44 protein-coding genes and 1 tRNA gene (1 of these 45 running past the window's edge) are annotated in these 57,671 nt (G+C 38.3%); 23 read left to right on the top strand and 22 right to left on the bottom strand.

Going from position 1 to position 57,671, the window contains the following annotated elements; translation table 11 throughout:
• The first annotated feature begins 284 nt into the window (after positions 1-284).
• Both ACT3CD_RS10435 and ACT3CD_RS10440 read left to right on the top strand, forming a co-directional pair.
• Entirely contained in the window at positions 285-491 is a 207-nt protein-coding gene (locus ACT3CD_RS10435; RefSeq protein ID WP_444645482.1) for a helix-turn-helix domain-containing protein, read from the top strand.
• Positions 484-1,890, top strand: a complete 1,407-nt coding sequence (locus tag ACT3CD_RS10440; protein WP_444645484.1) for a Fic family protein — start codon at positions 484-486, stop codon at positions 1,888-1,890. Before ACT3CD_RS10435 ends, ACT3CD_RS10440 begins: the two co-directional genes overlap by 8 nt.
• Positions 1,891-2,321: 431 nt before the next feature.
• On the opposite strand, the gene ACT3CD_RS10445 is transcribed toward ACT3CD_RS10440, so the two are convergent.
• The 3 genes from ACT3CD_RS10445 to ACT3CD_RS10455 form a co-directional block, all read right to left on the bottom strand.
• Complete coding sequence (locus tag ACT3CD_RS10445; RefSeq protein WP_444645485.1) at positions 2,322-2,468, bottom strand: group II intron maturase-specific domain-containing protein; 147 nt, start codon at positions 2,466-2,468, stop codon at positions 2,322-2,324.
• Between the two features lie 231 nt (positions 2,469-2,699).
• Positions 2,700-3,182: a reverse transcriptase domain-containing protein gene (locus tag ACT3CD_RS10450; RefSeq protein ID WP_444645487.1), complete on the bottom strand. Its 483-nt coding sequence runs from the start codon at positions 3,180-3,182 to the stop codon at positions 2,700-2,702.
• Between the two features lie 39 nt (positions 3,183-3,221).
• Entirely contained in the window at positions 3,222-3,407 is a 186-nt protein-coding gene (locus ACT3CD_RS10455; protein WP_444645488.1) for a hypothetical protein, read from the bottom strand.
• 781 nt (positions 3,408-4,188) lie between these two features.
• On the opposite strand from ACT3CD_RS10455, the gene ACT3CD_RS10460 reads away from it, so the two are divergent.
• The 5 genes from ACT3CD_RS10460 (at position 4,189) to ACT3CD_RS10480 (ending at position 7,750) form a co-directional block, all read left to right on the top strand.
• A complete protein-coding gene (locus ACT3CD_RS10460; RefSeq protein WP_444645490.1) occupies positions 4,189-4,767 on the top strand; it encodes a Crp/Fnr family transcriptional regulator in 579 nt (192 codons plus the stop codon).
• 63 nt (positions 4,768-4,830) lie between these two features.
• Positions 4,831-5,442 (top strand): sugar O-acetyltransferase, encoded by a 612-nt coding sequence (locus ACT3CD_RS10465; protein ID WP_444645492.1) that lies wholly within the window; start codon positions 4,831-4,833, stop codon positions 5,440-5,442.
• Positions 5,429-5,620: an HAD family hydrolase gene (locus ACT3CD_RS10470; protein WP_444645494.1), complete on the top strand. Its 192-nt coding sequence runs from the start codon at positions 5,429-5,431 to the stop codon at positions 5,618-5,620. The genes ACT3CD_RS10465 and ACT3CD_RS10470 overlap by 14 nt, the downstream gene beginning before the upstream one ends.
• A gap of 793 nt (positions 5,621-6,413) precedes the next feature.
• Complete coding sequence (locus tag ACT3CD_RS10475) at positions 6,414-7,322, top strand: mechanosensitive ion channel family protein (protein ID WP_444645495.1); 909 nt, start codon at positions 6,414-6,416, stop codon at positions 7,320-7,322.
• A 200-nt stretch (positions 7,323-7,522) separates the two neighbouring features.
• Positions 7,523-7,750 carry a hypothetical protein gene (locus ACT3CD_RS10480; RefSeq protein WP_444645497.1) on the top strand — a complete coding sequence of 76 codons (228 nt, stop codon included), beginning with the start codon at positions 7,523-7,525 and terminating at the stop codon, positions 7,748-7,750.
• 302 nt (positions 7,751-8,052) lie between these two features.
• On the opposite strand, the gene ACT3CD_RS10485 is transcribed toward ACT3CD_RS10480, so the two are convergent.
• Both ACT3CD_RS10485 and ACT3CD_RS10490 read right to left on the bottom strand, forming a co-directional pair.
• Positions 8,053-9,990: a GDSL-type esterase/lipase family protein gene (locus ACT3CD_RS10485; protein ID WP_444645499.1), complete on the bottom strand. Its 1,938-nt coding sequence runs from the start codon at positions 9,988-9,990 to the stop codon at positions 8,053-8,055.
• Between the two features lie 85 nt (positions 9,991-10,075).
• The gene (locus ACT3CD_RS10490) at positions 10,076-14,074 is read right to left on the bottom strand and encodes a pectinesterase family protein (RefSeq protein ID WP_444645501.1); all 3,999 of its coding nucleotides are present in this window, start codon (positions 14,072-14,074) and stop codon (positions 10,076-10,078) included.
• A 1,376-nt stretch (positions 14,075-15,450) separates the two neighbouring features.
• Between ACT3CD_RS10490 and ACT3CD_RS10495 the strand changes: the two genes are divergently transcribed.
• The 12 genes from ACT3CD_RS10495 to ACT3CD_RS10550 all read left to right on the top strand — a co-directional run bounded on the left by ACT3CD_RS10495 (position 15,451) and on the right by ACT3CD_RS10550 (position 27,632).
• A complete protein-coding gene (locus ACT3CD_RS10495; protein ID WP_444645503.1) occupies positions 15,451-16,083 on the top strand; it encodes a class I SAM-dependent methyltransferase in 633 nt (210 codons plus the stop codon).
• 228 nt (positions 16,084-16,311) lie between these two features.
• Entirely contained in the window at positions 16,312-17,040 is a 729-nt protein-coding gene (locus ACT3CD_RS10500) for a hypothetical protein (protein WP_444645504.1), read from the top strand.
• A 292-nt stretch (positions 17,041-17,332) separates the two neighbouring features.
• Positions 17,333-18,190: an SDR family oxidoreductase gene (locus ACT3CD_RS10505; protein WP_444645506.1), complete on the top strand. Its 858-nt coding sequence runs from the start codon at positions 17,333-17,335 to the stop codon at positions 18,188-18,190.
• 464 nt (positions 18,191-18,654) lie between these two features.
• Positions 18,655-19,104, top strand: coding sequence for a DUF134 domain-containing protein (locus ACT3CD_RS10510; RefSeq protein WP_444645508.1), 450 nt, complete (start codon positions 18,655-18,657; stop codon positions 19,102-19,104).
• Complete coding sequence (locus ACT3CD_RS10515; RefSeq protein ID WP_444645510.1) at positions 19,076-21,163, top strand: acetate--CoA ligase family protein; 2,088 nt, start codon at positions 19,076-19,078, stop codon at positions 21,161-21,163. Before ACT3CD_RS10510 ends, ACT3CD_RS10515 begins: the two co-directional genes overlap by 29 nt.
• A 63-nt stretch (positions 21,164-21,226) precedes the next feature.
• Positions 21,227-21,652 (top strand): ACT domain-containing protein, encoded by a 426-nt coding sequence (locus tag ACT3CD_RS10520; RefSeq protein ID WP_444645512.1) that lies wholly within the window; start codon positions 21,227-21,229, stop codon positions 21,650-21,652.
• A 79-nt stretch (positions 21,653-21,731) separates the two neighbouring features.
• Positions 21,732-23,042: a phenylacetate--CoA ligase family protein gene (locus ACT3CD_RS10525; RefSeq protein ID WP_444645514.1), complete on the top strand. Its 1,311-nt coding sequence runs from the start codon at positions 21,732-21,734 to the stop codon at positions 23,040-23,042.
• A 51-nt stretch (positions 23,043-23,093) separates the two neighbouring features.
• Positions 23,094-24,413 carry an aminotransferase class I/II-fold pyridoxal phosphate-dependent enzyme gene (locus ACT3CD_RS10530; protein WP_444645516.1) on the top strand — a complete coding sequence of 440 codons (1,320 nt, stop codon included), beginning with the start codon at positions 23,094-23,096 and terminating at the stop codon, positions 24,411-24,413.
• A 163-nt stretch (positions 24,414-24,576) separates the two neighbouring features.
• A complete protein-coding gene (locus ACT3CD_RS10535) occupies positions 24,577-24,813 on the top strand; it encodes a 4Fe-4S dicluster domain-containing protein (protein ID WP_444645518.1) in 237 nt (78 codons plus the stop codon).
• Positions 24,814-24,877: 64 nt separating this feature from the next.
• Positions 24,878-25,960 carry a 3-methyl-2-oxobutanoate dehydrogenase subunit VorB gene (locus tag ACT3CD_RS10540; protein ID WP_444645520.1) on the top strand — a complete coding sequence of 361 codons (1,083 nt, stop codon included), beginning with the start codon at positions 24,878-24,880 and terminating at the stop codon, positions 25,958-25,960.
• A gap of 4 nt (positions 25,961-25,964) precedes the next feature.
• Positions 25,965-26,732: a thiamine pyrophosphate-dependent enzyme gene (locus ACT3CD_RS10545; protein ID WP_444645522.1), complete on the top strand. Its 768-nt coding sequence runs from the start codon at positions 25,965-25,967 to the stop codon at positions 26,730-26,732.
• 348 nt (positions 26,733-27,080) lie between these two features.
• Positions 27,081-27,632 carry a 2-oxoacid:acceptor oxidoreductase family protein gene (locus ACT3CD_RS10550; protein ID WP_444645524.1) on the top strand — a complete coding sequence of 184 codons (552 nt, stop codon included), beginning with the start codon at positions 27,081-27,083 and terminating at the stop codon, positions 27,630-27,632.
• A 243-nt stretch (positions 27,633-27,875) separates the two neighbouring features.
• Here ACT3CD_RS10550 and ACT3CD_RS10555 read toward each other — a convergent pair whose 3' ends face one another.
• From ACT3CD_RS10555 to ACT3CD_RS10580, 6 genes are all read right to left on the bottom strand, one after another.
• Positions 27,876-28,280 (bottom strand): DUF134 domain-containing protein, encoded by a 405-nt coding sequence (locus tag ACT3CD_RS10555; RefSeq protein WP_444645525.1) that lies wholly within the window; start codon positions 28,278-28,280, stop codon positions 27,876-27,878.
• Positions 28,280-28,990, bottom strand: coding sequence for a peroxiredoxin (locus ACT3CD_RS10560; RefSeq protein ID WP_444645527.1), 711 nt, complete (start codon positions 28,988-28,990; stop codon positions 28,280-28,282). The genes ACT3CD_RS10555 and ACT3CD_RS10560 overlap by 1 nt, the downstream gene beginning before the upstream one ends.
• A gap of 181 nt (positions 28,991-29,171) precedes the next feature.
• Positions 29,172-31,802, bottom strand: a complete 2,631-nt coding sequence (locus tag ACT3CD_RS10565) for a TonB-dependent receptor (protein ID WP_444645529.1) — start codon at positions 31,800-31,802, stop codon at positions 29,172-29,174.
• Between the two features lie 50 nt (positions 31,803-31,852).
• Entirely contained in the window at positions 31,853-32,809 is a 957-nt protein-coding gene (locus ACT3CD_RS10570; RefSeq protein WP_444645531.1) for a FecR family protein, read from the bottom strand.
• A gap of 40 nt (positions 32,810-32,849) precedes the next feature.
• Positions 32,850-33,029: a hypothetical protein gene (locus ACT3CD_RS10575; protein WP_444645532.1), complete on the bottom strand. Its 180-nt coding sequence runs from the start codon at positions 33,027-33,029 to the stop codon at positions 32,850-32,852.
• 108 nt (positions 33,030-33,137) lie between these two features.
• The gene (locus tag ACT3CD_RS10580; protein ID WP_444645534.1) at positions 33,138-33,737 is read right to left on the bottom strand and encodes an RNA polymerase sigma-70 factor; all 600 of its coding nucleotides are present in this window, start codon (positions 33,735-33,737) and stop codon (positions 33,138-33,140) included.
• 308 nt (positions 33,738-34,045) lie between these two features.
• On the opposite strand from ACT3CD_RS10580, the gene ACT3CD_RS10585 reads away from it, so the two are divergent.
• A tRNA-Pro gene (locus ACT3CD_RS10585) sits at positions 34,046-34,120 on the top strand.
• 155 nt (positions 34,121-34,275) lie between these two features.
• The gene (locus ACT3CD_RS10590; protein WP_444645693.1) at positions 34,276-34,800 is read left to right on the top strand and encodes a site-specific integrase; all 525 of its coding nucleotides are present in this window, start codon (positions 34,276-34,278) and stop codon (positions 34,798-34,800) included.
• A 189-nt stretch (positions 34,801-34,989) separates the two neighbouring features.
• Here the strand turns inward: ACT3CD_RS10590 and ACT3CD_RS10595 are convergent, their stop codons facing one another.
• The gene (locus ACT3CD_RS10595) at positions 34,990-37,599 is read right to left on the bottom strand and encodes a hypothetical protein (RefSeq protein WP_444645536.1); all 2,610 of its coding nucleotides are present in this window, start codon (positions 37,597-37,599) and stop codon (positions 34,990-34,992) included.
• 429 nt (positions 37,600-38,028) lie between these two features.
• Here ACT3CD_RS10595 and ACT3CD_RS10600 point away from each other — a divergent pair, with 429 nt between their 5' ends.
• A complete protein-coding gene (locus ACT3CD_RS10600) occupies positions 38,029-38,229 on the top strand; it encodes a hypothetical protein (RefSeq protein ID WP_444645538.1) in 201 nt (66 codons plus the stop codon).
• A gap of 52 nt (positions 38,230-38,281) precedes the next feature.
• On the opposite strand, the gene ACT3CD_RS10605 is transcribed toward ACT3CD_RS10600, so the two are convergent.
• The 7 genes from ACT3CD_RS10605 to ACT3CD_RS10635 form a co-directional block, all read right to left on the bottom strand.
• Complete coding sequence (locus ACT3CD_RS10605) at positions 38,282-39,571, bottom strand: T9SS type A sorting domain-containing protein (RefSeq protein ID WP_444645540.1); 1,290 nt, start codon at positions 39,569-39,571, stop codon at positions 38,282-38,284.
• Between the two features lie 178 nt (positions 39,572-39,749).
• Entirely contained in the window at positions 39,750-40,625 is an 876-nt protein-coding gene (locus tag ACT3CD_RS10610) for a BT_3044 domain-containing protein (RefSeq protein WP_444645542.1), read from the bottom strand.
• Between the two features lie 18 nt (positions 40,626-40,643).
• A complete protein-coding gene (locus ACT3CD_RS10615) occupies positions 40,644-42,629 on the bottom strand; it encodes a RagB/SusD family nutrient uptake outer membrane protein (protein WP_444645544.1) in 1,986 nt (661 codons plus the stop codon).
• 10 nt (positions 42,630-42,639) lie between these two features.
• Positions 42,640-45,714 carry a SusC/RagA family TonB-linked outer membrane protein gene (locus ACT3CD_RS10620; RefSeq protein ID WP_444645546.1) on the bottom strand — a complete coding sequence of 1,025 codons (3,075 nt, stop codon included), beginning with the start codon at positions 45,712-45,714 and terminating at the stop codon, positions 42,640-42,642.
• Between the two features lie 15 nt (positions 45,715-45,729).
• The gene (locus ACT3CD_RS10625) at positions 45,730-47,016 is read right to left on the bottom strand and encodes an IPT/TIG domain-containing protein (RefSeq protein ID WP_444645548.1); all 1,287 of its coding nucleotides are present in this window, start codon (positions 47,014-47,016) and stop codon (positions 45,730-45,732) included.
• A 190-nt stretch (positions 47,017-47,206) separates the two neighbouring features.
• Positions 47,207-49,744, bottom strand: coding sequence for an alpha-L-arabinofuranosidase C-terminal domain-containing protein (locus ACT3CD_RS10630; protein ID WP_444645550.1), 2,538 nt, complete (start codon positions 49,742-49,744; stop codon positions 47,207-47,209).
• Positions 49,745-49,995: 251 nt separating this feature from the next.
• Positions 49,996-52,377, bottom strand: a complete 2,382-nt coding sequence (locus ACT3CD_RS10635; protein ID WP_444645552.1) for a beta-L-arabinofuranosidase domain-containing protein — start codon at positions 52,375-52,377, stop codon at positions 49,996-49,998.
• An 846-nt stretch (positions 52,378-53,223) separates the two neighbouring features.
• Between ACT3CD_RS10635 and ACT3CD_RS10640 the strand changes: the two genes are divergently transcribed.
• Positions 53,224-53,349 carry a DUF4372 domain-containing protein gene (locus ACT3CD_RS10640; protein WP_444645694.1) on the top strand — a complete coding sequence of 42 codons (126 nt, stop codon included), beginning with the start codon at positions 53,224-53,226 and terminating at the stop codon, positions 53,347-53,349.
• Positions 53,350-53,998: 649 nt separating this feature from the next.
• On the opposite strand, the gene ACT3CD_RS10645 is transcribed toward ACT3CD_RS10640, so the two are convergent.
• The 3 genes from ACT3CD_RS10645 to ACT3CD_RS10655 all read right to left on the bottom strand — a co-directional run.
• On the bottom strand, positions 53,999-55,810 hold the full coding sequence (locus ACT3CD_RS10645; protein ID WP_444645554.1) for a glycoside hydrolase family 2 protein: 1,812 nt from the start codon (positions 55,808-55,810) through the stop codon (positions 53,999-54,001).
• A gap of 434 nt (positions 55,811-56,244) precedes the next feature.
• Positions 56,245-57,396 carry an MFS transporter gene (locus ACT3CD_RS10650; protein WP_444645556.1) on the bottom strand — a complete coding sequence of 384 codons (1,152 nt, stop codon included), beginning with the start codon at positions 57,394-57,396 and terminating at the stop codon, positions 56,245-56,247.
• 54 nt (positions 57,397-57,450) lie between these two features.
• Positions 57,451-57,671, bottom strand: the end of a protein-coding gene (locus tag ACT3CD_RS10655; protein WP_444645558.1) for an ROK family protein. Its footprint extends 715 nt past the window's final position; only the last 221 of its 936 coding nucleotides appear in the window; its start codon lies off the right edge, out of view — the gene reads right to left on this strand; it ends in the stop codon at positions 57,451-57,453.

Raw genomic sequence — 57,671 nt, forward strand, 5'->3', positions numbered from 1 at the left:
ACAGTTATTACGATTTGTAACTAAATGGATTTATGCTATTTTTGAGAAAGGCTATCCCGTAGGGATTTAGTTCAACACGCGGTATAAAACATTGGGGTTTAGGTGGTTATTTAAGGTTTGTAGCCCGCATTGAGTCCGTTGCAACTGGACAGGTAAGCAACCCGCAATCGGCAACTATTCATAGCACCAACGTTGGGTTTCATGCTGAGAGACTACCGTGTTTCAAATTAACATTTGCATATCATTAATATTTGATTTAATTTTATATCATATTGTGAGATAAAATGAATAGAATTAAAGAGATACTTGAAACTAAGGGTATAAAACAAACCTGGTTGTCAGAACAATTGAATAAAAGCTACAACATGATTAATTCTTACGTTCAAAATAGAAGACAGCCAAGTTTGGACAATTTATATAAGATAGCAGAAATTCTAGATGTTGATGTAAAAGAGTTGCTTGTATCAAATAAAAATGACAAAAATGTATAAGACTAAAACAATAGATACTGTGAATGCTTTAAAATTGGAGTTAGATAAAAAGATTCCATTAAAAGCAGAAGATAGCAAGCGGCTACAAAAAAAATTGCGTTTAGAATTTAATTACAACTCAAACCATCTTGAAGGCAATACATTAACATATGGACAAACTCAGTTATTATTGTTTTTTGATAAAAGTTCAGGAGATGTTCCTGTAAGCGACATTGAAGAAATGAAGGCTCATGATGTAGCCTTATCTCAAATTGAGGAAATGGCAAATGATAAAGAACGTCCATTAACAGAAACTTTTATCAAAGAATTAAATAAAACTATCTTAGTTAAGCCATTTTGGAAAGATGCAATCTCTCCAAACAGAACTCCAACTAGAAAACGAATTGAGATAGGTCAATATAAAACTTCCCCAAATAGTGTTCAACTGAAAAATGGGAATATTCATGAATATGCTTCACCAGAAGAAACTCCTGCTTTGATGGGCGATTTATTAAATTGGTATAACTCTAATATTGATCAATTACACCCAGTTCAGTTGGCAGCAGAATTTCATTACAGATTTGTATGTATTCACCCTTTTGATGATGGTAATGGACGAGTTGCCAGATTAATAATGAATTATATACTTCTAAAAAACAATTATCCTCCAGTTATTATAAAATCAGAAGATAAAGAAAGTTATCTTACTGCATTACAAAAAGCAGATACAGGAAATATCGAATCTCTTATTGAATATATTGAAGAACAATCAATATGGTCTTTAGAACTGAGTTTAAAAGCAGCAAATGGAGAAGATATTGACGAATTGGGTGATATTGAGAAAGAAATAGAGATACTGAAACGTAAAAAGTTAACTGAAACAAATATTTTTATAACCCCAAAAGTAGCATATGAGATAATTAATCATATTAACACTGATTTATGGAAACCGCTAAATAAGCTACTAAATAATTTTGATGATTTTTTTGCTGAAACAAAGAATGAGAATTTCGTTGACAATATCAAAATAGAAAAGACCAAGACAATAACAAGTCCTTTAATGAGAGCGACTCGTTTATATGCCGATAGAGAAGTAACTATTAAAAATTATGAGATATTTGGTCACGACTTAGAAGAACATATTGTTGATGAAATTCAATGGGTAAGAAAAATGCTTTCTTTAAAATCAGCAAAAAGAAAGATTGATTTTGAGATATGGTGTACACTTAAAATTAATAACTCTAATTATTCCTTGATAATAGTAGAGAAAAACACGGATTCTGAAAACTATATAAAAAATTCAACGACTCTGTTTGAAATTGAGAATGAGTATCATATTTTGTTTATGTCAGACACGATTAATAGTATAAAAAGGACTGTTTCAAATCATTTGATAAATAAAATTCAGACCGTTGAGTAAAGCACGAAAACCCAATCGAGTAGACTGCCGCTAGGCTAAAAGCCTAGCGGAGAGCCTCTCACACCACCGTACGTACGCGAGCTCTGCTTCCACCTTTCGTTCAAAATATTCACAGGATATTTTTCACTCGGGTGCATATACGGCGGTTCTTTAAACCATGGGAAACAGTTGATTTATTTCCGTAGTTTTGGAAATCGTTTTAAACATTGTAGCCAAAGGGATGTATCCCCGCTTCATTAGACGCGCTTTGGTGATGGTGGTTCCCAATATCGAGCTCTGGGCAATAGCCCAACCTCCCATCCGACTGCGGCTCCATGCATAGGCATCGCGCGGGGGAACACCTAAACGGATTAGGTTTTTCCGTTTCCGTTCAAGCTTTTTTATTCACAAGTGTTCATTTTTTGTGTTCATGATTTCCGCTTTGCTCCAATTCAATGATGCCATATACAATACCTCAGTCGGTTGCGCAACCAGCCGTCCAGTTCCGTCAATTTCTGTTTGATGTTGGCATACTTGAAGGCATTTAGCCAGCCTCGCTGGATTTCATGGAGCTTCTTTATGCGTTCATCAAAGCTCATTGGCGTGGTTTTTCGGGTTACCTCCTTCAGCTTTACTTTAAATGTCTTCCATCTCTTACGGGTAACGACTAATTGGTATTAGCCTTTAACCCCTTTTTGATAAACGGGGACAAAACCATAGCCCAGAATCTGAAAATGGACAGGTCGGCGTATGCCACTCTTCTCCTTGTTTATGGAGAGTTTCAGCTTGTCCCGAAGATAGATGTAAATCCGGTTGCCTGATTGTCTTGCCTATGATTTCGTTTTGCAATAGATGCTAAAATCATCCGCATAGCGGACAAACCGAAGGCCCAAATGCTCCATCTCTGTGTCCAATTCGTGTAACATGATATTGGACAGCAGCGGACTTATAGGACTTCCTTGCGGCACTCCCATCCGTCGTTTAATGAGTTTTCCGTCTTTTTCAAGAGAGGCTCTCAACCAACGCCGGATTAGGCACATCGTGGTTTTACATTTTATCTTTCGATAGAGCAATTGCAACAGCAACACATGGTCTACCATGTCGAAGAACTGTTTAAGGTCAATTTCGACAACATGCTGATAGCCGGAATTGATGTAGTGCAGCGATTTACTTACCGCTTGCTGGGTATTCCGCCGGGGGCGGAATACATAGCTATAGGTCGAAAACGCTTGTTCGTAACGGGGCATGATCACACGCAAAACGGCCTGTTGCAGCATCCGATCTATGGCTGTTGGTATCCCAAGCAAGCGCATTTTACCACCTCCTTTGGGAATTTCTTTACCTCGAATCGGCTATGCATGGTAGTTTCTAGTGCGAATTTGTTCTGTCAGGGTTGAGCGATGTTCATGCAGGTAAGCTTCTAATTCACTTACTTTCATACCATCTACTCCCCCGGCCCCTTTGTTACAAACTACTTCCCTGCAGGCCATTGAGAAGTTGGCCGGTTGCAGGATTTTCTCAATCAGTGCTTCTTCCATTTCTTCTTTTCTATTTCCTGTCACGCTTTCGTCGGGCTGATAAGCTTTTAACTTAGATCTCCCGGGCTAATTTGTAACGATTTAAAGTTCCGTCCTTCGGTGTTCACTTCTTGTGTTGGGAAAACCGGCTAATACAGTTCGCTCGTACGCCGCAATATTCCTTGCGGTTAATACCGTGAATCGGTAGCATCCTCACCTACTATGACGTCTGCTGACTGCTTCACATGTCCAGCTCGTGGACGTGGAGCTATCCCCTGGTAAGAGCTTTATCCTTCAGTCTATTCCTGTCGCATCTACATAACTGTCCTTTTGGTCTTCTTTGGGCTTTACAATGATGTGCTTGCTTACCCAAACAATCATGCCTCATATGCGCCTTACAGGACATGCTAATCCTGTAATACCTGTCCGTCAGTACAGACTTTTGCCGGTTGGCTTCCTTCACTGCATACCTCTCGGTAAACCAGCTTGCCACTTGCTAATGCTTCGAGGCGTCACCCTCGCGCATAAGGGACTTGCACCCTCCGGATAAAATCACCTCACACTTTATGGTTGCTTGAAAAAGATTTGTATTTTTAATCTTTTTCTAAAACTTCCAGTGTGGGTGCGCTGCTGCTCATGCAAGGCGCACACAATAAATATAGGTCATTTGGCGGATAGTGCTAAATTTGAACATGAGTACAATTAATAAAATGTATAGCGGTTTGATAGGTAGGTGTTTCAAAATGCCAAACGCCCCATATTCTCAACGTTGTGTGCAATACCGACCCGTGAAAAGTAGAGTATGGATTTAAACAAGATTAAAAATATAATTGAAGGTATTCGACGATACTATCCTGTATCAGATAATTCAATAAAGATGTTAGCCGATTCATTTACTGAAAACCATTTGTTTAAAAATCATTTATTGACTCAAGCAGGAATGATTGATAGTAAAATGTATTTTATCGAAAAAGGTTGTACTCGTACATATTTCATTATTGATGGTAAAGAAATAACCAATTGGTTTAGCAAAGAAGGTGATATTACTTTTTCATCAGATTCGTTATACCATCGTATTGCCGGATTTGATTATGTTGAAGTATTAGAAGACTCTACTATTTATTCTATCCCAATAGATACTATTAACCATATTTACAGAACTAATATTGAGATTGCAAATTGGTCGAGGGTTATTCATCAAGAGGTTTTATTAAAAATGCAAACGCTTCGCATTGATAGGCTTACTTTGACATCAAAAGAACGCTACGAAAAGTTTTTAAAAGACACCCCCAACTTCATAAATCGCGTTAATCTTGGGTATATTGCTTCATTTTTAGGAATGACTCAACAATACTTGAGTGCAATTCGTGCGAATGGATGATTTTAAGATAGATGAAAAAATAACCAGTTCTTCTTCATTATTTTTGTATTAAAATAACATATTATGAAAACGGAATTGCAAAAATGTTTAGATGGAGAAGTTTTTAACACATCAGATAAGGAAATCCAAAATTTTATTCATACAGCAAGAAAGCTCACCAGAAGTTATAATTCTATAACAAGTACTGACTCAATTAGAAGGAATGAGTTATTAACTGAATTATTTGGACAAATAGGAGCTAATGTTAACATTGATACACCTTTTCACTGTGATTATGGAAGGCATATTTTTATTGGCAACAATGTAATTATCAATATCAACTGCACATTTGTTGACTGCAATAAAATTGAAATTGGAAATAATGTGTTAATTGCATCAAATGTCCAAATTTATACGGCTACTCATTCAACAAATGCAAATGAAAGATTGGTTGCTAATTGGAATCCAAATTCCGAACTCCCCTATTTCAGAGCCTATGCTTTACCTGTAAAGATTGAAGATAATGTTTGGATAGGTGGAGGTGTTATTATTTTACCTGGTGTTACTATAGGTAAAAATTCGGTCATTGGCGCAGGCAGTGTTGTTACAAAATCAATTCCTGAAAATTGTGTTGCTGTGGGAAATCCATGTCGAGTTATCCGAAAAACTAATGAGAAAAGAAATGAGAAAAATTAAAGCAGTAATTTTCGATTTAGATGGAACTCTTGGAAATACAATTCCATTATGCATTGAAGCCTTTCGCAAATCAATTGAACCGCTTATTGGTAAAAAACTTTCTGACCAAGAAATTACTTCAACATTTGGACCTTCTGAAGAAGGTACGATAAAAGTATTGGTTTCTGACGATAGTTAAATAAAGGGATTTCAGATTATTTAGATAATTATGAACAGTTACATGAAAAATATCCAGCTCAGGGGCGCGTGATTCTCCCCAATGGCAGCAAGGCTCTGCACAAGGGCCGCATGATTCTCCCCTTGGGGCACATGACTCTCCCCATGGAGCTCTAGGTTATCCCTTAAGGGCGCATGGTTCTCCCCAAGCGGAGAAGGTCCATTTTTGAAGATTTTCTCTCAATATCCAGGGCTCCCATTTTGACATGATGGCTGTTTTGTTCAACTTATTTGACAGATATTAGTAAATTCAGGGTCTCTTGTTCCGGAATTCACCGGCAAAGACAATATAAATGCAATAACTCTTTTAAGCTATAAACGATAATAGCGTTATGGGGTCTTTTGTATGCAAGTGCAAAAAACGCAACTTGAAATTTTAAAGCGATATAAAAACATTTAAATAAAAAAAACGGATTCATTGGATTGATCCTCTATTGCCTATGATAATTTCTCGTACCTTTTGGTTCAAAGTCTATACTTGGTAAGGTAATTACAGGAGATTCAATATTTTCACAAAAACAAATTAAAATCATATGAAACGAGCCATGAGAATTGTTTCACACACAAAAGAATGATTAATTCCGGCGAATTCCATGTGACCTTAAAAAACAAATTATTAACACATGAAAACTTCATTTTAAGGCTTCCACAGCATAACAAATATGAGCTTATTACCATAAATAAACATTTTGAAAGCAGGCACCACACTGAAGTTGACCTAATATAAACAAACGCTAATTATTAAATAATAAATAATGGAAGAGCAAATTAAAAAATTCTTGTTTGATCCAACAATTGGGAAAATTGCATCAATCCTTATAGGTGTAGCAGTTATTTGGATTATTATAAAAGCGATTCAACGTAACTTGTTCACCAAAATAAAAGAAAACGACAATCGTTACAAAGCCAAAAAACTCAGTAATTTTATTGGTTATTTTTTAACCATCATATTGCTGACTATTGTCTATAGCGATAAACTTGGAGGATTGACTGTTGCATTAGGTGTTGCAGGAGCGGGCATTGCATTTGCATTGCAGGAGGTTATTGTTTCGTTTGCAGGTTGGATCGCCATTATGTTTGGTGGATTTTATAAAACTGGCGATCGCGTTCAACTTGGTGGCATTAAAGGTGATGTGATGGATATTGGTGTTTTGCGTACAACAATTATTGAAACAGGACAATGGGTCGACGGTGATCTATATAATGGACGAATTGTTTTTATTGCAAACAGTTTCGTTTTTAAGGAACCTGTTTTTAACTATTCAGGCGACTTCCCTTTTCTATGGGATGAAATAAAAATTCCAATACAATATGGAAGTAACTATGACATGGCAAAAGAGATATTTGAACAAGTAGGAAAAGATATTGCTGGCGACTTGAGTGAAAAATCGAAAGAAAAATGGTTGGCATTGCAAGACAAATACAGGTTGGAAGATGCACAAACAGAACCAATGGTTTCATTAATTGCCACTGATAACTGGATTGAATACACTTTGCGTTATATCGTAAACTACAAAAAACGACGGGTAACAAAAACTGAATTATTTACTCAAATTTTGAAAAAAATAGAGGCAACAAATGGACAAATTAAATTTGCCTCTGCAACCTTCCAATTGGTTGAAACGCCCGAATTTAAGGTTAAAATAAAAACAGACAGACACTAAAAAAGTATTAAAACAGGATAGTTAAGTTTAAAATAAGAATAAAATAAGGGATCTGGTTATTCCGTTCGGCGTTTGATATTTGTCAGGCAGGAAAAAACAAAGCTCTAAAACTTGCAGAAGAAGAAGATCTTTACATTGACCATCTTGTTGGAGAAGTTGACGATCTGGATTTAAAAGAAGAAACATTTGATATAGCTGCATTGATATCGGCTCATTTCCCTCCCGCTATTCGAAAGGATACGCACCACAAAATTGGAAAACTCATAAAACCCGAAGGATTAATTATTCTTGAAGGTTTTAGTGACAATAATTTAATATACCGAAAGCAAAATCCTAATATTGGAGGCCCGCATAAAAAAGGAATACTGTTTACGCAAGAAATGATAGCAAATGATTTTATCGGATTTGACATTGCAAAATTAGAGTAAATTGTAATAAGGTTAAAAAAGGAATCCTCCACAACGGATTAGCGAAAGTTATTAGTTTTATTGGTAAAAAAAAGAATAGTCACTTTGTAAGAATTAAATAGCCTGCTGTGATTAAAACCTATAGCATGCTACACATGGGCTATTTACGGAATAGACATAAACAAATTGAAGACACTTTCAACCTTTTCAGCCTGCATATAAGATTCGAATTAATTTTCCAGTGCGTTGCACCAAGCTTTATGCTATAGGGCTATAGGGCTTTCGACCTAACGTCCCGATAGAATGAAATTCATAAAGTAGAATTAAGGGATTATAAATTTCATTTGCTCAACGCCATCGGCAGCAACTAAATTTGCCACATAGAATCCTGAATTTAAGCCACATATACACACTTCGCTTAGAGACAAAACAGATGAATTATAAACGAGATTCCCATTTATGTTGTAGATATTGACATAACGCACATCAGATGTGTTTAGAAACTTTACACACCCATCACTTATGATGCATTTCATCCTGCTTTTTTCATGGCTTTGTATAATAGTGGCAGTAGATGCCATTCCATGAATGGTTACATCGGCCAAACAAATGGTTTTACCTGTTGCCTGCCCGCTGTACCATGGGTAAACTCTAACCAGCAAACTATCTCCTTTTGCAAGTTTTACTACAGGAATTGCTGAAACAGCATACATATTATTAGCCACCATACTTGGAAACTCTTTAATCACAGTGTAATCAGCAAAATTATTTGTGGAATAAGAAATCCGGCAACGCATGCCATTTCCTCCTGCACCACAAATGTACATCCCAATTGAGTCAATATTTAATTCGGTGCCCTCATTGGCCGTAATGCCAAATTGCATATAACGCGTTGATACCTCATCAATATCACCAGCAGGCCAAACATCACCAATAATAAGGTTACGTTGCGTTTTTCGGCTTGCATCATAAGTACTTTCAGTAGGCCAAATGGCAGCAGAGTTTGGAGCTGCATATCTTTGAACATACATGTCGTTATGTGTTTCGGCAATAGGTGTAGCTGAACCGCTAAGTGAATAATCATCATTGGCTGACAGTTTCCAGAACAGACTTACTTCAGTTCCGCCTGTCAATTCAATAAAATTAGCTGTCAAAGGTACAATTTTGGTCGTAGTTCCATTTGATACAGTCAGGGCACCTTCACTTAAGCCAGATGAAGACTTCCTAGAAGAAATATAAAAACGAGTAAAATCTAAATTTCCACTCGTGTAATCTAAATTAATGGCAGAAGCGAACACATCTGTTTTGTTAACTGCAATTAAAAAACCATCAGAAACGGATAAGGTAAAAGTTCCTGAGACAGGATCAAGATCAAATCCTGAAATAGTTAACTCCTTAGTTAAAGTTTGACTCACATAGGCATTCCCAAAATCGCAATTAGAAGGATTAACCAATAAATCCGAAGACGCATTTACATATGATGCCAGAATTCCCTGATTGAGCATGGCTTGAGCACATAAACGAGCCACTAAAGTTCCTCCCATAGCATTAGGATGTGTACTGTCATCGGCACAAAACAGAAGCGAAGTACAAGCAGCATCGCCATAGGATTCGAACAATTCTTTTGTTAGTGCGGTTAAATCAATCAATTCAACATCCAACTCGGTAGCCACTTCTTTCATGGCGTATGTATAATCGTAAGTATGATCCGTGTCGGGGACATTAAAATCGTCACCCAAGTCGTGACACCCCTTTCTTTTGATAGTTGATCCTTCAAAATATTTGCGGCACATTGAAGTAACCAAGACAGGGATAGCTCCTAATGCTTTCGATTCATTTACATATGCGCGTAAATAGTCTTTATAAGTTCCCTGTGCCGTAGTCCCTCTATAATCGGCATTCGGATCGGTGTATTTTCGTACTGTATCGCCGTCCAATCCACCATTTTTTTCATCGTTATGGGCAAACTGAATAAACACATAATCTCCGCTCTCAATTTGCTCTTTAACTGTTGCCCAGTATGCAGCCTCCAAATAAAAACTTTTACTACTGGCGCCACTCTTTGCCCTATTATTGACAATTACATCAGCGGTAAAAAACTGTTGAAGCATCATTCCCCATCCCCTCTTGTCGGTCGTATTTTCATCATAATTGGCCATGGTTGAATCGCCAATGGTATGTATTTTTATCGCCTTAATATGCATCAATGCACTCTGTAATAACAGAAATACAAATGCTAATTTTATAACTTTTCTCATCATTTTATTTCAATAATAATAAACTCTTTCACATTAATTTAGTAAAGAGAAAGTAGCCCCGTTAAGGGCTACTTAAAACTGTTATCTATTACTTCACAAGAACTTTACCCGATTTCAACATTCTATCGGCTGAAACAGTAACCAGATAAATGCCTTTTGTTAGGGGCAATTCAATACTTGGTTGATTGCATGTTACGTGTTTTACCATACCACCTGTTAAATTGTAAATTCGGATGAATGAAGTTTTCGTAATGCCAGAAATAAGAATACTCCCACTCTGCCCAATTATTTTAATTTGAGCATCTAATCCCTCCTTGTTTACAGCTGTTACATAGTTAGAAACTTCCTGTGAGCTTAAGCTTAATGCCCCATATTCACTAGCTGCTTTTATTGAATAGGTATATTCGCCATCTTGTTGCATTTCATTATCTGTAAATGTGTTCTCTGTAGTAAAACCAATCACTTCGTTATTTCTAAGAACCACATAACACATAGCATAAGGGGTTGCATTCCAACTAAGAATATTTCCATTCAGGACTAGACCTTCAGGAGCCATTGTAGGTTCGGTTAGTATTTTGGGATCCCAGGTGTCCCCACTTCTTAATAATATATTCTCGTATGTGTAAGTAGCAGCTTCCTCATCGGTTAAGCTATTTTTAGCAATACCGGTAACCGTATTAATTACATTTCCGGAATCATCTTTTTCATCATACTCATATTCCGATATGCGATTGGACAAATCCACTAAATTTCCATCTTCATCCATACTTCCATAATCAGCAAATATCGCTGGTATTGCACCCATTTTGTAATACCAACCTCCCGAATAGACATCGCATTTTAAAACAGGATAAAGAAAAACCGTTTTTGGGCTGTTATGCCAAGGTCGGCCATAATAAGTAATTACTCCCGGATTACCATCAATAATACAGTGATTGAATACATACCCCCAAAGTGTTCCTGCCGGATGATTGGGAGCTACAATGTATCCTCCCGAAGGTCGGGTATTATAAATAGTACAAGCATCAAAGAATACATCACCGGCACCATATATATAATCCACAGCTCCTTCGATACGACAATCTACCAGATAATGACGATCGTACATCAATTTGGTTGAAGTTAAATAGGTGTCCTGATAACTTCTTAACGTACAATTCTTAAAGGTTATCTTATCGTTATTGGTATACATAGCCAACGCTTGTGGGCCGGTCTGATTTTCATAGCCATAAGAATTTTGGAAGGTTATGTTTTCAAAATAGCAGTTCATGGCATTTACCACCACAGTAGCAGCCAGGCTGACGTGATAAGTTGGCGTATCAGGGTCACCATCCTCACCAGCCAAACGATCATCTGATACAATAACCTTATCAGAACTCTGACCTATCAAATGAATAAATGGTTTTGATTCAGGTATATCAACGTGGCCTGTATAAGTGCCTTCTTTTATGAAAATCAACCAAGGAATTGCTCTACCCGACGGAGCCGCATCGATGGCATCCTGAAGTGTGGTGTAGTCGCCGGATCCATCCAATGCAATAACGGCATCGAATAAACGAGCAGTAGGTTGAGGACGTTCCATTGTTTTAAAAGTAATAGTAGTGCCATCAAACGGATTTCCCGACTGATCGGAAATCGCTCCAGCTGGCACAATAAAGGTATATTCCTTGTCATACTCCAGTTTTTCGTATTTAAAAGTGGCGGTTTTTGCACCAAACACAGCCGTTAAAACATCGTCTTCTAAAGTGCAATTCCCCGTTCCTGCCATCACCTTTTCGTTAAAAGTTAATGTGATTGAACCGTTTGCCGAAGCATTAGTAGAAGCCGAAGCCGGTACTGTAGATAGTAAGCTTGGTTTTTCGGTATCGTTTACAACTACTTTATCGGCAAATACAAAAATATTTGTAATAGCAGTACCATCGTTCCCCTCTCCAATTGGGGTGCTTGTTTCATCGGCAATCCAACGTATATAAACTTTAGCTTGTCCTTCGGCCTCCGTTGGAAGTACTGCATTTACATCAGTCCATACACTTTTATAGCCATCCGTCAAATCAACTGTAGTAAGAGTGGTAAAATTGGTGCCATCCAACGAATACTCCAATTTTTGTAATGGATAAATTTGATAGCTACCAATCATCTTTGAATGAACCCGAATATTAATAAAATTCTCTGTGGAGAAGGATGCCATAAAGTATCTGCGGTCATTGGTAAAATCAACTGCCCAAATACGCGCATTGGGATAAGCCGGCGAATATTCGGCTGTGTGAGCCAACCAACCTACCGTAGTTCCGTCGGTTTTATATACCGAAAGGCTCCCTGTATTAGTTGTCTCCGAGTAGAAATCACCCGGACGACTCACTTTAGGATCTAAATTTCTAAAATCCCATCCTACTATAAAAGGAATTTCATCAAAGGTGGCAGTTATGCTTTTATTGCCATCCATAACAATATTTTTTATTGTTTCGGTACTGTTATCATCCCAATATAAAAATGAAGTAACCGGATTTGAAACCACACTCGCCGAAACAATCGTCCCTACTTCATATTTACCATCAGTAGGCTCTGGCGACAAAGCTATTTCGCCCCATTGACTACCAGCCACCGTTAAATCCAAACCATATGTCGTTATTTCGTTATATACAGCCACTACCGATTTGTTGCCATCAAGAGTAAAAGTATAAGCCTCATTTTCCGATAAAGTAACACTGTTCTCATCTATCCATTTCGAAAATTCGTAACCAAAATTACGGGTTGTTGTTAGCGTTACTTCTGTATTCTCGTCAAACTCATTTCCAACAGGCAAACTGGTAATGACTCCGGCACCTTCCGGCGATACGGTTGCATTTACGGTATAAGTAGGTATATCTAAAATGGTACCTGTCAAATCTCCTATCAACTGAATATTAGCGATGCCAACCTGTTTTGTATTTCCTAATTCGGTAATATAAAACGCCAGAGTGCATTCTCCTCCAGATGCAGGGATCGATAGTTCAGATAAGTCCAGTAAAGCATGAGTAACACCATCGCCGTTTCGGTTTGGTTTAATACCAGTACCAATAGTGGTAGTAGTACCGTCTGAAGCTTTCCAAATTACATCAATCATTCCACCATTTGTGCCAAAACGTTCACAGTCAAACTCAACTGAAGTGGGCGTAAAAGATAATCCTGTTTTTGTCCAGATATTAAAAGATACAGCATTCATGGCTATCACTTCGCTTGATTGAACGGTTGGCTGAAACTGAGTAAAAGTAACTCCATCACTAAGTCTTGAACCTACATAAGCAAGATTGCTCCCCAAAGTAACATGATCGGGTTTAAAGTAATCGCTGGTTAAATCGCTATACGTTGCTATTTGGCCCTCGGTACCTAAATCGAAAGCCCACGCAATAGTTGGCGTAGCATCTACAACCAGACCTGCCAATGAGACTACCCCATTTACCTTGAAATAATCGACATTAAAATTAGCCGTTGCGCTGGTTGAAGCGGTTATGCCAATTAATCGCACCATAACCTTTTCCTTATTTTTTGCAGATATAGACACGGAATACGAATTGTATACCCACCAACCTGATGCAGCATTAAAATTACCGGCATCCACCCAGGTAGTTCCGCCATCGGTAGAGTAAACCGCTTCGAGATAATCATCGGTGCTATTTTGACCGCTACTCAATGAAAAGTCCAATGTAATATCCTCATAACCTTTTGTAGGAAAAGTAAACTGGTAATAGTTGGAATGGTTAATCGGATTTGTAAAATCACTAACATTATTAGGACCTTGAAACATCATTCGGCAAACATAATTACTATAACCTTCTTTTAGTTGGCTATAAGTCGTCGATGTGGTCAATAAATATTTAGTCTGTAATCCAACAAATTCCTCTGGATAAATGCCAGATTTTGCAGGAACGGTAATGTCTGGATCTGCCAACAGCGCTGTAGCTGCGGGAACATAAAAGGTACTGTCATTACTTATTGAAGTGGTGTATTCGTAATCGAAGTTCCACTCAGCAAGTTTAACCTGACTAAAACCTGAAAAAGGAATTAATAACAAACCTAATAAATAAAACAAATAGAGATTCTTTTTCATAGATTAAGTATTAAAAATTAAAAACATTGTATTCAGGCATATTAAATCCTGAACACAAACTATTTTACATAACGAGGTAAAGAGAGGGTACTTTTTTAGATTTAGCTTCCGAATCAAACAAGCCTACTAGTTGAGCCCTCGTTCATTCAAGTGAACACCATTTTATAAACCATTGAAAAACAATTCATGTCTTTAAACCTTCGCTGGTCTTGAATTTGAACATTTCTTATCAAGCACTTGATTTCTCCTACTGACACTAATTATAAAATCACTCTTCATTGCAGCAGTTATACACAGATAAGAGAGCCTTACCTACTAATCCATGGCAGTAACTCCATCTCATTTTTTCGAAAAATCAAACATCCATCCTTTTAGAGATCTCTTCGTTTAAAACCTGGCCATCAAATGCGACCAAAAGGTTGTTTTTGTATTTAATTGATTATTACAGGATGTATTACTAATAACTCCGATTGCGATCTGAATCAAACTACCAATTTTATTTTTTTAAAACGCATCTGGGCTTATTTATTAATCACAAAATTAGGCGATTGACGCCTTACTAATGTGGAAAATCTATTTGAATGTGAGTAAATATTGAGCAGTTGATAGATAATCGAAATCTGTCCTCTAATACTGAGTAGCCTAAAATTTACCAGTCATCGTAAAGAAAAATAGTTGGCATTGCAAGACAAATACAGGTTGGAAGATGCACAAACAGAACCAAAGATTTCATTAATTGCCAACGATAACTGAATTGAATACACTTTGCGTTATATCGTAAACTACAAAAAATGACGGGTAACAAAAACTGAATTATTTACTCAAATTTAAAAAAAACAGAGGCAACAAATGAACTAATTAAAGCTTGTCCATAAACTAAGTGTTTGAAATATAAAGTTCAAATTCAAGGCTTGCGCAGCCCGAAAAATATGAGTTTACTCCCGTAAATGACCATTTTGAGAGCAAGCGTAACGCAGAAGTTGGACTTTATAGACAAACACTAATTAAAGTTGCCTCCTACTTTTCAATTAATTGAAGCACCTAATCTTACAGTTAAAATGGCAATAGACAAACGCTAAAAAAAAGATTAAAACAGGATAGATTAAAATAAAAAAAGACATCTGATTATAAACTTTTTCATAGGGTAATTGGTTTAAATAAAATTAAATTTTACGACGCCTGGAATTGTTACAAACAAGATTGCACGCAGTGTCATTAAACGCAAAATTTTTGCAACCATTTCTCGCTGTAGCTGGAGCGAAGTGGATCATGAACACCCTAAAAAGAACACCTTTAGGAATTAAAGCCTGTGCGGCCTAAGCACCGATAAAGAAGAAACGTCCTTCTTACCGTACATATAGTGTAAAAGAAAGGCAATGAAAGGAATGTGGAACGAAAGATATAAAGTTGAACAATATGTTTACGGCAAAATACCAAATCTATTTTTTAAAGAAACAATCGACGCCTTAAATTACAAAGGCAATATGTTGTTTCCTGCCGAAGGCGAAGGTAGAAATGCAGTTTATGCAGCCAAAAAAGGACATTCCGTTTTGGCGTTTGATACTAGTCAGGCAGGAAAAAGCAAAGCCTTAAAACTTGCAGAAGAAGAAGGTGTTTACATTGACTATCTTGTTGGAGAAGTTGACGACCTGAATTTAAAAGAAGAAACATTTGATATAGCTGTATTGATATCGGCTCATTTCCCTCCCGCTATTCGAAAGGATACGCACCACAAAATTGGAAAACTCATAAAACCGGGAGGATTTATTATTCTTGAAGGTTTTAGTGAAAATAATTTAATATACCGAGAGCAAAACCCTAATATTGGAGGCCCTGATAAAAAAGAAATGCTGTTTACGCAAGAGATGATAGCAAATGATTTTGTCGGTTTTGACATTGCAAAATTGGAGGAAATTGAAATAAAGTTAAAAGAAGGAATTCTTCACAACGGATTAGCGAAAGTTATTAGATTTATTGGCAAAAAAAAGGAGGAAATAGTCACATTGTAAGAATTAAAGGCCTTGCTATGATACAAACTTGCTCTAACAAACTGACGGCCAGACTTAGGACCATCCAAAAGCCTCTTCCCAATGACAAATAAATAAAAATAAATCAGACCGCAGTCATAAAAAAGTTAACGTAAATATCAATAATACCTCCCCTTTCTCTTTGAATTAATAGAGCCTGGTCATGATACAATTATGCCAGACTATAAATATGATAAACAGTGATTTAAAATGGAAAAAGCTACTTTCAAAAAAATATCCCAACCAGTAACCCTGAACGAAATTATACAAGAAGCGACAGATACCTATACATATAAATTCAACATCCCAAAAGGGATGACATGGACGGCTGGTGCAAATTTACACTTGCTGCCATATGGTTTAGATGAAGATATCGAAATCGATAAAAAAACAGTCCACCATCTGTCTATAATAAACCTTCCCGGCGAAGGATACATCGGCATAACCACACGCATCAGGAAACAGACGTCTGTCTTCAAAAAGAAATTACAGGAAGCTCAAATAGGCGACACCATGTGCATTTTTAAGATAAAAAACCGGTTGCCCCTAAAACGCGAAAACCATCCGGTTGTATTAATTAGCATGGGTGTAGGAATTGCCACCATGCGTCCCTTACTTCTTGAATATGTGGCCGACCAATCAAATATTCCGGCTATTATCAATATTAATGTTGATAGTAGCGGTGAATTTATTTACAAAAATGAATTAATATCAACAGAAAAGCATGGTGTAAAAAACTACTTCACAAAATCGCGTACAGAAATGAAAGAGGCCATAAAAACAACCTTTCAACTAAAAGATCAGCGATATTATATTGTAGGTTCCGATAATTTCCTCAGTAGTACGACCGATTTTTTATTAAAAAACCACATCGAAAAGCATCAAATTTATTTCGACAAGCGCCAGGAGGACATTGATGAAATTCTGAAAAGTATTTAAGCCAGATTTTGACGGCTATAACAGAATCCGATACAACAAAAAACAAGATAAAGTATAAATCAAGCAATAGAATCTTGTATTTTAACAATGTAAACAACTATTTTGAGCCTTAACACAACACCAAACTAAGTTACACCAAAACCGATATGGTTTTTGCTCAAAAACTCCTGTAACAGATTAAAAGATCCTCATTTTTGAGGCTCGCGAAGAATGAAAAACATGAGTTTAGTGATATTAATGATCATTGTGAGGGCAAGCATAACAGAGTCGTTGGAAATTAAAATATGTAATCATGAAAATCGCAGTAACAGCAGCAAACGGACAATTGGGCTCAACAATAGCCAAACAGCTTATAACCGAAATAGGCACTGAAAATGTAATTGGAATAGCAAGAACACCTCAAAAAGCCGAATTTCTAGGCGTCGAAATTCGAAAGGGTGACTATAACAACCGGGAAGATTTCCTTATGGCTTTAAAAGGAATTGAGGCACTGCTTATCGTTTCAAGTATGGACGAACCCCAGAAACGTATTCAGCAACATCGAAATATTATTGATGCCGCGAAAACAAATGGCGTAAAAAAAATTGCCTATACCAGTATTGTTGGCGACAGCGAAAAAAACGCATTCAGCCCGGTTGTAAAAAGTAACAGACAAACCGAAGAAGATATTAAAAACTCAGGGATCAATTGGGTCATTGGACGAAATGGGATATACATAGAGCCTGACCTGGAATACGTCGATCATTATATTACAAGTGGTGAAATATACAATTCGGCAGCCGACGGAAAATGTGCTTACACAAGCCGCGAAGAACTAGCGGTGGCTTATTCAAAAATGCTACTTGAAGATAAGCATAACAAACAGATATACAATTTAGTTGGTCAGCCAATAACGCAAGAGCAACTCGCGGAACTTTTGAATCAGGTATACGGCACCAAACTTGTGTATCGGGCAGCATCGGTGGAAGATTACTTATTGGAAAGAAAAGGTGAACTAGGGGAATTTTTGGGGACAATAATTAGTGGAATCTATGAAGGAATCAGAAATAATGCGTTCAATGTGACGTCCAACTTTGAACAAGCTGCCGGAAGACCTCATAAAACAGCTCTGGAAATGATTGAAACGTATAAAAAGAACCTGGAAAAATGAGGCCATAGAATTTGTATTCATGAATAGTCAATCGGAACTAAAAGAAACCCGGGATATGGCGATATAATATTTGGTCGAAAATCAATGACAAATAAAAATGCTCTGTTTTTAAGATTTGGGAAGCTCAAGAGAGGTAAGTTCCCTGTTGTAAAAAATCATTTCTAAAGCAAACGCAAGGCAGATACTGAACTTTACAAACAGACTCTCAGAACGCCCATACCATGCGACTTACAAAACCACGTGTGAAAAAAAAAAAATCACACGTGATATTTTAAATAAGACGTGTGATATTTTAAAACATCAACTCAGGCCCTAAAAACAGACCTTAACAAAGGTTGAATTCTGTCCATTTGAAAACGAAAGCCAAATGCTCCTGTAGAAAAAAACAATCCCCAAAACCGGTTGATTAAGTCAAATCGCTTCCCCTTAAAAAAAATAATCCTAAATTTGGATAAAAAATTAGTATGCCCAATCGAATTCGCCAACGCAAAGTATCAATTCCCCCGCCAATGGAAGGCTTCAAGCCATTCGGCATCCCCATGCGACAGCTGGAATCGGTAGTTCTGTCCATCGAGGAGTTTGAAGCTATCAGGCTGGCCGACTATGAAGACCTGAACCAGGAACAAGCTGCGATTTGCATGAATATTTCGCGTCCCACATTTACCCGCTTATATAGCAAAGCCCGAAAAAATATCGCCAAAGCGTTTATCGAAGGTAAAGCCATCATCATCGACGGCGGCACCTATGTCACTGACAATTATTGGTATCGTTGCAACAAATGCCACGAAACCATGGTTTCCCCAAACCCTGCCGATCATTGTAATTCCTGTGAATCAGAAAACCTGACTCAGATTAATGAGCAAAAAAACAAACAAAACAAAGGCCATGCTCAATCAACAACTACTAAATCCTAAGAGTATTGTCATAGTCGGTGGCTCCAATAATTTAAGCAAACCAGGCGGTCGAATTGTACAAAACATTATTAACGGAGGATATAATGGCAGGCTGTATGTTGTTAATCCCGGAGATCCACAAGTGCAGGGTATTTCCACATTTTCTGACATCCAAAGTTTGCCATCCGGAATTGAATTGGCAATATTAGCCATCCCGGCCGCTAAATGTGCCAAAACCGCCAGCGACCTCGCCACTTTAAAACAAACAAAAGCATTTATAGTCATCTCAGCGGGTTTTAGCGAAGAAGGCGCCGATGGGGCTGAAAGAGAAATGGCCTTAAAAAAGGTTATTGCGGGGGTAAATGGCTCGCTCATAGGCCCCAATTGCATTGGAATGGTAACACCGGCCTACAGTGGTATTTTCACCTCACCCGTTCCCAAACTGCACCCTCAAGGCTGTGATTTCGTTTCTGGTTCCGGCTCAACAGCAGTCTTTATTCTTGAATCAGCACTTCCCAAAGGACTAACTTTTTCGTCCATCATAACAGTTGGCAATAGTGCTCAAAACGGAATTGAAGACGTACTTGAATATTGGGATAACACCTACCATCCAAAAAACAGCAGCGCCATAAAACTCATTTATGTTGAAAATATTAAAGACCCCGACAAACTTTTAAAACACGCCACATCCCTAATTCGCAAAGGATGCCGCATTGCCGCTATAAAATCAGGCATGACAGAAGCCGGCAAAAGAGCCACCTCATCGCATACTGGTGCTTTGGCAAGTGCCGACTCGGCCGTGGAAGCCTTATTTCGAAAAGCAGGCATTGTGCGCTGTTTTGGCCGCGAAGAACTGGTCGCTGTCGCTTCCGTATTCCGACACAAAAAACTAAACGGACCCAACATTGCCATCATCACTCAGGCGGGTGGCCCGGGCGTCATGCTTACCGACGCATTGGTTGCCGGCGGACTGCAAATACCGGCCATTACTGGTGCACATCAACAAAACCTGTTAAGTCTGCTTCACCCCGGCGCTTCAGCCAATAACCCCATCGACCTGCTGGCTACAGGTACTGCCGAACAACTGGAAAAAGTAATTGACTATTGCGATCAATTAGACAACATCGACGGCATCATGGTTATATTTGGAAGTACCGGCCTCGCTCCCATCTTCGATGCTTATGAGGTGATTGACCGAAAAACCAAAGAATGCCGAAAACCCATCTATCCCATTCTTCCATCCGAAAGTAGCGCGCAGCGGGAAGCTGCCATGTTTTTATCAAAAGGGCATGTCTATTTTAGCGACGAAGTCGTCTTAGGCCGTGCCATAACAAAAATTCATCAGACACCAGAACCAGCCGACGATGCTATCTTTTTGGAAAACATAAATATCAAGGCCATGCGCGACATTATTCAACGATGTCCCAATGGCTTTCAATCACCCGACACAGTACGCAAGCTCCTTCAAACGGCCGGCATTCCAATCATTGAAGAAGCGGTGGTCCTAAACAAAAAAGAACTCAGGAAAAAATCGCAGGAATTAGGCTTTCCTCTGGCCATGAAAGCGGTTGGCCCCATTCATAAATCAGATGTTGGAGGGGTAACGCTCAACATAAAATCATCAACACATCTGCTGGCCGAATACCATCGAATGCGAAAAATAAAAGACGTCAAATCGGTGCTGATACAAAAGATGATAACGGGAACCGAATTATTTATCGGCGCCAAATACGAACCTCATTTCGGTCATGTAATGCTTTGCGGTCTGGGTGGAATCTTTGTTGAGTCGCTTAACGATATTTCGCACGGACTGGCACCTCTCACCTTCAACGAAGCTAACTCAATGATTCGCAGCCTGAAAAGTTACCCGGTCATTAAAGGCACCAGGGGCAAACAGGGAATTGACGAATCACGCTACGCCGAAATTATCGTACGCCTGTCAAGCATGCTGCGCTATGCCACCGAAATAAAAGAAATTGATCTTAATCCACTCATCGGCAATGGAAACAACATCCAGGTGGTCGATGCCCGAATATTTATAAAACACATAAATAACGATGAACTGCTAAAAAACAGATGACAAAAATCAGGAAAATACGTTAATAATCGTAAATTTAGGCCTCATTTACATAAACATAGAGCCATGATAATCAAGCAACTATCCGTATTTTTAGAAAATAAATCAGGCCGACTGCATCAGGTATTTGATATTCTAGGCAACGAAAACATCAATGTATCAGCCTGTAGCGTTGCCGACACATCAGAATTTGGTATTTTACGAATGATTGTCTCCGACCCCGACAAAGCCAGAACCGCTTTAAAGGAGCAAAAATTCTCCGTCAACATTAGCGAAGTGATTTCGTTTGCGACACCAAATACGCCCGGCGCCTTATCAAAAACACTGGCAATAATGTCAAAAGCCGGCATTAGTATCGAATACATTTATGGTTTTTCCGTTGGCGAAAAATCATTTATTGTTTTAAGATGCGACAATATTGAGAAAGCCATTACCGAATTTCATCGTCAGGAAATGGAACTTATTGCTGCCAGCGACCTTTACAAATTTTAAAAAATAAATCTCAAAAATAAGATGAGCCACTGCCATTGCATTGGTATGCCCATCAGCTACGACCTAAAGACAATCACAAATGACCAATTCTGTTTGGAATCCGCATTTTGAAACCATGAGTCGCGACAAAATGCGCGATGTGCAAAGCGAACGGCTGCGCGATGCCGTTGAACGTGTGTATTACAATGTTCCGTTTTATCGTGAAAAAATGCAACAAATGGGTCTGGGACCCGAGCATATAAACTCCTTCGACGATTTGAGTAAACTGCCGTTTACCATAAAACAAGATTTACGTGACAACTATCCGTTTGGACTATTTGCCGTTCCCATGAGCGAAATCATCCGTCTTCATGCTTCTTCAGGCACCACAGGCAAACCAACGGTTGTTGGTTATACACGCCACGACATCGGAATATGGTCAGAAGTAATGGCCCGTACGCTGTCAGCTGCCGGAATTGGCAAAACCGATTTCATTCAGATAGCCTATGGATATGGTCTTTTCACCGGAGGATTGGGACTTCACTATGGAGGCGAAAAAGTTGGTGCATCCGTCATTCCAATTTCGGGTGGAAACACCAAACGACAACTGCAACTAATGCGGGATTTTGGAACGACAGCCTTAGCTTGTACACCCTCTTACGCTTCCTATTTGGCCGAAGCAATAGCCGAAAGTGGAATTCCACGCGAAGAATTTAAACTTAAAACAGGTATCTTCGGGGCTGAACCATGGACTGAAAACATGCGTCTCGACATCGAAAAAAAACTAAATATTAAGGCACACGACATCTATGGCTTAAGCGAAATTATAGGTCCGGGTGTTGCTTTTGAATGTGAACACCAATGTGGCCTTCACATCAACGAAGATCATTTCATCCCCGAAATTATTGACCCCGACACTCTTGAAGTATTACCCGAAGGAGAATTGGGCGAACTGGTGTTTAGCACCATCACGAAAGAAGGTTTACCAATCATACGATACAGAACCAGAGACCTGACTCGTCTGAACTATGAGAAATGTGCCTGTGGAAGAACGCTTGTACGCATGAATAAATGTACAGGACGCAGCGACGACATGCTCATTATTCGTGGCGTGAACCTATTTCCATCACAAATTGAAAGCATTTTGCTGGAAATGGAAGAAACCACCCCTCACTACTTATTGGTGGTTGACCGTATTAATAATCTCGACACACTTGAACTACAGGTAGAAGTAGAAGACCGCTTTTATTCGGATATAATTAGTGAACTTCAGGCACTCCGCAAAAAAATTCAATCGCACATCGAAAGCGCCACAGGTCTGTCGACCAATGTTAAACTGGTGGAACCCAAAAGTATCAAACGCAGCGAAGGCAAAGCCACCCGAGTCATCGACAATCGTAAAATAAAATAAGTTTCAAAGCCCCTCTTGTTATAGTCACGGAGGGGCTAAACATTTATTATTATGAGTACATTTCCAATTAAACAGGAAATAATTGACCAATTTAAAGAAGATCTGGGGATAAAAAACATTGCTTATGCTACCATCCGTCAGATTGTAAACCTGGTTAATAAACTGGAACAAAAATACCAGGTTCAATTTATTCGTACCGAAATGGGCGTTCCCGGGCTACCGGCCAACCGCATCGGACCCAATGCCGAAATAAAAGCCTTAAACGAAGGCGTCGCATCTGCGTACCCCCCCATTGAAGGAATTGCGACGCTAAAAACTGAACTGGCAAGATTTGCGTCCTTGTTCCTTAATATTGACATTACCCCCGAAGGCTGCATTCCAACTGTCGGGTCAATGCAAGGCGCCTTTGTGATGTTTCTGGTGGCCAATCGCAGAGACGCTAACAAAACAAAAACGTTATTCATCGACCCCGGCTTTCCGGTTCAGAAAAGGCAACTGGCCGTTTTAGGAATGACCTACGAAAGCTTTGATCTGTATAACTACCGCGGTGAGAAACTAAAAGATAAACTCGAAGAATTTCTTCAGAAAGGAGATATCAGTACCATTCTTTACTCCAATCCCAACAATCCATCGTGGGTTTGCTTTACCGAAAAGGAACTAAAAATAATTGGCGACATGGCCAACAAGTATGATGTTATTATACTTGAAGATCTGGCCTACTTTGGAATGGATTTCAGAGAAAACTTCGGGAAACCCGGTCTTCCGCCCTACCAACCAACAGTGGCACATTACACCACAAACTATGTACTGCTCTTCTCGGGCAGTAAAATATTCAGCTATGCCGGTCAACGTATCGGGGCTTTACTAATTTCCGATGCCCTGTTTCACAAACGCTATCCCGATCTGACCCGCCTGTTTAATACCGACCGGTTTGGTTTAACCATACTTCAGGAGGGTTTATATACAGCCAGTGCAGGCACTTCGCACTCAGCACAATTTGGCTTTGCTGCCATGCTAAAAGCAGTCAATAGTGGAGAAATGGACTTTGTCTCTGAAATCAAAACGTATGGCGATCGGGCTAAAGTTATGAAACAGCTATTTTTAAACAATGGTTTTCATATCGTATATAACAAAGATGAAGACCGTGAACTCGCCGATGGCTTCTATTTTACCATCGCTTATAATAATATGAAAGGCGACGAACTGCTCAATAATCTTATTAAATATGGCATTAGCGCCATTACACTTGACACAACTGGCAGCACACGTACCGAAGGATTACGTATTTGCGTATCGCAAACGGGCGAAGATCGCTTCGACGATTTAAAAGAGCGGTTACAATTATTCAAAAAGGCATATCCGACAATATAGAATGGCTAAAAATAAGGGCTAAATTGCCCGATGCCATTTACCCCTAAAATGTTATATTCACCCCTTTACCCCTAAAAGCGCGGGATTAATAAGAACGATACGACTCCCTGTTGACATTTATTCACTAAATTCGTCGTACCAAAAAATTAAAAAAATAAAGTTTATGGCAAAAGTTAGAGGTGCAATTGAAGTAAACATTGCAACCTGCAAAGGCTGTAATTTATGTGTGGAAGCATGCCCTACCAACGTAATTAATTTATCAGACCATGTTAATGCCAAAGGATATAACTATGCCTTTATGGCCAATCCGGAAGCATGTACAGGCTGTGCCAATTGTTCTACAGTATGCACCGACAGCTGCATAACCGTGTATCGTGTTAAAGTAGCCGAAACGGCATAAGCAGCATCAAAAACATTCATTGAACCGACCTGAAATCGGTAATCAGGTAATTTAAAACATTACAATGAGCGAAGTAAGATTAATGAAAGGTAACGAAGCCATCGCCGAGGCCGCTATTCGCTGTGGCGTTGACGGTTATTTTGGTTACCCCATCACGCCCCAGTCGGAGGTGATGGAAACGTTGATGATCAACAAGCCCTGGGAAACCACCGGAATGGTCGTTTTACAGGCCGAAAGCGAAACAGCGTCTATTAATATGTTATATGGTGGCGCCGGTTGTGGTAAAAAAGTAATGACATCATCATCAAGCCCGGGTATTAGCCTCATGCAGGAAGGTCTAACCTATCTTGCAGGCGCAGAACTGCCATGCCTGGTAGTAAATGTAGTTAGAGGAGGGCCAGGACTAGGTACTATACAACCTGCTCAATCCGACTATTTTCAGGCCGTTAAAGGCGGAGGACATGGCGATTACAAATTAATTGTACTGGCGCCTGCTTCGGTTCAGGAGATGGCCGACTTTGTTGAACTGGCATTCGATTTGGCATTTAAATATCGCAACCCGGCCATGATTCTGAGCGACGGAATGATTGGCCAAATGATGGAAAAAGTGCAGATGAAGCCCTTCAAAAAACGTTGGACCAACGAAGAAATAGCAAAAATGCACCCGTGGGCCACCACCGGAAAACCGGCATCACGCGATCGCAATATTATAACATCAGTTGAACTGGACAATCAGGCCTTTGAACGTTTCAATTATAAACTTCAGGCCAAATACAAAAAAATAGAAGAAGAAGAAGTCCGTTACGAAGAAATACAGTGTAAAGATGCTGAATACCTCTTTGTAGCCTATGGCTCCAGTGCCCGCATCTGCGAAAAAGCCGTTGAAACGATGCGCAGCGAAGGCATCAAGGTAGGTCTGTTACGTCCCATCACGCTCTTCCCGTTCCCGACAAAACCTATTAAGGCATTGGCTTCGCAGGTTAAAGGGATGTTAGCAGTAGAGATGAGCGCCGGACAAATGGTCGAAGATGTTCGTCTTTCGGTGGAAGGAAAAGTAAAAGTTGAACACTACGGCCGTCTGGGAGGCGTTGTTCACTCACCCGAAGAAGTTGCTGAGGCGCTAAAAGAAAAAATCATTGGAGGATAAGGTTATGTCAATAGAAATCAAAGATATCATCAAACCGGAGAATCTGGTTTATAAAAAGAGCAGCCTGATTACCGATACGCCCATGCACTATTGCCCCGGCTGTAGCCATGGGGTGGCCAACAAATTGGTAGCCGAAGTGATCGAAGAAATGGGCATTCAATCAGATGTAATAGGAATAACACCGGTGGGTTGTGCAGTGTTACTCTATAATTATATCGATATTGATTGGCAGGAAGCTGCTCACGGACGTGCTCCGGCGCTGGCAACCGCCATAAAAAGACTGCGTCCCGACAAATTTGTCTTCACCTACCAGGGTGATGGCGACCTCGCCGCCATTGGAACGGCCGAGACCATTCATTCCTGTAATCGTGGCGAAAATATCGTCATCATTTTTATCAATAATGGTATTTACGGTATGACAGGAGGACAGATGGCTCCTACCACATTAGAAGGCATGCCGACAGCCACCTGCCCATTTGGTCGCGATCCGGAACGTGATGGCAATCCACTCAAAATGACCGAAATTGTGGCAACCCTCCCCGGCACCTGCTATGTGACCCGCCAGGCCGTTCACACAGCGGCTGCGGTTCGTAAAACAAAAAAAGCAATCATTAAAGCTTTTGAAAATCAAAAACAAAATAAAGGAACTTCATTTATCGAAATCGTTTCAACCTGTAACTCAGGGTGGAAAATGACGCCGGTAAAAGCCAACAAATGGATGGAAGAAAATATGTTTCCTTTCTATCCTTTAGGCGATCTGAAAGATGAATAGGTTCCTTTGTTACTTTGAAACGGTGATAAAACGAGCCATTAATTAGCGCCAGTCCTTAAAGTTGTGAGTTTGGCTTTAAAGACGCAATCTAATTAGTGCTTGCCAAAAAACTCTGGTGTCAGATAAGAAAGTTCCATTTTTGAAGCTTTCGAAGCTTAAAAAGGTAAGTTTACGGCGGCAAATGATCATTTTAAAAACAAGCGTACGAAAAAAAATGGTGTTTTCTGGCTGACACTAAATAGTTAAATTTAAACAGGAGCCCGGCCTCCCGATAAAACCGACACCCGTAATTTGGATTTATCAGGACTATAATGGCGAGTTCCATGTGAACCGATTAAAAACAGACACATGAATGAAGAAATAATTATAGCAGGTTTTGGCGGTCAAGGCGTATTATCAATGGGAAAAATTTTGGCCTATTCAGGTGTTATGCAAAATATGGAAGTATCATGGATGCCTTCATATGGCCCCGAAATGCGAGGCGGAACAGCCAATGTTACCGTCATACTAAGCGATAGCCGCATCAGCTCTCCAATTTTAAAAAAATACGATACTGCAATCATTCTTAACCAACAATCCATGGAAAAGTTTGAAGAAAGTGTTAAACCGGGCGGCTTATTACTTTATGATGGCAACGGTATTACCCGGCATCCGCAACGTAAAGACATCAACATTTACCGCATTGATGCCACCGAAGAAGCATCTAAAATGAATAATTCAAAAACATTCAACATGATTGTATTGGGTGCCTATCTTAAAATTAAACCCGTGGTTAGCATGGATAATGTAATGTCCGGATTAAAAAAATCACTTCCCGAACGGCATCACAAACTATTGCCTCTTAACAAAGAAGCCATTACCAGGGGAACTGAAATTGTAAAATCCATTCAAACAGTATAAAGAACTGTCGTAATACTAGAAAAAAGGCAATCAGAATTTATTTTTGATTGCCTTTTTTACTTTCATTCGCTTTCATTTTTGACAGATAAAGCTGATGGTGATAACTACCCTCGCGCATGAGCTTCCCCCCACAGTTAGGACACAACTCATTGACACAGGGTTTCCCTTTTTGGTGAGGGATAATTAAATCACATTTCACACACAAGCAGTTTCCAGCTTCTTTGCAATGGTCAAGATTCATAGTTACTCATTTTGGTCGAGCCGTTTCAAAGCCGGCGAACTACAGTAAAAACAATATTTGACGGCCTTCTCGCCCATATTTAACCGAAAACAATCTTCGCACCGGTACCAAAAATCGGTGGCATGAAAATTTCCGCCATCAATAAAAATGGCTTTCCCTTCTACCAAAGCTTTCGCAATGCTCACCCGGGCCTTCCGGTACACTCTCGTAAAAGTAGGCCTTGAAACCGACATTTCTTTAGCCGCATCTTCCTGTTTCATATTTTCATAATCCATCAACCGTAAAGCTTCATACTCTTCATAAAGCAACACTACGGGCTCCAAATTACCGACGGGCACCCCGAAAGGACGAAAGCCCTCCACAGTAGGAGGGCTTTGAATCAATCGTTTTCGCTTAGGACGAGCCATTATTTCTTAATGGCTTTATAAACTTTTTCTTCGGCCAATGGCTTGGTGCAGAAGAACCAATCGTAACATTTCATTTCTCCTTCTTTACCTTCCATACGTGTTTTTGCTGTGCCGCATGAACCGGCCGTCGGAACAATGACATCATCACCTGGTCTCCAATCGGCAGGCGTAGCTATATTAAATGCATCAGCTGTCTGTAAGGCAATAACCACACGTTTCAACTCGTCGAAATTACGGCCCATAGAAAGCGGATAATAAATAATCGTTCTGATTTTTCCAACCGGATCAATAACAAATACAGCACGAACAGCCTTGGTTGAACTCTCTCCGGGCATAATCATACCATATTTCTTGGCCACGTTCATGGTAATATCCTCAATTAATGGGAAAGTCACCTCCACATTTTTCATCCCCTTATACTCAATCTTTTCATTAATAGTACGCAACCAGGCAATATGGCTGTAAAGCCCATCGACCGACAAACCAACCAGCTCCGTATTTAACGCCTTGAATTCATCCTGCATACTGGCAAAAGTCATAAATTCAGAGGTGCAAACCGGCGTAAAATCAGCAGGGTGACTAAAAAGAATAACCCATTTTCCTTTATAATCGGACGGAAAATTAATAGTTCCCTGAGTTGTCTCTGCTGTAAATGCAGGCGCATCATCATTAATGCGAGGCATTGCATAAATTTCTTGTTGTTCTTCCATGGCAATAAAATTTAAAACGCGGTTTATTGAAATATGAAATAACTAAAGCTTGTAAACTCCCGACTTAATTACGAACAAAGCCAAAAATTCACAACTCAGCTAATACAAAATTGAATCAATACATTGCAAGTGTGCAGCATGAAATATAATGAAAACAAAAAAGATAAACAATTTAAACGCCTTAAAACTTAAGCGTATATCTAACAAAAGGAATCGGAATTGGCAAAATACTAAGCTGCTTTAAATTTCGTTGCGACGTGACCTCATCGCCATCATCATTTGAAAAATAAAGCATAAAAGGATTCTGACGCCCATAAGCATTAACCACCCCTACATCCCATATACGCGTAGATCTGCTTCGTTTCTTAGTAAAACTAACACCCAAATCCAAACGATGAAAATCAGGCATCCGGTAATCATTATATTTACCAAAATCTTCAGCAAATTGAAGCTCCGACGGGGTATTTTGATACGGAAGATTCGGCGTATAATACTTCTCGTTGGGCAGCGTAACAGGCATTCCACTGCCATATTGCCAAAGACCATAAGCCCTAATATTGTCCCTGATATTATAGGAAACATTTATTTTAAAATCATGACGTCGGTCAAATCGGGTTGGAAATGCTTCGCCATCATTCAAATCGGGAAAAGTATTAGTGGTTTTGGCAATGGTATATGAGGTCCATCCCTGCCAGCGACCTTTAAGTTTTTGAAGATAAAGCTCAGCACCAAAAGACAAACCGTCTCCCAGGGTAAGCTTATCCTCCCATTCAGTGCTATAATCAAAAAAACTTGTACTCTCCTTATAATGGAGCAGATTCTTCTGTCTTTTCACATAACCATCCAACGATAACGAATAGACTCTTTTCTCCCCGGGGTTATAATCAATGCCTGAAGAAATCTGCTGTGAAGTCATTGGCGGCAAACGATCGGTTACCGGCAACCACAAATCGGTTGGCAGGGCAATGCTTGAAGAACTGACAATGTGCATATACTGGGACATTTCAGTATACGATGAACGGAAAGTCCATCTCTTCACCGGGCTATAGGCAACGGCAAGTCGCGGCTCCAAAGTTCGGTAAACCTCATCTCCACTTCTGAATAAAGCACCACTAACGCCCATGTTGATACGAACCTGCTTCCCGATTGTAAAATCGTCTTCCAAGTAAAAATTCCACTCCCCGCCATATAAGTATAAATCACCTATCGTGGCATCTGTAGGCGACTCCGAGTCAATATCACGCTTTACAATATCAATTCCGGGATTAAAGATGTGACGGATATAGCCCGCCCCAAATTTAATAAAATGAGCCCGGGCCGGGTAGTAATCAAAATCGATTTTTGCACTATAATCCTTTACCCCACTTAAGTATCGCTGTTCATAACTTTCCCAGGTATCATTCACTTTATTGCTGCTTTCGAGCCCAATAAAAAAGACATAATCTGAATAGGTAACCGTTAAATTGCTAAACAATTTATTGGTCCAAACAGAATTCCAGCGCAAAGCGCCCACCAGATTTCCCCATCCAATATTGCTATTATCTTCTACCGAACTGCGAATAGACTTGTCAGAAGAATCTAAATATTCAACCTCGCGCGAGTTATAAGTCGTATAATATTTGTCACGGCCATAATAGAAACTGAAGTACAGCTTATTTCTCAGACTAAAATCGTAGTTATATTTGGCATTTACATCATAAAAAAAATAGTTTGACGTTTCATCCTGATTACGTTGAATCCACCAGGCAAACAAATCAAGATAAGTACGCCGGAACGAAAGTGCAAAAGCCGATTTTCCTTTTTTTATGGGGCCATCTAAAGCCAAACTCGATGAAAGAAGCCCCACATTTAGAGTCGACCGAATTTTTTCCTTATTTCCATCAATCATTTTTATATCAATGACCGACGACAACCGGCCACTGTATCGTGCCGGGAAGCTCCCTTTATAAACAGTTACATGTTTTATGATATCGGTGTTAAAAACCGAATAAAACCCCAAAAGATGGCCAACATTATACACAGGCACATCGTCCAGCAAAATCAAATTTTGATCGGGTCCTCCCCCTCTTACATAAAGGCCGCTAAAACCTTCACTTCCGCCCTGAATTCCGGGCAGCATCTGAATACTCTTAACCAAATCGGTTTCTCCAAATAAAACCGGGGTCTGTCTGATATTCTCCATCGGGAGTACATATCCCCCATAGGCACGGGCTGTCAAATCCTGAGAAGATTCCATTCCGTATACCAGCACTTCCTGTAACTGAAGATTTGGTGCCAAATCAATAAATATGACAGTATCGCGCTGTAAATTAAACTTTCGACGTCCTGGTTTGTAACCAACGTACGACACATTAAGATCAACAGCACCATTGGGAAGTGTAATACTAAAAAAACCATAATTATTGCTGATGACCCCCTTTCCAATGTTATAATCAAAAAGATTGGCAGCCGGCAACGACTCCCCCAATAAACTGTCGCGTACAAATCCACTTATAGTGAAATTGCGGGATCTGTCTTGTAATGGTTGTAAAATGATACGATTTTCCCGCAGAAGAAAAGAGAAAGGACAATCGTTGAAAATTTCTTCCAGATATTTCAAAAGGGTTTGGGGTTCAGCCGAAAGCGTTATATTGGGTCTTTCACACAATCGGGAGCTGTAGCTAATGACCCACCCGGAGGCCTGTTCCAACCGCTCAATAAGTTCAACAGACGATCCTGTTCGATGCTCGATGCGAACAATAGGGGTAGTATCCTGAGCATATAACGAAAACGAGGCTGATCCCCAAAGGAAGGCAGCCCCGCACCATATCATATATTTATATAAAACTTGCGGGATCATCTATTAAAGATTACCCCACGAAATTACTCAGATATCACTAAAGTACCATGATCAAGAAGAAACTTTTTTTGAAAATGAACCGATAACTCATCCAAAATTTCAGCCAAATTTTGCCCATCAAAACGCGTGGTTACCAAAACATTACTTTCTGTATCGATTTCCACCTTTTTTATTTCAGCAAAATGATGATTTAAGGCTGATGATATTTCTTTTAAAGTGGCATTATTAAACTCTAACATCCCGGTCTTCCACGACAAAAAATTGTTATTGGTAATAAGTCCCTTACCAACCACTTCGCGACTGGCCAAAGCCCACTCCCCTTTATTGACCAATATCTCGTTCTCTCGATTCTTAATCAAAACCGTACCATGCGTAACATTAAGTTCAACAACCCCATCGGCTCTCGTGGCATCAAGATTAAAAGCTGTACCAACCACCCTGACATCTACATCGCCTGCTTTAATCTTAAACGGACGCCTTTTATCCGGAGTAACTTCAAAAAAGCCTTCACCTTCAAGGGCTACTCGTCTTTGTTCATCACTAAAAACAGAAGGATATTTTAAGGACGAATTACGATTAAGGAAAACAACGCTGGCATCCGGCAATACTAAAGAATCAGAGAGAGCTCCTGTTTCAAATACGACCCAACGGCCATACCCCGGCACATTCCAATAAACCCATAGCCCAGCGGATACAGACAAAACTACGGCAAGAACAGCCGCGATACGGGTAAAATAATGCCAAAGCGAAACAGTTGGCGTTTCAAAGCCAATACGGCGGCGGATAACTTCCCAGTCGTGATTAATATTATAATTGGGTCGTGCTGATTGCTCCCAAACAAAACGAGTTTGTTCAAAAAAGTCTCTGAAATGGCTGTCCGAAACGAGAAGTGACTTAACCTGCCCGACTTCAGCCTCATCTGCTTCTCCGCACAAATAGCGGACAATCAGCGTTTCATTATATGGTTGCTCTGCTTTCATTTTTTTTAATCAATAAATACTTCGTACTACCAATTGGCTATTAATGAAACTGCATAACACCAAAAAAACTAGGGGCCGGCTCTATCTCTTCCTTTTGATCAAGTGACTGCTGCAATTCTTCATCCTGCGCTGTTTCAACCATTGTTGTGATTGCAGTTTCAGATTCAACACCGGGCTCTGTCCCGAACATTTCGGCAATTAGTTGAAGTAAAAATTCCATAGTACTAATTTTTCCAATATAAAACTTCTTCTCTTAAATCTGAATATATGACAATTCAAAAGATTAATGCACGTATTGATTCTAAGAAATGTTTTTCTTATTTGGATACTAAAAAAATAAAAAAAGGCAGAGTAGTGATAGTAAAGGAGGCAAAAGATCGCGTTGTCGAAGTTCAACCCTCAACCGCTTAAGCGCATTGCTTATTTGCGTCTCCACCGTCCGTTTGGATAGACTGAGCGCGTCGGCTATTTCCTGATTGGTTTGTCCTTTAAAACGACTTAATTTAAAAATACGTTGACACTGTACCGGCAAATCCTCAATCACCTCGTTAATGGCTGTTTCCAGTTCTTCATATTCCAACGATTGAACAGGCAATTCGCTCTCGTTGCTTTGTAAAAATATTTGTTGATGATGCTCGCGCTTCATCTTATCACGTTTGATATAATTTAAACAACGATTGCGTACCATCTGATGCATCATGGCATTTAAACTGGTATGAATGGTTATTTCTGCCTTTTTATCATAAAGCATCACAAACACATCCTGAACAATACTCCTCGATAAATCAGAGTCGCTAAGCAATCGGTTGGCAAAAACGACCAGACGATGATAATATTTGTCAAACAGATATCGGAATGCGACCTCCTCTCCTCGTTTCAGTCCAGCTGCGAGTGTTATATCATCGGGTATCAATGGCGTATTGCTCATTTATTAATAAAATGCGAATCGATTGGTTTAAAAATACTTATTTCGGTCACAAAAATAATGGTTTTTTATGACTCATATCTTACGTTACCACTTATTACTCTTCCCAAGTAACGAAATATTATCTTTGAAATGGAATTAATGACGGTTGAAACGAAAAAAATAATTAATGACATCTGTCTGAATAAAAAAATGTTACCAAACACCAGACGCCCGACGACACTCTTTTTTCTGCATTTTTAAATGGCACCGTTGCTTGAATTAATATTATCATTATCTTTGCATCGTCGTTTTCGAACGATATCACAATTCGGGATGTAGCTCAGTCCGGTTAGAGTACTCGTCTGGGGGGCGAGGGGTCGGAAGTTCGAATCTTCTCATCCCGACAAAACGTGATTCAAAAAAACACAAAAGCCTGTAAATCGTATGATTTACAGGCTTTTGTGTTTTTTGCGATTTAAATCAAATTGATATATATCGTAAAAAATGAGAACTATTCCGCGACCTAAATTAAATCGTATATTTAGTTCTCCAAGAGTTTATTAGTAATAACGAAAGTCCTACTCTCCTCAAACTAGTCGATTATCCCAATAAAAATATGCAAGAAATATTAGCTTCAGGTACATTAAAAAATTATTATACTACCGAGAAATACTTGAAATTATATCTCAATAAAAGATATAAATTAAGTGATTATCCTTTAGCTGATTTGACTCTGCAATTTATTACCGATTTTGAGCATTTCTTACGCACATATAAGCCATTAGATCATCATAAACCTATTGGAAACAACGGAGTAATGAAGCATCTTGAGCGTTTTAGGAAAATTGTTAATATGGGAGCACGTATGGAATGGCTAGAAAAGAATCCTTTTACTTACTATAAATTAAAATTTCACAAAACAACCAGGGCTTTCCTCAGTGCAGAAGAACTTCGAAGTATTGAAGAAAAACGACTATCTATACCGCGGTTAAATTATGTACGTAATTTATTTGTTTTTAGTTGTTATACCGGACTTGCTTATATTGATGCAATACAGTTAAAACCTGAAAATATTTCTATCTGAATAGACGGAGAAAATTGGATAACAGTTAGCCGGGAAAAGACCAAGCAGCCAGTTCGTATTCCAATATTACCCAAATCAAGATGAGCTAACATCTTCAATAATTTCAGGTAATCAATCAAGGACCTACAACTTTAGAACAGATCCCAAAGTCTCTAAAGCAACAACAAAAGATTTAACCGAACCGTGTTTCTATTTTCCTTCTTCAATCAAGTCCTCTAAACTCTTGGGATAATCTTGTCCCATTGTATTGCGATATTCACTAACGAATATAGCGTATGTTTTATAGAGTTTTTCAAACTCATTAAGGCGTTTATAAGAATAAATGCTGTAGGCTAATGCCGGTTCATATAGTTGATCTCTTTTTAATAGAACAGCACAAATACGTAATACGTATTTAAATTCGTTTTTCTGATAATGTTTCGATAGCTCTTGTGGAAGATTTGAAAAGATGATATCTTCAGAATACTGTTTGTAATTATCAAAAAACACCTGCCGGCTATTCTCCAATAATTGACCTCTTTCCCATATAGGAAGCAGTCCATCTAATGATTGTGGATATTCCGTCAAATGCGCCTGCAAAAAGAAATAATCACAATAGCAAGGTTCACTAATTACTATTTTATAAAACCCTCTTTCGTAAACGAGCTTTATCCCCTCTATCTCTAATAATATTTTTCGAAGATTACTTATCGTAACACCTTTAAGATTCTTCACTTTTTTTTCCGTCTTTTCAGGCCAAAAAATATTGTTAAGCTGCTTCGAGCTAACACCTTCCTGGGTACTATTTAACAAAATATACAGAAAGACATGCTTCGGCTTATTGCTAAATAAGTGAGTGATGTCTCTCCCCGATTTTCCGTATACGGTAAATACGCCATACAAATATATTTTATTAAATTCTTTCTGAGGAGCCAACTTTCTCTCCAATTGCTCAGGAACTGATTTTAAAGCTGACTCTGATGTCGGAGTAGGTATAGAAATTGGCCCTGAATGGGTAGAGACAAGCACTGGCTCTTCATTAGATGCCATTTTCCCTCGTCTTCGATTACTTCGCATATAGAAGAAGACCAGTAGAAACACAATTAAACCTAAAATGCCAGCAACAAAAAGAATTAAAAAAAGACTTCCTACATTTACGATTGACGAAGTTGAGTACAATTCCATTTCCGATTGGCCTACCGGTGGTGCTGAGAGGGTATAAATTATCGCTTTTACACTCTGGGTTCGATCTTCGTACTCTTGAATAATACAATAAAACTCCTGAAGTACCGGGTTATAATAGAGAGCGATAGTCGAAGCTATAGACTCTGAGACGAAAGGAATAGAATCTCCTAATTTCTCAAGTTCTCCATTTGCGACTGATATACGATAAAGCTGCAAATGAGAGGCGGTCTCATACTCGGCATAACGCAGCACGTACAAATACTTTTCATCTGCCGACAGAACCATTCGTTGCGCCGGAACCAACTTCTCGTTCAATTGGTTATCCCAACATTTTGTTATCGTTTGTTGCGTTAAGTCTATTCGATAGAGGTCGTGGTAGTAATTGTGCCCCATACTTTGGTCTCCCGTTTCATTCCCAACCCCACCATAAATATACAGGTAATCTCCTTGCCTGGAAGGGGTCATCGACGAATAAAAACGAGGAGAAATGCTGTCACCTTTAAATTGCAACGTATCCCAACGATCAAACTCCGAGTTATAGAATAAGAAATTATTGCTATAAAGTCTGCTTCCAAAACCACCAAATACAAGGTATCGTCCTCTTCTTTTATCTAAAAAACCATTGTGATGATGCAATTGAACAGGTGTGGATGCCTTTCCAATAGCTTGCCATGTTAACGTTGGTACATCTAATGCCGCGATGGTAGTATTTCCATAAGGAAGGCTATTTATTTCGTATGCATAAATCTTATTGGCGGTTTCGTCTATAAAATTGGTCCCCAATAGCATTTTAACAGGCATTGTATTAGCATAATCTTTTCTCTCTAATTGATTCTGATCAACCCGGTAGGTATAAAGTGAATCCTGATTAAATAATAAAATCGTTTGTTGCACTTCATTAAAATTGGAGCCAAGGGTTTTCCCTGAATTAATGGTAAAGGCCTTGGCCCAGTGGTAGGAGTCATTAATTAACCAATAAGGATTAATCACTTGTCCCTGAACCTTGCTTTTTGCATCATGTACCATTTCTCCACTGCTTTCGTTTAGTAGAAAATGGAATGATTTCTTGTCCCCTGAAACATTTAAATGGCGGATAGCAAACGAGGGTAGATCAACAAAATTCTTCCATCGTCCAAAAGTAAGCATAGGTTTAAACGTTCCTGATTGTTTTAATTTACTAATGCTATGCTTTGTTTTACCTGCAATAGCCAAAGTGCTTTGCCCTGTAGATAAGTCAATATGTAAACGAACTGGAATCCATTTCGATCGAATAGAGTCTTTAAGAAAATTCATTGAAATGTGATTGATCTTACCCTCAGTATTGAATTTGAAGGCACTAGACCAATTGTCTAAATAAGTATAGGTAAAACTATATACAATATCATCCTGAGAATCTACAATATGAAACAAATAACCAAAAGTGTCGCAGTTATAAACCTTCAATTCAAAACTTATATCAATATATTTGGTAAAAACAGGTGCAGACTTTTCATTGAAAACAAGATAAGAAGTGCGTCGTTCTATATGTTCTAAGTTTCCATAAAATCGCAATCCTTGTGCCTGAAGTGTGGACACAAACACCATTGTAATAACAACATAAATGAAGAGAAGCTGAATCTTAATCTTATTCATCATATTACTTACAGTTGTACTAATATGCGCAAAGATAAACTTAAGGGAGATTCTTGAAAAACTTTTAAACAAAATTACTCAGAAAATAACACGACAATTAATTGCTTGAACCCAAAACAAATAAACTTCGACCCGCATCTTGCAAAATATTAACAATCAGCATTTTACAAAAATTCACTTATTCCTATTATACCATCTATGGATTAAAAGGTCAGTGACAAATATAAGGATTTAATACTAGCACATAACAAAACATTTAATTAATTGAAAATCAATGAAATAAGCAATAGTTTTTAGCTTGGGTAAAAGCCTTATAATCAACAACATACAAAGCTATTCTAAATTCTATGGTATTATGCATGAATACCAAAACAAATAACGGTTTTATGAACCTATTTAAATTAACCACCGACTGGCATAAAAAACAGATAATTGGAAAACAATCCTAAAAAATTAAAAATAAATAAAACGATCATCTCTATTAAGCCTGAATTCATTCATATCTGGCAAAAACGAGACGAAATATCTGCAAGGGTTCCGCCTGAAAGAACCAATGATAATTCGGAAAGACCAATATTACATTTGGAATATGGGAAAAACAACCTAATAAATCTAAAAAAGGAAAGGGCATAACATTAAGTTATCCCCTTTCCTTTACAGTTAAAATTTGACTAAAATGAACCTCCTAATTTTTGACAAATTTAATCGTTTGGTTTCCTTGTTCCTTGGAATACAATGTTAGAAAATAGCCACCTCTTTCCAGATGTGAAATGTCAATTCTCATAGTTCCAAAATTTTCAACATATTTCGCTTCTATTTGCTGACCCGCAATATCTGTAATAAAAGCACGTTCCCACTTACTTCCTCCCTTAACAAACAAATCACTTTTTGCCGGATTAGGATAAACAGAAAAAATACTTTCTTCCGGGTCTCCGATAGCCGTTGGCGAACCAATAATCAGTTCAAAAATTGCTTTAAGATAAAAAGGGGAGATACCATCTTTTGTTATTGTACAAGTGTAAATACCTTCATTAGCCTCTGCTACATTATCAATAGCAAAAACATTGTTTTCAGAAATAGGCGTAATCTCATTCTCTTTAAACCACGAAACATGATCACTGCCATCAACACTTATCTCAAAATTAGCGGTTTCACCTGCAGAAACATAAATATCAACTTTTTCTTGTGCAAATTGAAAATCATTAGCAAAGTCAGCGTAAGAAGATCGATTATCTTCATACGGTTGCACATCACTAAATCCAAAAAAATTGCCTGTAAGCTTAACTTTAACATCACCAGGAACACTAAAACTAATGAATGGAAGTGGTCCTGTAAGTTTATTATTTGTCAAATATAAACGTATCAAATTTACAGCGGTAGCGGCTTCTGGGGGTATCGTACCAGTAAAAGCTGATTCATGCAGATAGAGCTGCTTCATCGCAGGTAATTCAAATAGAACGCCTGGAATAGAGCCACAAAATTTGGTGCCTTCCGTATTAAACTCATACAAATTCACCATTTTCTCTAACCCACTTGCATCCATCGAAGTAAACCCACTATTTTTAACTTGAAAACGTTCAACTTTAGTCCAATTCCAAAGAAAAGAAGGCAATTGACCAGTTAAACCAGGCTGATCATTAAGTTCAATTTTACCTGACATTTCGGTTAACCCCCCAAGTTCATTTGGCAAAGTGCCGCTAAGATTTAAGTCTTTGAAAGATATATGCGTAACACGACGAATCGCACCCGACCCATCTTCAGCATCAAAAACAGATGTTGTTACATTTTCCCAATTTTCTACCTTTTCTGTTTTCCAATTACTAAATCCATCGCCCCAATTTTCACCCCCACATTGATCATACAAAGCAACGAGTGCGATTGAATCTGATTCTAACGTTTGACCCTGTGCCAGATTCGAAAAACCAACAAATAAAACACCAACAAACAAAAACTTAATTAAATAATTTTTGTTCATAATTTGACTTTAAATGTTTAAAACTAATTCATAAAAAAAGCATAAAACAGGTAGGAGTAACAGCCGGTATTTTACACTATTTTCAACAATCTATGCTTGCCTGAAAAAACGTTTATAATAAGAAAAGCCGCTTTAAGAGACAAACCAATACTCTTAAAACGGCTTCATAAAAAACAAATTACTCTTTAATCATTTCTATATTTGTCAATGTTCCTTCAACCTTGTAGTCTTTTCCATCAAAACTGTAAACGTACCAAATATCAAAAGTTTGTTTAATCGGATCATATTTCCCGCCACCTTGACTAATGACAAGCTGATCCCAACCTTCAATCGTTAACGTGTTATCAATTGAATTAACTGAAATTTTCAAACAGGATTCGGCTATTTTACTCAAATCTTCAGAATCAGCCAGATTAAAATATCGAATCGTATTCTCATCAATTGCTTTTAGTTGGCGAATAGAAGTGATCAATGAAGGCGTACCAACAACACCTCCATTAAACCATTCCGTTTTTTTTATTGATAATTTATAAGTACCGGAAAAGCGATTCTTCATTTGGAAAGAAAATAACAAAACCTGATCCGGGTCAGAAATCTCATTAGAAGAAGACTCAATCTTAAAAGAAAGCATATATAATGAATCTGGGTCCAACTCATGAGCACGAATCTTAATCGGAATCCGTGCATAAGTCTCTCCTGCACTAATAATGCAGTCCATATTAGGTACTGAATAAAACTCAGGAAGCAATTTATGATACTTTGGTTTCCCAGATGCAATATATTTTTTGTTGTATTTCTCAATAGCCTCATCCCATTCGGCTAAGGAAACAGTCACATCAGAGGTCGTAGGAAGACTGCCTCCGACAGCTACAGCAATATAAGTATCTTGTTCTTCCTCCGAAGTATAGTAAATATCTTTTGTTTGAAGTTCATCAACTGCCCCCACCAAATAAACCAGTTTTTTATACTGCTCACTATCCAGTGGATCCTCAACACATCCTACTGTCAATAAAGACAAGGCAATACATAATAATATAATAAATCTATTTCTCATTTTTCTTAATTTTAAAGATTACCAACCTGGATTTTGAATCAACTTTGGGTTTTTATCTAAAGTAGCACGATGAATAGGGAAAAAATTCATTTTAAAAATAAATGACCGCCTGGCATATTTCTGGTTGACCGGCGTTCTTGTGTAAAACAACTGACGCTGGTTGGTTTTGGCTTCAACATTCATTCCCATAAATGGTTTATTCAATTCTTCCGATGCATCTCCCCATCTTCGTAAATCAAAAAAACGTAAGTGCTCACAGGCTAATTCTATTTTCCGTTCTCTCTTAATCAGTTCCCTCATTTCAGCTACATCAGCTGCATCAGACTCTTTAATCCCAGGTAATCCGGCACGATAACGGATCTGATTAAAATACTTACATATTTCTTTAGCGTCTCTGGAGATGGTCAAACCACTTTCCATATCCGTATAAACTCCTTCCAATTCATTCAAAGCCTCTACATAGTTTAACAAAATTTCAGCATAACGAATAATCGGATGAGCTTTTTCCCGGTTTACCCCTTTTAAGTTATCTTCTGGGTTCGTGTATTTTTTAAGCGTATAACCAGACCAACAACGATCATCGGGAAAATTAGCAGTCGGCACACAATTTCCATCTTTATAATAAGTTGCCTCTATATTTCTATACCCCTGTTCGTTTCCTAAATATGAAGTCCCTGGCCATAAACTATGGCAATAACCTATTGTTGCATAAAAACGTGCCTCTCGATTAATATACATCTTCGCGGTTTGAGGTCTGATTTCATAACCTGAAAAATTTAAAAGCGCATCTGTCGTTGTCCCAATAGGCTGATACTCCTCCGATTGTGAAGGATAAGGATACTCCACACTCGAATTTGTAATATCACGACCGTCAACCATATAGTAATCATCAATTAAGCTTTGACTCAAACTTAATCCATTAGCACCCCCCATTTGTTGAGGCATAACAAGCCAGTTTACTGATTCACCATATCCCCTCCATGCATCGCAGGCATAAATAACTTCTGTATTACTATAGATAGATGTTTCTCCATTAAAAAGCTCACTATACGATCGCAATGGATCGATATTGCCTGCCCCATCAGGAAATGCAAGAGCAGAAACATTACCAGGAAGCGGTGGCGTATTTGAATTCCTTTGAATGGTATGCAGCGCATAAATCCCCATATCTATGACATTCTTTGCCGCTAAAGCAGCCTGACCCCACTTCGAATTGTCGTATTCTTGAGATATAAAAAACTGACTATCTTCTGTTTTCCAATCACTATAAGCTTGATTTCCATTAAACCAAGGACTGGCCTGTTCCAATCTCACACGTGATATAACTGCCAATGCTGCTCCTTTAGAAGGTTGATATATCTCAGAACTGGCCGAACGTTTCGACACCAACATTTCAGATGCAGTCTGCATATTTGAACAGATATAATCGCAACACTCATCGTAAGTGCTCCTGGCTATTGCCATATTCCCAATCGTCTCATCTGAATCGAAAGCAACGTCTGGCACAATCGGAATAGGACCATACTGACGCAATAAAAGGTAATAATAATAAGCTCTAAGAAAATAAGCCTTCCCTGCATAATCACGCCTGTCTACTTCCGAAATATCCAAACACTCATGTATACGAGCAATCACAATATTAGCCTTTCTAATACCTTTATAATATTCGCCCCAATTGGCAAAATCATACGTGAAGGTATTCAGCTCATTCTGCAAAAATCGAGTGCCGGCATGTCTGCCATCATCCCAAGGCACAAAGTTTTCATCACTAGATATCTGATAAGGATCACTGGTAACGGTATATAGCTTACTCTCATTAGGCAAATAAGAGGCTGCCCCCTTTATATACTTATCTAATAACGCCTTACGAACAAAAACTGAGTCCGCACTTGTCATATCATCAATATATTCACTCACATCAAGGTAGCTGCATGACACCAGATATAAACAACCTATCAATACAATCAGCCCTGTCAATATCTTATTTTTCGTAATCTTTTTCATAATTTTTCAGTTAAAATTTTACATTCAATTGAAACGTAAATGCTCTTTGTAGGGGATACACCGATCCATTTGAGGAAGCTTGTCCTGGATCCCAAATTTTGACTTTATCCCAACAAGCCAGATTATCTCCAATAAGACTAAAAGTAGCACTTTCCATACCGATCCGATTCTTCAACCAGGCGTTGCTCCATCGATAAGAAAGCTCCACATTTTTTAGTCTCAGATAACTAGCATCAGCTAACCAGAAAGTAGAATTACGATTGTTATTGTTGTTATTTCCATATGACAAACGAGGAAAACGAGCATTCGGATTTTCAGTGTCGGGGGTTCCTGAAATTTCTGCACTAGTCCACCTATTTGTCTGATCTGCGACCATTGTTAAGACATTACCGGTTTCTCCTCCAACAAATGGATAATACCCAATTCCACCATAGAAAAAATTAACTTTTCCTACACCTTCAAAGAATGCACTGACCATCCAATTCTTATAACGCAATTCTGCTGCAAATCCATATTGAACTTGTGGAATATTAGAATAAGATAAAGGAACTACGTCATCATCATCAATCTTGCCATCACCATTTACATCCTTGTATTTAATATCGCCCGGAAGAACTTCTTTCTCAAAAGTTTGTCTTGGACTACTCTCCACATCATCTTCGTCTGTAAACAACCCCATAGCTATCAAACCCCGTAACACACCATAAGGGACTCCGGAAAAAGATTGATAAGGGTAGCGAATCGTGGATTGTTCCCAATTGGTAACCTCATTGCGGGTAATAGTAGTGTTACCACGAACCGTAACAAATAAATCTTTACTAAATTTGTGATTATAACTAATATTCCCGTCAAAACCAGCGCTTTCCATTGAGCCCACATTAGCAAAAGGCAAAGAGCTTAAACCTCCCTCTTCGGGAATAGACGCACGTTCTTGGAAAATACCCGTCCGAACATCTTTGAAAATATCTGCCGTCAGCTCAACTTTTCCACCTATAGTCTTTATATCCAGACCCACATCATACTTTTTTGAAGATTCCCACTCCAAGTTATCTGCACCAATCTGAGCTTCACCTATTCCATCTCCCCATGCACTTCCCATGTCTTCCATCGTTGTTAAATAAGGAAATCTACGATTATTGGCAATCCGGTCGTTTCCAACTTTTCCTATAGAACCACGTATTTTTAAATACTCAATGAAGAACAAATTATCTTTTGTCCACTTATACTGAGTGGGAACCCATCCTAATGCAATGGCTGGGAAAAAACCAAACTGATCGCCTGGTCTAAAGTTTTCAGAACCTGTATATCCTGCATTTGCCTCTATTAAATAAGTATCTTTATAGGAATAAGTAGCTCGAGCTGAGAGTGCTTGATATCTCAACGGAATAGAAGCAATAGCATCATTAGCAGAGGAAGTCTTGTAGTTTTCCATATAATAATGAGTCAAAGCAGAAACTCGATGATCACCAAAAATTCCGGAATACTCCGCTTTTGTCTCAAAATAATATCTTTTATCTACTCCTGTCGTTCTGTTATATGTAACATCCGATTTAGGGACGGTAATTTGTGTTACCAATGAACCATCTATAAAAGAACGATTACTCGCATAATATAGATCAGGCATTTTGTTTCTATAAATATTATGGTAACTGTTCCCGGCATAAGAAAAAAGTATATTGGCCGTCAAACCTTTAACTATCATATCTAAATCTTGATGAAGATTTAAATTCAAATTAGAAGTGCTGCGGTTGCGCTCCTTATATCCCGTACTATTCAACTGAACATAGGGTGAAACCTGATTCCCATTCAATCCAAAAGCAGGAAGTTTACCATCCGAATATCTTACAGGAAGTGTAACTGGAGTTAGGTTGGCCTGCGCCGTCCACAATGCATCATTATTATCAATATCTCCAAACCCAGGCATATTTTGATCTATAATTATCTGATCAATCCCCAATGAAAGAATGGTTTTCTCAGTTAAATTAGCATCAATATTAGCTCGGAAAGAGTATTTTTTATAATTCACATTGGTATCATACTTACTAGCCGATTTATCTTGTTTAAAAATAGCGTCCTTATCCAAAATACCTAAGCTAAGAAAATAACGTGCTGAGCTACTCCCACCAGAAGCACTCAAATAATGCTGTTGATTAAAAGTATAATCTTTTAAAATCTCATCTCGCCAATTTACATTGGGATAGAGATCCGGATCAAGTCCTGATTCAAATAAGTCTAATTCTACATCGGTGTATCTGGGTGAAAACCCTCGTGATACCCGTGCCTCATTGGCTAAGGCAGCATAAGTAGCTGCATCCACATATTCAGGCGTACGAGCAGAGAAAGAAACGGTAGCGCTTGACTTATGATTAATAGTCAACTTACCAGCCTTGCCGCGATTTGTTGTAACAACCACCACGCCATTGGCACCACGCACCCCATAAACTGCAGTCGATGAGGCATCTTTAAGCACTGAAAAGCTCTCTATATCAGCGGGATCCAAATCATTTAAGTTACCTTGTACACCGTCAATTAAAACCAAAGCACTTTGGTTAGCTCCAAACGTACTAATCCCGCGAATCCAAAACTCAGAAAAATCTTTTCCGGGTTCCCCACTACGAGTAACAGCAATAATACCCGGAACACGTCCCCCAAGCATATTCGTAACAGAGGTAGCCGGCACACTCAAACTAGCTGGATCCAAAGAACTTATCGCTCCTACTACAGAAACCTTACGTTGAGAGGAATGTCCTACAACAACCACTTCATCAAATAAGCCTATTTCTTCTTTCAAAACAACGATTATCTTTTCTTTTGAGCCATCAACTTTATACTCATAAGATTCAAATCCTACGAAAGAAAAAACAACAACGGAATTATTTGCTAATTTTCGCAATCTAAACTTTCCATCAATATCGGTGATTGTACCAACAAGCTCATTCCCTTTAGTAACTACGGAAACACCAACTAGCGTCTCCCCATTTTCATCCATTACCGTCCCCGCTATCATATAATCAGACTCCTGGGCATATAAAGAACTCACAGACAGGATAATGCAATATATGACTAATATTAAAACTCTCTTCATAATTGTTTATTTTATCTATTCAATAGCTAATTTGCGAACACTAACTCCCCAGAACTGTGTGATGTAAAAATTATCTTCTTCATCAATAGCAATATCCCATGGCCCTCTGAATCGTGCAACATAAGGATTACCATCCTGACCTCCAGCTTGACCAGCTGATCCTGCAATAGTCGTCACTAAACCCTCTGGATAAGAAATTTTTCTAACCACATGATTTTGAACTTGAGCAAAGTAGATATTACCTTCCCGATCAACCTTCATACCCATTGGAGAAGTTAACACAGCCTCGTCTAGGTTTCCATCCTGATTTCCTACACCATTAAATCCAGCAAATTCTTCCACCGTTTTTCCATCCAGGCTAATTTTATAGATACCATGCCCAAACTCGATTGACATAAAGAAGCAATTATATAAAGGATGATAAAGCAAATGATTATCAGTGCCATTTACAGTGGAACCGCAATCAGTATTTAGTATTTCCACTAATCCCGGATCGGAAATATTCATTCTACCAAATTTGGCTTCACTATCACGGAAATAGAGCCACTCTTCATTGGGGCCTAAACATGCTGATTGAATTCTGCCAAAAAAACCGGGAATTTCTGAAGTCACTCTTTTGGGAATCCATAAACGTGATTGATCAAAGCGATAAACAATGTGAGGTGCATCATAACCAATACAAAAGGCTGTTTTTTTATCCTTTGTAACAGCTGGGCTTCCGGTACTAAAACCATTCACAAGTGTAATCACTTTATTGTCATCCATTGCTACCATTCGAATTCTCCAATCGAAACGCTCGCAAATCATCAAATTATTTCCGGTTAAATACCCGATTCCACAAGTCCAGGCAAATCTTGATTCACCTAAAGAGCCATCCACGTACCCCCCTTCCTCATCTTTACCAGCAATCGTAGATACCAATTCTTTCACTGAATACTTAAATTTTTTATCTTCAAACACACAAGTATCTTCATCAACCACGACCGCTACTTCATTGTATCCATCTGGTTGTTTAGGTACCATGCAGTATATCATTTCGCCGTTAGCAGAAATAACTCTTGCTTTCCTATTCCCATTGAATAAAACCTGAATGCGAATTGGGTCTGAACCAAAATTCCTTCCTTTTACAATACATTTATCACGCATCCCACCTGAATCAGGTGAGAAAGAATAAATTTCAATCGCCTTTGACGGGTCATAAATATGACCGGCTTCGGATACTGACTCTGATTTTGAGCAACCGAATATCGCAGCTAAAAAAAAGAGTAATCCAAAAACACCAAATATTATATTGGTTTTCATACTGATCTGTAGATTAAACTGTTAAACACCTATTATTTTTAATTCACATAAAATTGCATTAACCATAAAGTCAATGAAAAAAACGAAGCCATAAAAAGCTCAGATTGATTAATATGGTAGGGTATTAGCTGTTTTTGTGGCACAACATTAACAAAAAAGGTGACTCTATTACACCAAAATATGAATGCCTCTATTTTCTTTTTAGCCTAAGAATTGTTAAAGAATTTGGCTTAAACTCATAGACAAATGAAGACGCAAACTTATTGTATTGAATCTCAACTGGCATTATTTTATAAGGATCCTCAAGCGAATTTTCGTCTTCTTTAGACTTTGCGCTCAATGTGATAACGGCTCCCTCCTTTTCAACCTCTGCCCCATTAATATTGATTTGAGTAAAGCTTGATTTGTCTGTAGCATTAACCACTTTAATAATAATCTCATTTGTATCCTCATCATATCCTGCCACATGGAATTTACGATTCAAAGGTTCACTTTCATGTGTAAGAATCAAATCTCCATCTACAAAATATTCAGCACCAAACTCTGATACTACAATCTTAATATTATACCACTGATTTTCATTTATTTTATCAGCAACCTTCTCTGATATAGTGGTAGAAGAATTATCATGAATTGTTTCAATGGCTGAAACTGAATTTCCCCATCCACCTACGTTTAGCATATATCCTTTACCTAGGTCTGTATTCTCAAGACCAAAATAAACCAAAAACCCTTCAGAACCACCCAGTTTTTGAGCTTGAAACTCAATAGTAGAACCTGCCCCAATTTTTGCTTTATTCCAAATCAAAGTCGTCCTGTTCTCATTACTTAACTGAGTGTATGCACCATCAGTGCTTTCCCATTCACCTTTGCCAACAATCCATTGAGAAGCATCATTCATGTCAGCTACAATTACTTCTCCTTTGCTATCGGTAACCTTCAGGTCCCTAAACATCGTTTGTGTACTCCAGGTTCCAAACCCTACATACCCTTCCTGACTGATAAATGGTTCTTTTTCAGTAAGATTTATTTCCGCTGTTGTATTAAGATTATAAGATGGCATATTGTCTGCAAACATCTTTTGTACATAATAGGAAGAACGTCCCATCACTTGATGATTATTCATCCAAATCAAGTTTGTTGGCCATCCACGATCGTTCACATTTTCCAATAGTGGTGCATAGGAGGCCATCGTCACTAAATCACTATTACGTTCCATTCCTGTTATAAAAGCGGCCTCGCTCAAAGCGGCCAACATATTACCACCACCAACTCCCTGATTACAAGCATATTCACCTACATATATTTGATAATTTCCACGCTCTATATTATCAAAGATGGTTGCATTTTTAAAGAAATACTCAGGTGCTACATACCAATGTGGATCAATAAGGTCAGTCTTAACTACAGACTTAACACCATCACCTAAACCATGATTAGAGATTAACTTCAATTGTGGGTATTTTGCCTTAATAGCAGAGTAAAACATATCAAACCGCTTATCGTATACCGGGCCGAAGTTTTCATTCCCAATCTCAACATAGCTGAGAGGATAGGGCGCTGGATGCCCGGCCTTTGCACGCACCGCTCCCCAGGTCGTAGAAACATCTCCTATGGCATACTCAATAGCATCAAGAGCATCTTGTATAAATAATTCTGCCTCTTTATCAGAACAAGCCTCTCCGGTGCGCGCTTGACAAGCAATCCCAACGTTACAAACAAACATACCCTTGGCACCTGTATCTTCACAAAAATCCAGAAATTCTTTATACCCAAAACCTCCAGTGCTGCGGTACCCCCAGGTATCATATTCTCCAGGACGTGCAGCAGGATCTCCAATCGTTTGCTTCCATTCAATACGATTATTTAGCGTTATACCTTCAACAACACATCCTCCTGGCCAACGAATAAATGCAGGATTTAAGCCTTGAAGCATCTCAGCCACATCTGATCGCATACCATTTTTTCGCCCCTTAAATGTTTTTTCCGGAAACAAAGAAACATAGTCAAACGAAAAATTTCCTTCTCGAGGAAAGTCTATACAAAATTTCCCGACGGTTGTTGTATCATTAGCTGTTAAAAACAATTTGTATTCATTCCATTTGCCATCATTGTTAGTCGTTATGGTTTCTTTCGCTAACTCTTTTCCATTTGCGCCAATAAGTCGAACCACCAAATTCCCTTTATAAGTATTAGCAGTACGCGCAATCATTCTGAGAGCATAACGCTCATCCTTTTTCAAATGAATTCCCCAATACCCACTATTTACTAAAGAGACTCCATCTAAAGGATTTTTCACTTTGACAAGCATAGACGTCGGGGCAGTTAAATAATTGGGAGAATTGGTTGTTAGTTCCATACTGGCTTCAGCCTCTCCTTTTTTTAATAAAGACCAGCCAGGGTAAGGATCATTGCCCCATTTAAAGCGTCCACGAGTAGGATGACCCTCCAAATGATTGATTACCTCAGGAGGAAGTAGATCCCCATTATCCACTGTGTAATTTTTGTCAGGCAACACGCGTTCCTCAAAACTCCGATTCATCAACAATTCACCATACAATCCACCATCGCCTGCATGGTTAATCTCTTCAAAGAATATTCCATATAAAGAAGATGGAACTTTGTTTCCTTTTGAGGTTAAATCCACATCAATTGTCATATCTACATCTTGCGTTTGACACGATAGTAAAGACAAAAAAAGACCAAAAAATAGAAGCTGTTTTCTCATAAAAACATTCATTTAGCGTTTAAAAGGAATCTTTATCATATTGTTAACTATACTTGTGCAATAAATATTCATTAGTTCAATTATTGCAATATTTTTGTTAATTAATACTACTCTAAAAATAACATAATCAATCAATAACACACAACAATTAATTAATCATTAATCATTTAACAATAAACATAATATTTGAAAAATTACAAATACGACATTAATTCCATAAAATAATTTATCTGTGTTTGATGGAATAAGAATCATTTACTCTTTTCTCGAATCAAGCGGCACCCAAAGACTCCCCCGGCCTTATACCCTTTGACTGCCTGGAAACGAATTTTAACTTTAGCTTTATCCCTCAAATAATCTACAGGTAATTGATAGGTGATTTCGTAAACTTTATCTACTCCTTTATCCTCTAATACTTGCCTGGACAAAACCTTTCCATCTATCATTATATCAAATATCCTATCTCCACCATCACGTCCCCAGTACTTAACAAGCAGTTGCAAATTTGTTTCCCCTGCTGTAGATAAATCAAATTCAAAATAGCCGCCATCAGAGGCATCACGCCAACTATAGGTATTCAATGAACCAGCATTGGTCTTCTCACCAGTTAAATTATGATCGCGTTCCGATTGCATTTCAAAACGAATCTCATCAACAAGTCTTTGGCGAAGCTCTTTCTCTTTTTTTACATATTCGAAATAGCTTTCTTTCTCAACACTCCACTCCTGTTTGCTGTAGAAATTTAAATAAAGAGCATAATCTTTATCTGAAATCGAAAATAGAGGCTTCAGATGCAATTCATGAGATGCAGTCAATCCCTTCGATATAAACAACAGTTTCTTTTTGTCAACAGGGAATATCTTTTCGGCATAATCTTCATCATCACTTATTACAACAGGGTCTGAATCCAAAGGATCTCGATTATCATCCAATTCTGCAGCCATTAAAATAGGTCCATAAAAAAAGGTCTTACAGCTTGATCGATCTGGTGCCGCCATCGTTGTAAAAGACATTGGCAAGGTTATTTCAATTCTATCTCCTTTTTTCCAGGTACGTTTCATCAATAAAAATCCATGTTTCGCCTCCTTAAAATGCTGCTTTTTACCATTTACAGAAACGATCATGTCATTCGAAAGCCATTTGGGTTGACGAATGAGCATCGTAAATTTCTGTTTCCCTTCTAAAATTTCCAGGACGGTTTTCTCTTCAAACGGAAACTTGGTAACCTGTCTTAACTTAATTCCTCTGTCAGTCCAGTTCATCTCCGAGGAAATGAATAAATTAACAAACAAGCTATCTTGAAACCCATGACTATATATCGACTCAGTATATTTGGTATGATTTTCAATCCCAGTACCTACGCAGCACCAAAAAGAATCAAAAGGAGAAGAAAATGATTTGTGACCGCCATTCACATGATTCATATAATAGGTCACCATTCCAGTTTTAGGATGCTGGGAAGCTAAAATATGATTATAAAGTGCTCGTTCATAATAATCCATTAAGTCTGCATCTGCTGAGAAAGAAAACAATTTCTTCGTCAGTTTTAGCATATTATAAGTATTACAGGTCTCAGTAGAATTACTACTAAAATGTTTTGAAATTTGATCTGCCGGCGTAAATCTTTCAAAATCGCTATTTCCGCCATTTGCATAAGAGTGATGGTTGACGATAGTATTCCAAAAATATTTAGAAATAGAAAGCATTTTTTCATCTCCCATTATCCAGGCTGCCGTAGAACAACCAATAACTTTAGGAATCAAAGTATTAGCATGCATTCCATTGACTTGATCCTGATGTTCTAAAAGAGGATCCAAAACAGCCTTATGGTAAAAACGCTCTGCAAGAGTTAAATATTTTTCCTCTCCCGTTAACGCATATAAAGAATACATGGCATCGTTCATTCCTCCAAATTCACATTGCAGGAATTGCTGAAACTGATCTTCATTCAAACCATTTGTCACATTAATGAGCCAGTCGGCTAATAATGTAACAACCTTTTTAGCGTCCTGATTTTCAACATATAGAAAGGCATCAATAAGACCTGCATAAAGTTTATGCATAGTATACATTGGCACCCAACCTCCATTTAAATCAAAACCTGAAGAATAAAGTTTACCTTCAGAAATCTCCGTAAAGATTCTGCTCTGCTCCGGAATCCCGCCCACAAAGCCTGACATTACACCTGTATATTGCTGCTGACACAAATCCAATTGAGTAACAATATAATCAACCCGATCTTTAAACTCTTTTTCATGAGTAACACCATATTGTAACGCACAAGCCGACAAATAATGTCCTAATGTATGTCCGGAAATTCCTTCACTTTCCCAACCTCCATATACAGCTCCTTTTGTTGGCAAACCAGCATATAAATAAAAACGATGCAAGAGTCTATCAGGATCTAAATCTAACAGCCATTGTCGATTACGCTCCATGGCATCCTTAAACAATCCATCACCCAAAGAAACCTCTGACAATTTAAAGTCGTAAGCTTTTATCGTTTCTTTAGGTGAAACAACAAGTTCTGTTGAGTTGATACGTGGATAAAGTGATTGAGCTAAAACAGCTCCATCAAAACCTATTACCCCAATAATCATCCATAAAATAAATCTGTTAAAATTGTGTCTCATAAGTTCTTTACTTTTTTTACTCCATTTAGGTAAAGTGAGGCCGTTACAGAAGTACAATTGGCGCCATCAAAAATGTTATTTATTCTGGAGCCGCCCATACAGGAAGCCATCCCTCTTGCGGATTTATATTTTTTAAACAAAAGAAAGGAGCTAAGCTTAAGAGGAGGGTTAAAAAAGGTTTAATTAATCCAATAAAAACGTTAACCGTTAAGTCAAAACAAAGATTCTTCAATCCCAATCGTATTCATGAGGTAAAAAAAACTTTTCTTATTTCAAGTAACATTAAGCTATTGAATAAAAAACAAAAATTGTTAAAAAGTTCATCCAATCTGCCCTAATTTAAATACCATTGAAGGGTACAATGTAAAGCAAATTCATTCAGTGAATCAATTCTAAAAAAATCATAAACAAAAAAGAATCCTTGAAAAGGTTAAAACCTGAAATTTTTCAGACCTAACAAACAGTGTCTGAAAGATATATTCATATCAACCACATCTGTCCTAAATAGTGTTTGTCTATAAAGTCAACTTCTACGTTACGCTTGTCATAAAAACAGTCATTTACGAAAAGTAAACGCCTTGATTTTTAAGACTTCACAAGCCTTGAATTTGAACTTTATAGCTCAAACACCCTACTTTATGGACAGACTCTAATTAAAGACAATTAGACTCAGGTTTCCTGAAACATTTTTTTTATGGTGTCAACTAATTGGCTATGAAAACAAATTTATCTGAATTTGTTCAAATCAGTCAAACTTAATGCAGAAACTCTTACAACGCACTAACAGAAAAGCATCAAACCAAAAAGCACAGGAAAAGTTTTGACAGTTGAATACATTTATTAATCATACTTTTTTGCCAATTCTCAAAATTGAATTCCTTACGGGATGTCACAAATGATCTGAAATCTACTTCTGGCAACCTGAACCTTCTTGGCCTAAAAATACCCTCGCCCAAATCCTTCCTGTTCTAACAAAACCAAAACTGAGAATGACGCTTGTTTAAGGATTATAATTTCAAATTATTGAAAAATTATCAGCGAAAACTTCCTGAAAACAGACATCAACATATAACTGTTAACAAACACATAAAACTGAAGCACGCCCCCTAAAGAAACATCCCAAAAAACGCAGGCGTGATATTGTTTGAGACGAAATCAACCATAAAACCATAGAAGTAATCACCAACCAATTTACTTGGTCAACAAATACCACATCAGACCTGTACAAAGCACGATGGGAAATTAACCAATTCTTCAAAAACATAAAACAATTGCTAAAAATCAAACCCCTGTCAGGCACATAGCCTAATTGGTCTTAATTCAGATTTGGACAACAATGATCACCATATTATTAATAAAATATCGGAAGGCTGCTAAACAGAGCTGCTGTATGTCTAATCTGATGACCTTTCTAAGATTAAATCTCTTGATGAAATTTAATCAGAACCGATTATTGAAGTCCCGTAAAACAGAATACTAAACCAATCCCAATTCAGCCCCACATGCAAAGCAAATTATTTGACTGGATAGGGATTAATCTTCAAAAAAAACTGTACCAAATTAATATTTTGTAAGAATCAATATTGAACTTTAGAATCATTTAGGCCAGCTCTGACAATTTTTAATCGTTCAAAGCATTTACAATCTTTTGATTAATCAACCGCGCCCGTTTTTTTTGCAACTTAATCACTTTACGGTCGTAAGTCATAAACCCATTTATTTCTCCTTCCACGTCTGTCATCTGTGTATAAACGGCTGCTGAAAATCCAACTTTAATCATTTTGTATAACTGTTCACCATATTTTACATACTCGTCTGTTGTTTCTTTTGAATCTTTAAACTGAACATATCCCCAGTTTTTATCTGTTTTCCAAAGATGCCCTTCCAATGCCAAACCAATTCCACCATATTCACCCAAAACAGTCGCACGCCCGGCATCGTACAAATACATTTCGGGACCGGGGTAACTGTGCAAATCCAACATATCGCCGGTGGTGTAATAATTACCACCACTGCCAGGATTTACCAATCGACTTGGATCATAGTTTTTTGTCCATTCTGCAATTTCTTCAGTTTTAAACTGTCCCCAGGCTTCGTTAAAGGGTACCCAAACAACAATCGAAGGGTAGGAATAAAGGTAATCCATAATTTCCTTCCACTCAGAACGGTAACTCGCTTCTGACTCGACACTCCTTTTTAACTCGGTTCCATCAAAATACTGACGATTTTGCCAATGTGGCGAACGATCGCCATTTGGCATATCCTGCCAAACCAAAATCCCCATTTTATCACAATGCGTATACCAACGTGCTGGTTCAACTTTTACATGTTTACGAATCATATTAAAACCAAGTTCTTTGGTTTTAATAAGGTCATATTTTAAAGCTTCATCACTTGGTGCAGTGTATAATCCGTCCGGCCACCATCCCTGATCGAGAGGGCCAAACTGAATCTGATCTTTATTGTTCAGTTGCAAACGTACAATCCCATTTTCATCTCGCTTGGTGGAAATTTTGCGCATGGCAAAATAGCTATCAACTTCATCGACCACTTTACCCTTGCTTATTAACTTTACTTTCATAATATATAAAAAGGGATTTTCAGGATCCCATAATTTCTGATTTGGAATTGAAACATCAACAGACTGGGTTGTGGATGCCTTTGCCCTGGAAATTTGTTCATCACCGTCGAACACGGTCACTTCATACAAATCGTCATAATTCGTTGCGCAAGTGACCACTTCAACAGATAAGCTGCTGTTATCGATATTTGCGACAGTACGTACATTTTTAATGAATTTATAAGCAACAGGTTCCATCCAAACGGTTTGCCAGATTCCTGTAACCGGTGTGTACCAAATCCCAGTAGGGTTAAGTACTTGTTTACCACGCGCCTGAAACCCTTTGTCGGTTGGATCCCAAACTTTTACCACTAATTTTTGCTCCCCCGTTTTATTTAAAAAAGGCGTAACATCAAACGAAAATGGTGAAAATCCACCTTTGTGAGAACCAACTTTGATGTCGTTAATCCATATATCTGATTCCCAGTCAACTGCACCAAAATGAAGTAAAACTTTTTTATTTTTCCAGGCTGAAGGAACAGTAAAAAAACGTTTATACCACAATTCGTGTTGGTCGCCAACAGTTTTCATTACTCCCGAAAGACTTGATTCAACAGCAAATGGAACTAAAATATTTCCATCAAAACTTCCAGGCTGGGATGCGCCTGCTTTTGTTATGGCATATTCCCAAAGCCCATTCAGGTTTTGCCAGTCCAATCGTTTCATTATTGGACGTGGATATTCTGGGAGTACATTGGTAACATCAATTTTTTCCGCCCACGCAGTTTTGATTTTGTCGCCTGCAGGATGCCACTGCGCAAAAACGTTGATAAAAAAAAATGCCAGTACAAAAACAAGATTTAGTTTTTTCATATGTTTATAATTTGTCTCTCAGTTGCCATATGGAACTCGCCGGGATAATCATTCTTCTGTGTGTGAACACGTTCTCATGGCTCGTTTCATATGTTTATAATTTGTCTCTCAGTTGCCATATGGAACTCGCCGGAACAATCATTCACCTGTGTGAGAGATTACTCTCATGCTCGTTTCATTTTTATAAATTCTTAGATTTCTCTTTTGCATTATACAACCAAATTCAGTAGTGACAAAAGTTAGGGTCTTTCGTCTTTTTAGATTAATCCCGCAAATACCATTGTCCAATATTTGCAAAAGAGGTGAGATTAACATCAATCTTTTTACCATCAAAAAACCTTTAATACCCAAATTAATACAAAGGCAAAAACAGTGATAAAATGTAGTATGAGTAATATTTTCAACTTCTTTTGCCATGCCACTATTTATAAAAATTACTTTTTAAAAGAATAAAATGATAGGCCTAATAAATAAATCGCACAGGCAATCAGTACAAACATTCCCGCAGTTAAGCTTACAGCATCAATTAAACCTCCCATTATAGGAGGGATAAATGCACCGCCGGAAACTGCCATAATCATTAAGCCGGAAATCTCGTTCGCACGGTCACCATACTTTTCAACCGTCAATGAAAATATAAGCGGAAAAATATTTGCAGCTCCAAGTCCAATAGCAAAAAGCAGTCCCGAAGCAATTAACGGCGAAGGAGATGCAATAAAGGCAACAATTGTGACAAGATTAATAATGGCAGAAAGCACAAAGAATTTACGGGCAGAAAACCTGGTTAAAAGCAAAGCTCCCATGAATGTCCCCAACATTTTTCCAAAAAAATAAAGACTTCGTCCCCGCATTGCTGGTTCAACGTCCATACCTACTTTCTCCATTAAAAATTGTCCCGAAACGGAATTTACTCCCACATCTATTCCCACTACGAAAAATATACCCACAACCATTAAGGCAATGTAACCAATACCGATTAATCGTAAACAGGAACCGATAGTTGCCTTATTATCTGTAGTGGTTGTCTCCTCAATATTAGTGGTATGCAACCAAATAAGAGAAAGAAGAGAGAGTACTCCAAACGCCAGAAGTGTTAATTTCCAATCCCCATATCTAATCGTAAAAAATGTTGCCAGATACGGCGCAACCATCGAGCCAATAGCCTTTACAAACTGTGAAAAACTTAAAAAACTGGGCCTTCGGTTTGAAGGAACAACATCGATAAGCAACGGATTAGCGGATACCTGAACAATGGTATTTCCAATACCAAGCAAAGCAAAACCAGCCAAAAGGACTGGAAAACTATACATTAAAAAAGGTAGAAACAAGCCCAGCGCGGTTAACAATATACCAACATTTAGCATATTTTTCTTACCAATTCGATCCTGCAAAATACCTACAGGAACCGACAGAAAAAAAAACCAGGCGAAAACGGCCATAGGAATCAGCTGCGCCAGTGTATTACTAACGTCAAAATCGGCAATGGCATTATCAACACCAATCCCGACCAAATCGCAAAGGCTCATGATGAAAAAAGACATCAAAACAGGGGCAACGTATTTTAATGAAAGTTTTGCATTCGTCATTTTACAATTATTTTAAATGAATTTTTGAGTGTGTTTTAAGCATGATGCAATACGCTACATTTTATGTAAGGCCGGAAGCACGCTATTATAAAAAGCATCATCAACCAAAGTGGCACTTCCGATAAAAGCCGCAGTTTCTTTCAATTCTGAAACTGCAATATCCATCTTGAGATTAGTCGTTTCTAAATAACCTCTCAAACCATCGCCATACAGATGATACGCTCTGGAAATATTACCGCCCATAACAAGAACCTCGATACCAAATTTCTCAATCC

It is taken from the genome of Geofilum sp. OHC36d9 (assembly GCF_052400685.1).
Classification (GTDB): Bacteria; Bacteroidota; Bacteroidia; order Bacteroidales; family Marinilabiliaceae; genus CAZHHH01.

Excerpts from the sequence above, each read along its gene's own strand:
- ACT3CD_RS10440 (WP_444645484.1), top strand. The coding sequence starts at position 484 with ATGTATAAGACTAAAACAATAGATACTGTGAATGCTTTAAAATTGGAG.
- ACT3CD_RS10575 (WP_444645532.1), bottom strand. The coding sequence starts at position 33,029 with ATGGAATTTTTACTTCAACTAATTGCCGAAATGTTCGGGACAGAGCCC.
- ACT3CD_RS10570 (WP_444645531.1), bottom strand. The coding sequence starts at position 32,809 with ATGAAAGCAGAGCAACCATATAATGAAACGCTGATTGTCCGCTATTTG.
- ACT3CD_RS10475 (WP_444645495.1), top strand. The coding sequence starts at position 6,414 with ATGGAAGAGCAAATTAAAAAATTCTTGTTTGATCCAACAATTGGGAAA.
- ACT3CD_RS10490 (WP_444645501.1), bottom strand. The coding sequence starts at position 14,074 with ATGAAAAAGAATCTCTATTTGTTTTATTTATTAGGTTTGTTATTAATT.
- ACT3CD_RS10530 (WP_444645516.1), top strand. The coding sequence starts at position 23,094 with ATGAGTACATTTCCAATTAAACAGGAAATAATTGACCAATTTAAAGAA.
- ACT3CD_RS10445 (WP_444645485.1), bottom strand. The coding sequence starts at position 2,468 with ATGAGCTTTGATGAACGCATAAAGAAGCTCCATGAAATCCAGCGAGGC.
- ACT3CD_RS10515 (WP_444645510.1), top strand. The coding sequence starts at position 19,076 with ATGCTCAATCAACAACTACTAAATCCTAAGAGTATTGTCATAGTCGGT.
- ACT3CD_RS10535 (WP_444645518.1), top strand. The coding sequence starts at position 24,577 with ATGGCAAAAGTTAGAGGTGCAATTGAAGTAAACATTGCAACCTGCAAA.
- ACT3CD_RS10525 (WP_444645514.1), top strand. The coding sequence starts at position 21,732 with ATGACCAATTCTGTTTGGAATCCGCATTTTGAAACCATGAGTCGCGAC.
- ACT3CD_RS10595 (WP_444645536.1), bottom strand. The coding sequence starts at position 37,599 with ATGATGAATAAGATTAAGATTCAGCTTCTCTTCATTTATGTTGTTATT.
- ACT3CD_RS10550 (WP_444645524.1), top strand. The coding sequence starts at position 27,081 with ATGAATGAAGAAATAATTATAGCAGGTTTTGGCGGTCAAGGCGTATTA.
- ACT3CD_RS10635 (WP_444645552.1), bottom strand. The coding sequence starts at position 52,377 with ATGAGACACAATTTTAACAGATTTATTTTATGGATGATTATTGGGGTA.
- ACT3CD_RS10630 (WP_444645550.1), bottom strand. The coding sequence starts at position 49,744 with ATGAGAAAACAGCTTCTATTTTTTGGTCTTTTTTTGTCTTTACTATCG.
- ACT3CD_RS10645 (WP_444645554.1), bottom strand. The coding sequence starts at position 55,810 with ATGAAAAAACTAAATCTTGTTTTTGTACTGGCATTTTTTTTTATCAAC.
- ACT3CD_RS10500 (WP_444645504.1), top strand. The coding sequence starts at position 16,312 with ATGGAAAAAGCTACTTTCAAAAAAATATCCCAACCAGTAACCCTGAAC.
- ACT3CD_RS10615 (WP_444645544.1), bottom strand. The coding sequence starts at position 42,629 with ATGAAAAAGATTACGAAAAATAAGATATTGACAGGGCTGATTGTATTG.
- ACT3CD_RS10555 (WP_444645525.1), bottom strand. The coding sequence starts at position 28,280 with ATGGCTCGTCCTAAGCGAAAACGATTGATTCAAAGCCCTCCTACTGTG.
- ACT3CD_RS10625 (WP_444645548.1), bottom strand. The coding sequence starts at position 47,016 with ATGAAAACCAATATAATATTTGGTGTTTTTGGATTACTCTTTTTTTTA.
- ACT3CD_RS10465 (WP_444645492.1), top strand. The coding sequence starts at position 4,831 with ATGAAAACGGAATTGCAAAAATGTTTAGATGGAGAAGTTTTTAACACA.
- ACT3CD_RS10485 (WP_444645499.1), bottom strand. The coding sequence starts at position 9,990 with ATGATGAGAAAAGTTATAAAATTAGCATTTGTATTTCTGTTATTACAG.
- ACT3CD_RS10610 (WP_444645542.1), bottom strand. The coding sequence starts at position 40,625 with ATGAGAAATAGATTTATTATATTATTATGTATTGCCTTGTCTTTATTG.
- ACT3CD_RS10510 (WP_444645508.1), top strand. The coding sequence starts at position 18,655 with ATGCCCAATCGAATTCGCCAACGCAAAGTATCAATTCCCCCGCCAATG.
- ACT3CD_RS10650 (WP_444645556.1), bottom strand. The coding sequence starts at position 57,396 with ATGACGAATGCAAAACTTTCATTAAAATACGTTGCCCCTGTTTTGATG.
- ACT3CD_RS10580 (WP_444645534.1), bottom strand. The coding sequence starts at position 33,737 with ATGAGCAATACGCCATTGATACCCGATGATATAACACTCGCAGCTGGA.
- ACT3CD_RS10565 (WP_444645529.1), bottom strand. The coding sequence starts at position 31,802 with ATGATATGGTGCGGGGCTGCCTTCCTTTGGGGATCAGCCTCGTTTTCG.
- ACT3CD_RS10560 (WP_444645527.1), bottom strand. The coding sequence starts at position 28,990 with ATGGAAGAACAACAAGAAATTTATGCAATGCCTCGCATTAATGATGAT.
- ACT3CD_RS10455 (WP_444645488.1), bottom strand. The coding sequence starts at position 3,407 with ATGGAAGAAGCACTGATTGAGAAAATCCTGCAACCGGCCAACTTCTCA.
- ACT3CD_RS10470 (WP_444645494.1), top strand. The coding sequence starts at position 5,429 with ATGAGAAAAATTAAAGCAGTAATTTTCGATTTAGATGGAACTCTTGGA.
- ACT3CD_RS10505 (WP_444645506.1), top strand. The coding sequence starts at position 17,333 with ATGAAAATCGCAGTAACAGCAGCAAACGGACAATTGGGCTCAACAATA.
- ACT3CD_RS10520 (WP_444645512.1), top strand. The coding sequence starts at position 21,227 with ATGATAATCAAGCAACTATCCGTATTTTTAGAAAATAAATCAGGCCGA.
- ACT3CD_RS10450 (WP_444645487.1), bottom strand. The coding sequence starts at position 3,182 with ATGCGCTTGCTTGGGATACCAACAGCCATAGATCGGATGCTGCAACAG.
- ACT3CD_RS10495 (WP_444645503.1), top strand. The coding sequence starts at position 15,451 with ATGAAAGGAATGTGGAACGAAAGATATAAAGTTGAACAATATGTTTAC.
- ACT3CD_RS10605 (WP_444645540.1), bottom strand. The coding sequence starts at position 39,571 with ATGAACAAAAATTATTTAATTAAGTTTTTGTTTGTTGGTGTTTTATTT.
- ACT3CD_RS10620 (WP_444645546.1), bottom strand. The coding sequence starts at position 45,714 with ATGAAGAGAGTTTTAATATTAGTCATATATTGCATTATCCTGTCTGTG.
- ACT3CD_RS10540 (WP_444645520.1), top strand. The coding sequence starts at position 24,878 with ATGAGCGAAGTAAGATTAATGAAAGGTAACGAAGCCATCGCCGAGGCC.
- ACT3CD_RS10435 (WP_444645482.1), top strand. The coding sequence starts at position 285 with ATGAATAGAATTAAAGAGATACTTGAAACTAAGGGTATAAAACAAACC.
- ACT3CD_RS10460 (WP_444645490.1), top strand. The coding sequence starts at position 4,189 with ATGGATTTAAACAAGATTAAAAATATAATTGAAGGTATTCGACGATAC.
- ACT3CD_RS10545 (WP_444645522.1), top strand. The coding sequence starts at position 25,965 with ATGTCAATAGAAATCAAAGATATCATCAAACCGGAGAATCTGGTTTAT.